Genomic DNA, 57079 nt, shown 5'->3' on the forward strand with positions numbered 1-57079 from the left:
CGAGCCCGACGCGCTCGAGCTGGCGACCGACCACGCGGAGGCAGACCGATCGGTCGTCGAGGGGCTCTTCAACCTCGAGGTCCGGCCGTGGACGGTCATGCTGGAGTCGGAGCGCCTCCGCCGCTGAGCGGGGTGCCAGAGAGTCAGAGCAGCGCGGTGCGCAGCTCGGCTGGCGACTTCGGCGACAGCAGGCCAGGAGCGACGTCGAACGGCGTGACGGCGCCGTACCGCTGCTGCTGGTACAGCCGGTGCGTCGCGCGCGCGTAGGCGACAAGCACGCTGGCGGTGAACTCCGGGTTGCTTGCCAGCTCGAGGCGGTACTCGATCAGTTGCGTGTGGTCCGGCCCGGTGGCGCCGCTGCGCACCACGAAGCCGCCGTGCGGCATGGTGGAGTGGTCGCGTGCCAGCTCCTCCGCGGAGACGAAGTGCACCGTGGTCTCGAACGGCTCGAAGTAGTGCGGCATGCCCGTGATCGCCTCGCGCACGACCGCCGGGTCCGCGCCCTCCGCGAGGACGACGAAACACTCGCGAGTGTGCTTCTCCCGGGTGCTCAGCTCGGGCAGCACACCGCTGCGGACCTGCTCGATCGCCTTCGGCGAGGGGTGCGTGTACTGCACTGCGGCCGCCACGCCGGGGATCCGACGTACGGCGTCGGAGTGGCCCTGGCTGAGCCCGGATCCCCAGAAGGTGTAGGTCTCCCCTCGCGGGAGGATCGCCTCTCCGAAGAGCCGGTTGATCGAGAAGAGGCCGGGATCCCAACCGGTCGAGATCAAGGCAGTCCGGCGACCGGTCCGTGCCGCCTCGTCGACCGCGGCGAAGTAGGCCGGGATCTCGGCGTGCGTGTCGAAGCTGTCAACGGTGTTGAAGTGGCTCGCCAGCTCCGGGCCCTGCTGGGGAAGATCGCTCTTGGACCCCCCGCAGAGGATCGCCACGTCGACGCTGTCGGCGCGGTCGAGGAGGTCCGCGATCGCGAACACCTCGGTCCCGGCGACGGCCGGCTGGACGCTCGCCGGGTCGCGACGCGTGAAGACGCCGACCGTAGTCATGTCGGGGCAGGCCGAGACGGCGAGCTCGACGCCGCGACCGAGGTTGCCGTGGCCGACGATGGCGATCCTGATGGGTGCGGGCGACGTGCTGTCCGTGATTGCTACTGCGCTCCCTCGACGTGCTCGGCTCCTGGGCCCGAGCGTGAAGGCGACACGCTAGTGGGTCCTCCCGACGGCGCGTCGACCAGGGCGCCGAAGCCGCTGGCTACTCCGGCCCCTCGCCAGCGGCGATGTGCTGGGCGAGGTACTGCGACGCGCCGACCCGGCTGATCGCGTCGAGCTGGCTCTCGAACCAGTCCGCGTGCTTCTCCTCGTCGCGGACCATCTCTTCGAAGACGGCCGCTGTGCCGTGGTCGCCGAGGTCGTGACACTCCTGAGCCGCGGCGTTGAACTGGGCGACAGCGGCGCGCTCGCTCGCCAACGCGAGGTCGAGCATCTCCTCAGCGGTCTCGCCGACCTGGATGGCACCGAGCCGCTGCACGTTGGGGTGCCCGTCGAACATCAGGATCCGGTTGATCAGGTCGTCGGCGTCCCGCATCTCGTCGATGGAGAGGTCATAGAAGACCTTGCCGAGCTTCGGCAGACCCCAGTTGTCGAGCATGCGCGCATGCAGGAAGTAGGTGTTGGTGACGGTGAGCTCGAACGTGAGCGCCTCGTTGAGGAGGTCAACGACGCGAGGATCGACTGGCTGCATGGACGCACCTCCGGCGATGGGAAACCCTGTTACCGATGCTGGCACACCACCCCTGTGGTGAGGACAGACTCAGAACCCGATCAATGCGCGAAGCGTCAGCTAGCGGCGCCGTCGGCCTGGAGGTGCAGGCACTCCTGCCGGTGATGCTGTTGCACCAGCGTCTTGACCGAGAAGATGCAGCTCCCGCAGTCCTGGGCGGCTCCGGTCGAGCGACACACCGCTCCCACCGACCGCGCGCCATCTGCCAAGGCAGCATCGACGTCACGGTCGGTGACGACGCGGCACTGGCAGACGATCATGGAGGTAGGTTAGCCGAACCTAAGTGATTCGGGGATGTCGGTCTCATCACGCCGTCGCGACCTGCTGGCTCGCCACCCTTCTTGGCTACGACGATCGCTGGGGTGGCGCCGTGCTTCTGCGGCAGACTGACGGGCGTGAACGACCTGCTCATCCCGCCCGGCCCGGGGGCGCCCCACGGACTGACGGTGCCCGCTGGCGAGTTGGTCGAGCAGTTTTCGCACGCGTCCGGGCCGGGCGGTCAGGGCGTCAACACCACGGACTCCCGCGTGCAGTTGAGCCTCGACGTCGGTACGACGTCAGCCCTGACCGAGGCTCAACGCGCGCTCGCGCTGCAACGACTGGCGACCCGACTGTCTGGAACCGTCCTCAGCGTCGCCGCCGCGGAGCACCGCTCCCAACGTCGGAACCGCGCCGCGGCCAGGGAGCGGCTTGCCGCGCTGCTGCGCGACTCGCTCGCGCCCGTCACCATTCGCCGCCCGACCCGACCCACCCGCGGCTCGCAGCGCCGACGCCTGGCCGCGAAGCGGGAGCGCTCCGAGATCAAGCAGAACCGCAAACCGCCGCCACGCGACTGACCCCCTCGCTCCCCTACCGTGGTGTGGGTACGGCGGAGCACGCGCTGACGACTTCACTGCCGCCCTCGATGAGAATCCACCTGCTCGCGCGGCGTACGACGCCCTCACCGACAGCCGCAAACGCGAGCATGTGCGCGCGATCGAGAGCGCGAAGAAGCCCGAGACCAGGCAGCGTCGCATCGAGAAGGCGATCACCGCGCTCCGGGGCTGAGGGTTGCCCGCTCGATCGGGAACCACAGCTCACAGGTGGCTGTGCTGAAGTCCGGTGCGCGGTCGAGAATCGCCACGATCGACGGCCCGGGGCGCAGCAGCCACGGGTTGGACGGAAACCACTCGGTCGCGGAGGCAGCGAACGCGTCCTGGAGCGCGGCCGGGTGGGGTCCCGACGTACGAAAGACGACCCAGGCGCCGGCCAGTAGGTCGATCACGTCCAGATCGGCGGGCACTTCGGCACTCGCATCGACTGCCACGCCGTGGAGGTAAGCGAGGGCCAGCCTTGCTCACACGTTGAAGCGGAACGATCACGCAGGGTATCGGTGGTCGTTGGCCATCGCTTGTCAATGCCGGAAAACACGGTCTGAACTGCGAAAACGTGTTCTCCGGACCGTTGAACGCCGTCGGCGAGAATCGGTCTCCGCCGGACCTCTTGCGGACTATTGCGGACCGCGAGGCGCATGACCGATACTTTGAGCCGCGCTCAGCACCGGAGCGCCTACTTACACGGCTACTTGCTGCGGCGAGAGAGCCGGTCTGCACGGCGTTCTTCGCCGCTGACGTCGTCCATGTACAGCCGGCCCTCGATCAGGTCGAGGGCCGCCTCGACCCCCTCCTCAGAGACGCAAATGACACCCGCAGAGTCGAGGATCGTGTCGGGATCGCTGAACCGCGCTTCCGCAGCGAGCCGCAACTTCGCGGCGTCGATGGTGACCCCATCAAAGAAGGCCGGGATCTTCGCCAGTCGCCGGGCGACATTGATCTTGCGTCTTGCTACGGCGATGAAGGCTGCGCTGGCGCCCGGGGTGAGACTCGACGAGCCGCCGAGAATGTCCTTCATGGCCGTGAGGTTGTCGGTGATCCCTGCGCTCGCCAGGCCGACGTCGTTGAGCAGAGTGCGAGCACTGTTCTCGTTGAGCATGTAGAGCTTGGAACCGTGGACTACGAGATCGACATCGGTGTCGAGGACGAAGTCGGGCCGGGCGGCGGACTTGAGCGTCTCTTCGTAGCGGAAGAACCGCTGCCCCTTTTCCAGGGTGGCTCGAGCGTTGCGCTTGCGGACGAAACCGATCTGATCGCCGTCGGCGCTTCCCCATACGATCGCGTAGAAGGCGTAATGATGCTCGGCCAGTTCGCTAGCGTTCAACAGTTCTTGCTGGTTGGACTCCTGCACCAGCTGAACCAGGGACGCGGACTCAAGGTCAACCGTCGACGAATCGTCCGAATCGACGCGGAACACCTGGTCCGACTCGAGGGTCGAGAAGGACTGATAGTCGCGGATCTCCGTGTCGTCGGCGTGGATGTGATCGAGGCATGCATCCGCGATTTCTCGCAGAGCCTCATGAGTGTCCTCATGCACATCCAGTCGGCGTCCATCGAGCTTCGATCGAGTGCGCCAGCCGACGAGCAGTCGGGGATCGGTGCCGAGGTCGCCGACGCTGAGCGGGAGTCCGTTTGTCATGGTGACCTTTCCAAGTAGCCGTCAGCGAGCCGCACGACGCTGACAGTATCCCCGACTCTCGGGAGTTGCCTGCAGATCAGGATCGCCGACTGCCGGTCGGTAGTTCCGGTGCCACGCCTCGTGTCGAAGTCGATACGCACGACACGCCTTCTCAGCAGGTACAGGGTGGGATTGACCAGGATCAAGTTTGACCTCATCGTCACGAGGGCGAGCACCAGGAAGTAGACGCAGTAGGCGACCCACACGCGCCACGATGCTTCGCCGAAGACAATGAACGGGAACAGGTAGGTAGCCAAGTAGCCGGCGGCCTGGGCGCCCTCGTCCTGTATCCCGGCGACCCTGAGCTCCACCGGAGAAACTCGACGGCCGCCTCGGAGTAGGCGTATCGCCAGGGCGAGTCCGAGGCCTCCGAGAACGGCGAATCCAACCGGGACGAACCAACTGCGCAGCTGCTCGTCGTTGCCCGGCGGGATCGCGCGGATCGCGAAGATCAGTGCGAGCGGACTGTAGGAGATCAAGAACAGCTGGATGCGCAACGCCGTCCCGGTCATGAGGTCACCTCCCGGCCAGGACGCTACCCGCAGGCTCCGACAGAACTGCGCGCCCGTCCGACGACCTCGACAAGGTCTCCGGTGAAACACGGATCCCGCCGCTCCACCTCCTCTAGCCTGAGGCCATGACGGGACGGAACGAGCGGGACACCTGCCGCGAGTTTGTCGTTCCAAGATTGGTGGAGTCCGGCTGGGAAGACAGCTTCCGGACCGAGTACGTGGTCCGCTCCGATCTAGCCACGAACACAACCCTCGGCGGCGACGGCCGAGTCGACTATCTGCTCGAGATCGTGCCCGGCCTGCCTGTCGGGGTCGTCGAGGCGAAGCGCGAGTACTCGAGCCCGGGACAGGGCCTGCAGCAGGCCATCGAGTATGCCGTCGCCCTCGACCTCCCCACAGCGATCGCCTCGGACGGTCACTCCATCATCGAGCGGGACCTGTCGACGGGGACCGAGCGACACCTGGATGCTTTCCCGACGCCGCCCGAGCTCTGGGATCGCTACGCGCGCCATCACCACCTAGATGAGGAGGCGCGCGCGGCGCTCACCCAGCCTTTGTCGCAAACGCTGACCAACGCCGACGGCTCCGTCCGCCAGTTGCGCTACTACCAGGTGGTCGCCATCAACCGCGTCCTGCGCGCGATCCTCGCCGGTCAGGACCGCGTACTCCTGCTGATGGCCACGGGCTCCGGGAAGACCCTCACGGCACTGCAGCTGTGCTGGAAGCTCCTGTCGTACTGGCAGGTCGTCGATGCCGAGCGACCTCGGCGGATCCTCTACGTCGCGGACCGCGACGCGCTCATCAAGCAACCCCTCGACGGCTACTTCCGACCCGTGTTCGGTGACGGCGCCACGCGCGTCCAAGGGCACGCCGTCATGGGTCGGGAGATCTATTTCGCCACCTACCAGTCCCTGAAGAACAGCAACGACGCTGAGTCGACATTCGAGGGCTATCCGCCGGACTTCTTCGACGTGGTGATCGTCGACGAGTGCCACCGCGGCTCCGTGCCGGGGTCGTCCTGGCGAGCGGTGCTCGACCGGTTCAACTCCGCAGTTCACCTCGGACTGACCGCGACGCCGAAGCGGGAGGAAAACGTCGACACCTACGACTACTTCGGTGAGCCGGTCTTCGAGTACTCCCTGCGCCGGGGCATCGAGGACGGCTACCTTGCCCCGTACACCGTGCGGCGCATCATCCTGACCCCGGACGCCGAGGGATGGCGGCCGGACCCCGGTGAGGTAGACACCTTCGGCCGGGACATCCCCGATGGCCTCTATACGACCCGTGACTTCGAGCGTCTCGTGTCACTCCTGCGCCGAACGGACGCGGCGGCTCGCCACCTCAGTCAGATCTTCCGCGATCGCCCCGGGCGTGCTGTCGTGTTCTGCGTCGACTCCGAACATGCGGAACAGATGCGGCAGGCCATGGTGGCGCACAATCCGTCAGAGGTGGCGGCCGATCCCTTCTGGGTGGTCCGGATCGTCAGCGCCGAAGGCGCGACCGGCCGGCGCCAGCTCGACCGCTTCAGCGACCCGGAGTCGTCGTCACCCGTGGTCGCCACCACATCGCGGATGCTGTCCACCGGCATCGATGTCCAGGACCTGAAGTACGTCGTCCTCTTCCGCCCGATCGGCTCGATGGTCGAGTTCAAGCAGATCGTCGGCCGAGGTTCCCGCCTTTACCCCGAGAACGACAAGTACTCCTTCGAGATCGTGGACTACGTCGGCGCGTCCGTCCTCTTCTCCGATCCAGGCTTCGACGGTGAGCCGGTGCGCCTCCGGACCGAGCGCATCGACGAGTCTGGCGAGATCGTCGAAGGCGAGCTCGGGGACGTTGCCCCCGAGATGCCGTCGCTCGGCGAACCCGAGCCTCGCTTCGACCGAACCCAGGCGGAAGGAGAACTCAACCAGCCTCCGGCGAGGAAGTACTACGTCGATGGCACCGAGGTCACTGTCACTGCAGAGGCCTACTACGTCGCTGACACGAGCACCGGCGCTCTCCGCCTGGTCGAGTACGCGGACTACCTCGCCGGACAGGTGCGCGTCCTGTGTCCGACCATCGATGACCTCCGCGCACGCTGGGCCGATCCCCAGCTACGAGCGGTTCTGGAGGAGGGCCTCGCCTCCCGCGGCGTGTCCATCGAGGAGATGTCCAGGCGCCTCGAGCTCGCGCCCGACACAGACCCCTTCGACGTCCTCGCACATGCCGCCTGGAACGTTCCTCAACGGACCAGGGCGGAACGCGCTCGGCTGGTGCGCGAAGACCACGCGAGCGACCTCGAGGAGCTCGTGCCGACCGCGCGCGAGATCATCTCCGCCCTCCTCGATCGCTACGAGGAGTACGGCGTCGAGGAAATGACCCACGTCTACGCCTTCCAGGTGCCGCCGCTGAGTAACTTCGGCTCACCGGTCGAAGCGGCACGACACTTCGGCGGCGCTGAAGGCTGGCGCCAAGCCATCAGCGAACTCCAGGGGTGGCTGTACTCAGCGTGAGTTTTATTTTCATGACCACCAATCCCATAAAACTAAAGTATAGATTGAGTTCGGATGCGCTATGCTCGAGCCATGGCTGGTACCCGACAGGATCTGCGGCTGGCGCTGCAACGCCTTGCCTTCAGCCAAGCTGGCTACTTCACCGCCGCCCAGGCTCTCGACCTCGGGTACAGCTATCAGGCACAGAAATACCACGCCGATAGTGGCAACTGGCTGCGGGTCGACCGTGGCCTGTTCCGACTCCCCGACTGGCCCTCCGCTCCCGAGGACCAGTGGGTGCGCTGGACTCTGTGGAGCGAGGGCCGTGGAGTTGTGTCGCACGACTCGGCGGCTCTCGTCCTCGACCTCGGCGAGCTCGATCCGCGCCACGTGCACCTGTCCGTGCCATCCGGGTTCCGCGCCGTCGATCCAGCGGTAGTCACGCATGTGTGCAACCTCCCTGACACGGACGTGCTCGACCGAGGCGCCTGGCGGGTGACCACACCGCTGCGGACTGTGCTCGATCTCGCGGCGGGCGACACCACGCAGGAGCAACTCGACGCTGCGGTCGCTGCCGCGCTCAACCAGGGGCTGACGACCGCGCGACGCATCCGCACTCGCTCCGACGAGGCCGGCGACCGGGCTGCCCTCCGTATCGAACGAGCCCTTGGGGCAATGTCATGAGCGTCGACCGAGCCCTTCGCGACAGCATCAACCACCGCCTCGCCAACGTCGCGGCAGAGCGACACGTCGCACCGGACCGCATCCACCGCCACTTCGCGTTCCAGCGGATCCTGGTTCGGCTATCCGCGACCGAGGGCTGGGTGCTCAAGGGCGGCTTCGCCCTCGAAGTCAGGCTCGGTCTCCAGGCACGGGCGACGAAGGACCTGGACCTAGCCGTGCTGGACGATCTCGACGGCGCCGAAGTGCAGGACCGGCTGCTCGATGCCCTCGACGTCGACGCGGACGACGGGCTGACCTTCCAGGTGTCCGCTCCGAAGGCCATCTCCCCCGACGAGGCCGGCAACCCCGGCTGGAAGTTCACCGTCACATCATTCCTCGGCGGCAAGGTCTTCGCGCCCCTGCGACTTGACGTCGTCGCGCGGAGCGCGGAGCTCGCCGGCGCCGTGGGCACGCTCGAGGTGCATCCGCCGATCCTCCCCGAGCGTCTGAGCAGCACCACGATGCCGGCGGTGGACGTCGCCCAGCACGCTGCCGAGAAGTTCCACGCGATGGCCCGCACGTACGCCGGCGATCGACCCAGCAGTCGGGTGAAAGATCTGGTCGACGTGGTGCTGCTGGCGGAGGCGGGACTGGTGCCGAATCCTGACCTGTCTGATCGACTGCGGACGGTCTGGCAGGTGCGCGACGGCGTGCCGCCACCCGAACAGATCCCCAGCTTCCCCGCGTCGTGGGAACACGACTATGCGGCCATGGCCAACGAGCTCGACCTGGGCATCGACTACCCGACTGCCCGCTCCACCGCCGAACGGATCTACGCCGAGGCGCTCGCCACCGAGGAGAATCACCAGTGACCCGTGCCGCCAAGGCCGCCGCCCAGACCCCACAGGCGCGCCTCGCGTCGGTCATCAAGTCCAGCCGGGACATCATGCGCAAGGACGCCGGACTCAACGGCGACCTCGACCGGCTTCCTCAACTCTCGTGGCTCCTCTTCCTCAAGGCCTTCGACGACCTTGAGCAGAACCGGATGATCGTCGACCCCGGCTATCGGCCGGCCCTCCCTGAAGAACTGCGATGGAGCGTATGGGCAGCAGATCCGACGACGCGTAAGCAGGGTGACGCGCTGATCAACTGGGTCAACGGCACCCTGCTACCCGGCCTCGGCAGGCTCAAGGGTTCCGGCCAGGCCGGTGACCCTCGCACCACGCTCGCGTCGGTGTTCAAGGAGACCAACAACCGGATGCTGTCCGGATATCTCCTTGGTGACCTCATCGACCAGATCGACAAGGTGCACTTCACATCCGCCGACGACATCCACACCATGGCGCACTTGTACGAGTCGATGCTGCGCGAGATGCGGGATGCTGCCGGAGACTCGGGTGAGTTCTACACGCCGCGGCCGGTGATCCGGCTGATGGTGGAGCAGGTCGATCCGCGGTTGGGCGAGACAGTGCTCGATCCAGCCGTAGGAACGGGCGGCTTCCTGGTTGAGGCATACGAACATCTGCGTGCGCAAGCTCGCTCTGCAACCGAGATCGCCAAGGCCAAGGACTCGATCATCGGCTTTGAGAAGAAGCCACTTCCCTACCTACTCTGCCAGATGAACCTGCTCCTGCACGAGGTGGAGCAGCCCAACGTCACCCGCACGAATTCTCTGACCTTCCCGCTGGCTGACCAGCGGAAGGCTGGGGTCGACGTGGTTCTGACCAACCCGCCGTTCGGGGGCGAGGAGGAGAGCAGCAGCCTGGAGAACTTCCCTGCCGACTCGAGGACAGCGGAGACCGCCTGGCTGTTCCTGCAGGTGGTGATGGCGCGCCTTGAGAAGAGGAGGGGCCGCTGCGGGATCGTCGTGCCCAACGGAGTCCTCTTCGCCAACGAGGGCGCGCCGGCACGGATCAAGAAGAAGCTCCTCACCGAGTTCAACCTGCACACCGTGGTGCGGCTGCCCAACGGCGTCTTCGCGCCCTACACGCTCATCCCCTCCAACCTGCTCTTCTTCGAGCACGGCGGACCCACGAAGGACATCTGGTTCTACGAGCAGCCCCTGCCGGAAGGGCGGAAGAACTACACCAAGACGAAGCCGCTGCGCTTCGAGGAGCTAGCTGGCCTTCAAGCCTGGTGGGGCGGTCGCGAACGGACCGGACGGGTAGAGAATGAGCACGCCTGGAAGGTCGATCCCGCGACGCTTGCCGCGAGTGGCTACAACCTGGACCTCCGCAACCCGCATCGTGCCGACGACCTGGCGCATCGCCCGCCCGAAGAGCTCGTCAAGGAACTGATCGCGGTCGAAGAGCAGATCCTCGCAGCCCTCCGCGACCTCCAGGTCGACCTGGCGAGCGAGGACTGATGGCGGTCCAACGCGTGCGAGTGGGGGATGTCTTATCGCTGCACCGCAATCCCGTTCCGATTGACGAGACAGAGAGCTACCGGCAAATCGGTCTCTACTCCTGGGGCAAGGGGTTCATCCACCGACCTCCCTGCCTCGGACTCGAACTCAGCAACCTTCGCTACTTTCAGGTCCCGGCTGGCGCACTCGTTCTTAGCAACATCCAGGCATGGGAGGCGGCACTTGCCGTGTCGACCGACGTTGAAACGGAATTCATCGGATCGAATCGCTTCCTGAGCTACGTGCCGCGAACCAGCGACGTTGATGTGCGCTACCTGCTGCATTACTTCCTCTCCGAACCGGGACTCCATCAGATACGTCAGGCTTCGCCAGGGACGCAGGTACGAAACCGCACACTGGGACAACAACTGTTCGAGCGCCTGGAAATCCCCTTGCCCGACGTACGTGAGCAACAACGCATCGCTGCTCGCCTAGACGGCGTGGCCTCTATGACTGCCCGCCTCGACCAGACGCGAGTACCGCTGGCGCGCGTCAAGGCGCGCATCTTGGCCAGGACGGAGATTTCGACTTGCCCTTCCCGACCCCTCAAGGACCTCCTGAAGTCAGCCAGAAGCCCGATCGAAGTCAAGCCCGACGAGTCTTACAGATCGTTGGGGGTGCGATCGTTCGGCAAGGGTCTGATTCGCTATCCGGCGACCAAAGGTGTCGACCTCTCCAAGCTTCGCTACTTTTCTGTTCGGCCAAGCCGTCTTGTGGTCAGCAACATCAAGGCTTGGGAGGGCGCCGTAGCCATGACCGGCGATGGCGACGAAGGACTGGTGGCGTCCAGCCGATTCCTTCAGTGGGAAGCCGCCGACCCAGCGGCCATCGACCTACAATATCTTCGGCTGTTCTTCGCCACGCCCATGGGTCTGTCGCTGCTTGGAAGGGCATCGCCGGGGTCAGCCGACCGGAACCGGACACTGTCCAGCCAGCGGTTCTTGGACATCGCCGTCCCGTTGCCGCCCCTCGATCAACAACGTCGTCTGGTCGACCTAGCCGCACAGATCGAGGCGATCGAGGCGCAGCTAGAACAACGTGACGCAATTTCGAGCGCGGTCCTCCCGGCGGCAAGGAACGAGGCATTCGCCGAACTCATCTGACGCTGCGCCAGGAACGATCCCCAATGACCACGTGATCGAGGAACCGAAGTCCGACCGCATCAGCGGCCCGTTCCACAGCGGCCGTTGCCTCTCGGTCTCGCGCACTCGGTATCGGATCGCCTGAGGGGTGATTGTGCGCCAGGGCGAACGCTCGACCGTCGTACCGCAGCACGGCCTGCAGCACCTCTCGGACAGGCAACGGACTCGAATCCAGGCCGCCGGTCGCAACGGGCACAAGCCGAAGCGCGCGATTGGCGGCGTCGGCCACCAGGACCACGACCTTCTCGCGCCTCTCACGGGCGAGCAACGGGGCGACCAGCTCTGCGATCGCGGCCGCGGAGTCCACGACACGGTTGACCGGCGCCGCAGTTGCCCGGGCAGCCAGCTCGAACGCGGCAACCAGGCGCGCTGCCTCTGGCGGACCAATGCCCGACGATCGCATCAGCTCCTCGGGAAACGTCGTCGCCAGGCCACTCAGTCCGCCGAACTCGACAATCAGTTCGTGACCCACCGCAACGTCGTCGCGTCCCTCAGCTTCGATGCCGGCGACCAGGGCAACCAGCTCGGCGTCGCTGAGCGCGCCAGGTCCCAGACGCAGGAGCCGCTCGCGCGGCTGGTCGCCGGCGAGCGTCCGCGAGCTGATCGACATCCCGCAACGCTAGGTTGCCCAGCGCGCGGCCACTATCGCATCGGAGACGCCTGTGGATAGACAGGCCGTGTCAGCCCTTGAAGATGCAGGTCGGGTCGTCGTCGTACTCGGCCAACAACCGCTCGATCGGCAGATCCGGCTCGAGCAGGTCGTAGAGATGGGCTCGGGAGTTCCGGTCGAACCAGTACAAGGTCCAGCCCTTGGTCTGCTCGTCGTACTTCATCCGAGCCTGCGGAGTGTCGGTCCACTCCAGGCCCAATGCCGGATTCCACGGCGGCCGATGCTCGACGAGGGTAACGGTCCGACCGCGCACGCGGTACTCCACGCGCACCTGGTCCCGCATCTCGGGCGGGACCTGCTCATCGCAGAACCGCCGGATCCGCGCGAGATCGGTCTCTGGGACAGCCATGGACTCAGTATCTGACGAGCACCACCGCCACCGACAACCTGCCCCACCCCTCTCGTTCACCCTTGACTGACAATCATCGACTTTCGTCGGTCCCTAAGATCTCCCCAGCCTCCACCCGCCCTTCGCCCTCAACACCTCCCTTTCCTGCGGCACGCATGCTACGAAGGTTCGTAGATGGGTCGCCCGTGATCGGGCGGCCCACGCGGCTTTTCTAGGGGTCCGTTGGTTGTCGACGGACGTCGCTGGGGCGGTGATCTACGTGCACGGAGGCGTGAAGTTCTACCGAGGCGCTGCTCGTGCCGCGCGCTCCTATGTCGAGCGCGATCGCTCGCGCGCCGATGACTACTACCTCGGTGAGGGCAGCGGCGTCGCGGAGCGGCTGACCGCGACCCCCGCTGGCGTCGCGGGAGGCGGCTCGATGGACGGCGAGACCTATGAGCAGTGGGTCGCTGGGATCGACATCGACACCGGATCCAAGAAGGGTCGGGTCCGGGAGGACTCGAACGCGCTGCGTTTCGTCGAGGTCACAGTCAACGGACCCAAGACATGGTCGCTGGCGGCCGCGCTGCATCCGGAGATCTCGGCCGCGCTGGACACGGCCCAGGACAAGGCCGCCCAGGAGATCGTCGCCTGGGTGGCCGCGCACGCGACCACCCGCGTCGGGCCGCGCGGTCGTCAGGTGCAAGTCCCGGTCGAGAAGATGGAGGCAGCGATCATCCGGCACTACACGTCCCGCGCCGGCGATCCACACCGCCACCTACACCTGCAGATCAACGCCCGCGTGTACGCCGCCGGCGGCCGGCGCGCCCTCCACTCGGTCGGCTTCCGCGACTCGATCGAGGCCATCAACGGCATCGGCCACGCGGCTGTGACCACCGATCCGGAGTTTCGGTCCGTGCTCGCAGCCCACGGATTCACGATTGACCCCGACACGAGCGAGATCCGCGAGCTCATGCCGTACGCGGGAGCGTTCAGCGCCAGGGCCTCGCAGATCCGCCGCAACGTCGACCGCTACGAGGCCGTATGGCGGAGCGAGCATCCCGGCGAGGAGCCCGGCCCACGGCGCCGCGCAATCTGGGACCGGCGCGCATGGGCCGAGGCTCGACCCGACAAGATCGTGCCCAGCGACGGGCGGGAGCGCGTCGCCCAGTGGAACCATGAGCTCCGCGACCTCGGCTACAGGGGCCCGGCAGGGTCCGTCACCCTTCAAGGCACCCAGGCGGGATGGATCGACCGGGATGCCGCCGCGGACCTGGTCGTCTCCATTCTCGGCTCGAGGGCTTCGACGTGGAACGAGGCCGACATCCGCGGAAAGACGGAGGTCCTGCTCGCTCAGACCTGCCTCCTCGCGGGCCGGGCGCTGCGGGTCGAGCTGGCCGGGGACATCACGGGGCGGGCCGTCGGGCGGTGTAGCCGCCTGCTGAAGGGCGAGGACGTTCCGGCGCACGTCAGGTCGTTCACCTCGCCGCGCGTGCTGGACGTCGAGGCCGATCTCATCGCCCGCTTGTCACGCCGAGGGACGCGACCAGCCGGCCGGGCCCGTGTCGGCGCCCGCGGGCTCGACCGGGTCGCCCCGACGCAAGCCGCTGTCGTCGGCGCGCTCGCTGGCGGCGGCGAGCTCGTCGTGATCGAGGGCGCGGCGGGCGCCGGCAAGACGACGGCTCTGCGCTCGGCCCAGTCGATGCTCGCCCGCCAGGGGCACCGGCTCGTGGTCGTCACCCCGACACTCAAGGCGGCTGAGGTCGCCGCTGCCGAGACCGGTGCCGACGGCCACTCCGCAGCCTGGCTCATCCACCAGCACGGCTGGCGCTGGGACGCCGACGGCCACTGGACCCGCGAACCCGGCCCAGTGCCCGACGAGACGGCGCGACTACTCGTCGGCGATCTCCTGCTCGTCGACGAGGCCGGGACGCTCGACCAGGACACCGCCCGCGCGCTTCTCACGATCGCCGACGAAGCCGACGCGCGGATCGCCTTCGTCGGCGACCGGCACCAGCTACCCGCCGTCGGCCGCGGCGACGTACTCGACCACGCCATCACCTGGGCACACCCGACCGCCGTCGTCTCGCTCGACAAGGTGCATCGCTTCGAGGATCCCGAGTACGCCGCGCTCAGCCTCCGCATGCGCAACGGCGACGGACCGGGACGCGTGTTCGACGAGCTCCAGCGACGCCGTCAAATCGTCGTCCATGCCTCCGAGGTCGAGCGGACCGCGGCACTCGCCGACGTCGGGGGCGCTGGCGACCTCGTCATCGCAGACCGGCGGGAGCAGGTGGCCGACCTCAACGCTGCCATCCGCGAACGACGAGGCGACTACGAGCCCAATCGCCGCGAGGTCATCACCGCGGCCGGCGAACGGATCGCCGTAGGCGACCGAGTCGCTACCCGGCGCAACGATCCCGACCTCCAGGCCGCCAACCGGCAGACCTGGACGGGCGCCGGCATCGGCGAAGACGGCAGCATCACGCTCCGCGGCAGGGGGCGTGAGCGTCAGATCCCATCCGAGTACGCCGCGCGGTTCGTCGAGCTCGCCTACGCCACCACAGTCCACGGGGCCCAGGGCGACACCGTTGACCGAGCCCACTTCGCCCTGAGCGCGACCAACGGTGCCGCTTCGGCATACGTCGCAATGACCAGAGACCATCAGACAAACGTCGCGCACCTCGTCGCCGAGACCGTCGAGGAAGCCCGGAAGCAGTGGATCGACACCTTCGCACGCAACCGCGCGGACCTCGGGCCCGCGCACGCACGCAGCCAGGCGATCGACGCGATCGAGCGCTACGGGGCGCAGCCCCGCAGGCGGCCAGCGCAGCCACCGCCGCCCTTGCCGACGCACCCGGCGAGTCGAGGGCCGAGCCTCGGGCTGTGAGCATCAGGCGGGATTGCGCTTTCGTTCCCTTCTCTGCGGCCACGCTAGGCCAATCTCGCCAGCGATGCGCGCACTGATGCCGCCGGGATCGCGCGGCGGTCGGTCCTGCGAGGCGGTGGCGGCGTCGATCAGCGGTTGCCACGCCTCACGGACCGCCTGGGGCAGGTCCAGCTTGCGCACTCGAAGCCGACGACGACGTTGAACACATACGCCCACCTGTGGCCAACCGCAGAGGACCGCACCCCGCAAGGCCGCTGAGTCGATCATGTCCGCGTCGCTCGGCAAGCCGTCCGCGACTCTGGCCAGGTTTGGGGCGAGCCCGGCTGAATGAGTCCAGGGCATGCGCCAGCGGGACGTGCCAGCGACCAATTTGACGGGGCGAGGTGCGGCGAGACCGAATAGGCCGCTGGCTAATAGTTCTATTAGTATAGAGAGATGGCGACTCCAATCGGGCCTCGAAGGCTGACCACGGTCAGACAGGTCTCGATACCGGCCCGGCTGCTGCGAGAGCTCAACCTGGAGCCGGGCGACGAGGTCTACTTCTCGCTGTCCGAGAGCTCGCCCAAGCGAATCCTGATCATCCCGAGTGCCGAGGTCGACGACGGGCAAGAGAAGGTAGGTGGATGACCGTGCTTAGCGACCTCGCCTCGGGCGCCCCGTGCGAGCGCACTGCTCAGCAGCGATGGCGGAAGTTGGTCGGTGATGCGACGAGCGTCGAGTGGGCGCAGGCCGCAGTCGCGGCTGCTGCTGCCGCAACAATGGTCGACGCGTCACTGCTAGGGCCGGCAACACTCGCCGACACCACCGTGGTGACGGCAGTCGACTTCGATGACGCCGTCATCGACGCTCGGCTCCACATCGGCCTTCCGCCTGCACTCGACCGGGCCACGTTGCGAGAGCGTCTCGACGGTGGCGGCACCGCCGCCGCGGCACCGGTGCGCGATGCAATGTTCTTCGGCATCTGGGGCAGGACCAGCCTGACTTCGATGTCTCGCCTCGGCGGCTACGGCATGCCGGTCCTGCTGTCCCCCGCACATGCCGACATGGACCCGCTAGCTCTCGCGGAATGCGACTGGCGCGGCATCGGCGTCGCCACAACGGACGGAACCGGCGCGCTTCAGTGGAAGCTGCCGCCTGTGCCGGCTCGTCGGCGAGGTGTGACGAACATGCGGTTCGAGCAGTTGCTCGACCTTGCCCTTACTCACTGATTCCTGAGCAGAGACGCCCGCTCGTCGTAGATCTCGGTCGCGGAGGCGACGGTCAGACGGTTGTGCCCTGAATAACCTGTGCGACCCAGGCGCCGAGGAACTTCGGAGCGTCGCCCCAGGCGCCGCCGGTCTCGCTGTCGAGCTCGAGTGCCCGGAACTGAGCGGTCTGGCACATGCCGCGCCACAGCTCCCGCCGCCGGCTGGAGGTGAGGTTGTCGTCGAGCACCTCGCCCACCAGGACAGAGACGATCGCGAGGCTGTGCTGGAAGGCCTGATCCTCGGTCGCCATCCAGTCCAGGGAACGGCCGTAACAGGTCGTACACGGGCAGGACCACATTGGGTCGGGCAGCCGATGGATGGCGTCGTCGATCTTGTCCAGGCGAGTCAGGCTGAGGGTGTCCTTGACGATCGCGGAGATCGACGGGATGTGGCCCCCGCCGCCGCCCTTGCCGATGGGGTAGATGTGACGCAGCGATGTCGAGGTGCCGAAGGCGCCGCTGCGGGCACCCCAGGCAAGCGCGCCGACGATCGAGAGGTCGCAGCGCAGAAGCAGGACCGGGACCTCGGCTCGCTCAAGGAGCTCGATGAGGCCACTGACGTTCTTCCGCGCCCCGAACGGGTCATCCCTGTGCTCGACCATGAGGCCGATGGCGACTCCGGCAGCATTGACCTCGTCGATAAGGTCGCCGAGGTCGCGGGTCAGGAACTCGTTGGCGACCGGGAGTGCGGCGACGACGTGGCGTCCCATCTTCTCCGTGGCGCGGAGAACCGCGCGCAGGGCCTTGATGTCCCCTGCAGGGATGTAGCCAGAGTTGGTCAAAGGGTGGGCGATACCGAGGTTGGTCTGCATCCGCACCCAGGTGCTGCTCATCTCGGTCGCGCCATATGCACGCTTCTTGCCCCGGTAGCGGTCGGCGTCCAGCATCAGCGCGCTCGGGGCGGCGCCGCTGGCGACGTAGCGCTTGGCGATGTCGGTCAGGACGTGGTTGGCCGAGCCGAGGCTGACGCACACGACGGCACCGAGGTTCTCGCTGGCACACACCGGAGCGACCAGGTCGAGGCGGTCGGCGCGAGTGTGGACCAGCAAGTGAGGGAAGTCGTCGTCGAAGATCGCGTTGACGTCGGTCGCCGACGTAGCGGCTGGGCGGAGGCCGGTGCTCGGGTTCATCTCAGTTCCCTCCACTACTGCGGTTATCGCCGTCCGTGGACGACAGGTCGGTGCCCGCGGTGGCCGCGAGCCTCTCGGGGGTTCGGCGGCTCGAAGGGCTCGCAGGGGTTGTGGTGCTGGTGGCGTTCAGGTTGAGAACGCGGCGAGGAGCGAGCTGCTCCTGCGGAGCCGGCAGGAAGTGCCGCTCGAAGCTCGCTGGGGTCATGTACGCCATCGCAGCAAGGTCCTTCATGGTGAGACCGAGCTGGCTCTGCCCGATGGCAAATGCCTTGGCCAGCAGGGTGGGGGTCTCGACGGAGACATTGCCTGGCTCGTTGATGTCCCACCCCAGTTTGGCGAGCCGAACCCGGAACTCGCGGAACTGGCGGTCGGAGATGTGGTTCGTGTCGCGGGCGCGCTGGATGAGCATGCCGATGGAGACACCCCACTCCTCCTTTAGCCGGAGCAGGCGCACGAGGTCACCGGTATTGAGGCCGTCGAGCTGCCCCGCGATCTCGGACGCGGGGACGAGGAACTCGCCGGCGAAGCGGTTGGCCTCGCGTTCGGCGTCGTCGCTGGGGATGCGGTGCAGCAGCAGGTGGGCGAGCTCATGGGCGAGGGTGAACCGGACTCGGTCCGCGGGCAGGTCGGCGTTGATGACGATGATCGGCGGCTGCGTGAGGTCGGCTGGCCAGCTGCTGACGCCGTCCTGAGCCCGGCTGCCAAGGTTGCGGTAGACGACGAGGATGCCGTGGGCCTCGAGAAGTCCGATGAGGTTCTGGACCGGCCCGGACAGCTGCCAGCGCTGGCGAAGGTACCGGGCGGCGGCGTCGGCGCGAACGGGGTCGAATGTGGCGCCCTCTTCCGCCTCCCGCTCTGAGTGCCCTGCATCCAGTCCTGCCCCGGTCGATCCGTTGCGGGCCGCGTTCACGGCGGCGGCGTTGGCGTGGGCGATGACATCGACAGGGTCGATGTCGGTGGCGAGCTGGGCGTGGACGCCGTCGAAGATTCCCTCAACGGTGACGCGGGTCAGGTGGGCGATCCCGTCGATCCGCTTGGTGGCGGCCGCGCTGAGCTTCGACTGGCGACGGCGGTGGTGCAGGCACGTGTTGGCGGTGTCGACGCGGGCGATCGGACGGCAGAGCAGGGCCGGCGGGCAGTCGAGTACTTCTGCGATATGCGTCAGGCGGTCGCCGGCGACGTCAGTCGCGCCGGACTCGATTTTGGAGATCACAGCCTGCGATATACCGGTCTTAGCGGCCAGGTCCCGCTGGGTCCAGCCCTTAGCCTCGCGCGTCAGCACGAGCATCTGGGGGGTCAGCACGAGGTCCACGCGGCCTACGTTATCAAACAGAAGTCAGTTGTCGCGTCCTTTGCGAATCAGAAACGTCAATATTGCCGGGACGTTCAGGTCGCGTTCCCCAAGAGGCACCGAGGCCCTCGTCAGCATGAGGCGGAAGAACCGCAACACGACAAATTCACGGGATGGTCGCGCCGACGTCTGCTCATCCGCGCTGGCCGGGGGGCTCACTCGCAGCACCGGGCCGGAGATCGGCCCTCCGAAAAAGGCCACATCGATCCCAGCACGCCAAGATCCTTGCGGACTCTGTGCGGACTGGGAGCCCCTAGCCCCCCTCCGACCTGCGCAAACGCGCCGATTCACACGTTGAAGCGGAACTCCACCACGTCGCCGTCGGCCATGACGTAGTCCTTGCCCTCCATGCGCACCTTGCCAGCCTCCTTGGCCTTGGCCATGGAGCCGGCGGCGACGAGGTCGTCGAAGGAGACGACCTCGGCCTTGATGAACCCCTTCTGGAAGTCGGTGTGGATCACGCCGGCGGCCTCGGGAGCGGTGTCGCCCTTGCGGATCGTCCAGGCACGGCTCTCCTTGGGACCCGCCGTCAGGTAGGTCTGCAGGCCGAGGGTGTCGAAGCCAACCCGGGCGAGGACCTCGAGACCGGGCTCGGTCACGCCGGCCTCGGCCAGGAACTCGGCCGCCTCCTCGTCGTCCAGCTCGATCAGCTCCGACTCGAACTTGGCGTCCAGGAAGATCGCCTCGGCCGGCGCGACGATCTCACGCATCTTCGCCTTGAGCTCCTCATCGTTCAGCTCGTCGGCGTCGCAGTTGAAGACGTAGATGAACGGCTTGGCCGTGAGCAACGACAGCTCCCGCAGCAGCGCACGGTCGATCGAGGTCGCGCTGATCGGCGTACCGGCCTCCAGCGCCTCCTTCGCCTCGCGGGCCGCATCGAGGTTCGCCACCAGGTCCTTGACCTTGCGCGACTCCTTCTCCAGACGAGTGATCGCGCGCTCGACCGTCTCCAGGTCGGCCAGGATCAGTTCCGTCTGGATGGTGGAGATGTCGTTGGCCGGGTTGACCTCGCCGTCGACGTGCGTGACGTCCTCGTCACGGAAGACGCGGGTGACCTGACAGATCGCGGCCGACTCCCGGATGTGCGAGAGGAACTTGTTGCCCAGGCCCTCACCCTGCGAGGCGCCGCGCACGATGCCGGCGATGTCGACGAACTCCACGGTCGCCGGCAGCTGCCGCTCCGAGCCGAAGATCTCGGCGAGCTTGCCCAGCCGCTCGTCCGGCACGCCGACCACGCCCACGTTGGGCTCGATCGTCGCGAACGGGTAGTTCGCCGCGAGCACGTTGTTCTTGGTCAGTGCGTTGAAGAGCGTCGACTTGCCTGCATTGGGGAGTCCGACGATGCCGATGGTGAGAGCCACGGGCGGGAAGTCTACGTCCCGCCCCGACCCACGGCCGAACCGTCAGGTGAGAGCGGGAAGAACGCGTTCGCCGTACGCCTGCAGGAACGCCGCCTGGTTGCGACCGACGTTGTGCACGAAGACCCGGTCGTAACCCAGCTCCAGGTAGCGGCGCAGCTCCTCGGCATGCACCTGCGGGTCGGCGCTGATCGGGAGCCGCCCCACCAGATCCTCCGGGCGCACCAGCCGCGCGATCTGCTCGATCAGCTGCGGACTGCGCAGATCGCCGCGGGCGAACCTCATCGCCCCGATCGGGTAGTACGCCGCCGCTTGGGCGAGCGCCTCCTCGTCCGTCGGCGCCCACGAGACGTTGAGGTGCAGCCAGGTCGGCATCGCGTCGGGGTCCTTGCCACCCTCACGCGCTCCGGTGCGGAAGCGCTCCAGCACCAGCGCCGCCTGGTGGTAGGAGACCCCGACCGCCAGCAGCCCGTCCGCGGACCGGCCGGCGCGCCGCGCGGTGACCGGGCCACCCGTGGCCACCAGCACGTCCGGAGCGCACTCCGGCATCGTCCACAGGCGCGTGGTCTCCAACTGGAAGTGGTCGCCGGAGTACCGGACGTCGCGGCCGGCCGACGAGGCGACGAAGAGTCGCTTGATCAGGTCGATCGCCTCGAAGAGCCGATTGATCCGCTCCGGGGCCTCGGGCCAGTAGCCGCCGGTGACGTGCTCGCTGAGCGCCTCGCCCGCGCTGACGGTGAGGAAATGGCGGCCGGGGTGCAGGGCGGCGAGGGTGGCACTCGCCTGGGCGATGCTTGCCGGGTGCGCCCGGTAGCCGGGCACCGCCATGCCGGCGCCGAAGTCGGTGGTGGTGCGCTCGGCCAGAGCACCCAGCAGGGACCAGACATGAGGGGCCTCGCCGAGCGTCGGCAACCAGGGCTGGAAGAGATCCGTGGCCAGGGTGCCGTCGAACCCGGCCGCCTCCGCCAGCCCGGCAAGATCGACGGCCTCGCGTGGCCGCACCCGGTCGGAAGCGACGACGTACCCGATCCGACCCATGGGCGTGCTCCTCGCTGGCGACTGCGGTCGCGATCCTATCCGCCGCCTGGGGCTGTCCCGCTGCCGGTTCACGGGACCGGGTGGGCGGGCACGAGCGGGGAGGTCTATCGTGAGCCGTGATCCACCGGATGGGACTTCGTCCGGTGACACCCTCCCCGGACCTGGGGTGCGTTGATCCCGCGCGGTTGCGACCTCGGCAACCGCACTTCGATCCTGCCCGCACACCCGAGAAGTCCGGAGCCCATGGCTGACATCACCCCCCTGTCCCTCTCCACCCCCGGCCGTACGCCGGAGCACCCGCGACGCCGCCTGCTTGCGGCCACCCTGGTCGCGGCGCTGACCCTTCCGTTGGCCGCCTGCGGCTCCTCCGACGAGAAGGCGGAGGCGGACGACGCGCCGGCCGCCGGCTACCCCGTGACCGTCGACAACTGCGGCACCGAGGTCACCTTCACCACCCCGCCCGAGCGCGTCGTCACCATCAAGTCGACCTCGACCGAGCTGATGCTGGCGCTCGGCCTGGGCGACCGGATCGTGGGCACCGCCTTCGCCGACGGCCCAGTGCCGGAGCAGTGGGCCGCAGACGCCACCGGTCTCACGAGTCTCTCCGACCAGGCGCCGAGCAACGAGGTCGTCCTCGAGCAGGAGCCGGACCTGGTCTTCGCCGGCTGGGAGTCCAACCTCGCCGCCGACACCGCCGGCGAGCGCGACACCCTCGCCAAGCTCGGCGTCAACAGCTACGTCTCCCCCGCTGCCTGCCAGGAGCCGGAGTACCAGCCGGAGAAGATGACCTTCCCGCTGCTCTTCGACCAGTTCCGCGAGGCCGGCAAGATCTTCGGTGCGACCGAGGCGGCCGATCGCCTCATCGCCGACCAAGAGGCGGCCCTGGCGAAGGTCGGCAAGGCCGCCCCCGGCACCACCGCGCTCTGGTGGTCGTCAGGGGAGGACACCCCCTTCGTGGGCGGCACCATCGGGGCGCCGGCGATGGTGCTCGACGCCGTCGGCCTGACCAACGTCGTCACGGAGAAGGCCACCTGGACCTCCCTGGGCTGGGAGGCGATCGTCGACGCCGACCCCGACGTCCTCGTGCTGGTGGACGCCGCCTGGAACACCGCGGCGGACAAGATCAAGTCCCTCGAGTCGAACGCCGCCACCCGCGAGCTCTCGGCGGTGAAGGCCAAGCGCTACCTCGTCATCCCGTTCCCGGCCGCCGAGGCCGGGGTGCGCTCGGTCTCTGCTGCCGCCGACCTGGCCGACCAGCTCGACGAGTTCGGACTGCTGCAGAGCGAATGACCGCGCCCACCCTCGCCCCTGCCGGGACGCGTCCGGTCACCCGTCGCGTTCGTACGGCGACGCTCGCCCTGACCGCGCCGCTGCTGCTTGCAGCACTCGCCGTCTCGGTCGTCGTAGCCGTCACGATCGGTCCCGCCGACCTGAGCACGGGCGAGGTGTGGCGTTCCATCGGAAGTCACCTGGGGCTGGCCACCAGCGACCTCACCCTGCTGCGCGACGGCATCGTCTGGGAGCTCCGGTTGCCCCGGGTGCTCACCGCGGCCGCGGTCGGGGCCGGACTCGCGGTCAGCGGCGCGGTCATGCAGGCGCTGACCCGCAACCCGCTGGCCGATCCCTACCTGCTGGGGCTGTCGTCGGGGGCGAGCCTCGGAGCCGTCCTGGTGCTGCTCACCGGGCTCTCGGTCTCCCTCACCGGTGCCGCCTTCACCGGTGCGATGCTCGCGCTGGTCGGCACCCTGCTGCTGGCCCGTTCACTGGGCGTGATCACCCCGAGCCGGACCGTGCTGTCCGGGCTGGCCGTCTCCTCCTTCTTCGGCGCCATCACGTCGCTGGTGATCTTCTGGAACACCCAGGGCGACTCCTACCGCCAGATCCTCAACTGGCTGCTCGGTTCCCTGGCCGGCGCCGACTGGGACACCGTGCGGGTCTCCTGGATCACGCTGCTGCTCATCGGCCTGCCGGTCGTCTTCTTCGGCCGCGTCCTCGACGCCTTCGCCTTCGGCGACACGGCGGCCGCCGCGCTGGGGGTGAACGTCTCGCGCACCCGGTGGCTGCTACTCGGCGGCACCGCACTGCTCACCGGGGCGATGGTCGCGGTGAGCGGATCGATCGGCTTCATCGGCCTGGTGCTGCCCAACGCCGTACGGCTCGTCGTCGGCTCCCGGCACCGGCTGCTGCTGCCCTACTCCGCGCTGGTCGGCGCGATCTTCATGATCTGGGTCGACACCGGCGCCCGGACACTCTTCGAACCCCGCGAGCTGCCGGTCGGCATCATCACCGTCCTGGTCGGCGCCCCGGTCTTCGTGATGGTGCTGCTGCGCAACCGGGAGCGGGCATGAGGGTCGTCGAGTTCGCGCACATGGCAAGTCGAGTTCGCGCAAACGGCGGGTTCACTTCGCGCGCATGGTGCGTTGACTTCGCGCAACTGGTCAGGGAGAACCCATGACCCTGCAGGCTCACGCGATCTCCGTCGAGCTGGGCGGGCGACTGATCCTCGACGAGGTCACCTTCGCGGCGCCGGCCGGTCGGGTGACCGCGCTCGTCGGCCCCAACGGCGCCGGCAAGTCCACCCTGCTGCGGGCGTTGGCAGGCACCCAGCGCGCCCGCGGTGCGGTGCGCTTCGGCGAGGTCGACCTGCTGGCGTTGCCCCGCAAGGAGCGAGCCCGCACCCTGGCACTGGTCGAGCAGGACGTGCACAGCGAGTTCTCCCTCACCGTGCGCCAGGCCGTCGAGCTGGGCCGCACGCCGCACCAGTCCAGCTGGTCGTGGGGGTCGGCCGACGACGAGGCTGTCGTCGCCTCCGCACTGCAGCGTGCCCAAGCAGCCGAGTTCGCCGGACGGCAGCTCGGCACCCTCTCCGGCGGCGAGCGCCAACGTGTCCAGCTCGCCCGAGCGCTGGCCCAGGAGCCGCGCCTGCTCCTGCTCGACGAGCCCACCAACCACCTCGACGTCCGCGCCCAGCTGCACACCCTGGCACTCCTGCAGGACCTGGCCGCCGACGGCATCACCGTGATCGCCGCGCTGCACGATCTCAGCCTCGCTGCCGAGTTCTGCGATCACCTCGTCGTGCTGGCGGCGGGCCGCATCGCCGCGGCCGGCGAGACCACGACGACGTTGACGGCCGACCTGATCGAGGCGACGTACGGCGTCACCGCCGACGTGCTCGTCCACCCCCGCTCCGGGCGTCCGCTGATCGCTTTCTCCAGGTAGCCGCCTGCGCCCAGGAGCCTGCGAGGATGGGGCGGTGAGCACGCCCACCGATCTGCCCGTCCCCCTGCGCGACCCGGCCCACCAGGTCTCGCCCCGTGCCGTCGCCATGTGGCGGACCACCGAGCTCGCCACGCTGGTCGTCGAGACGGCGGTGATCGTCGTGCTCTACTTCGTGCTGCCGTCATGGCCGTGGTGGGCAAGCCTCATCGCCGGTCTGTCGGTGGTCGGCTCGGTGATCAGCCTGGCGGTGAGCCCGGGGCTGCGCTACCGCATCCATCGCTGGGAGGTCACCGACGAGGCGATCTGCACCCGCACCGGCTGGTTCACCACCGAGCTGCGGATCGCGCCCCTCAACCGGGTCCAGACGGTCGACTCCCACCAGGGGCCGGTGATGCGGCTCTTCGGGCTGGCCGAGGTCACCGTGACCACGGCGTCGGCCGCCGGGCCGGTCAGCATTCCCGGTCTCGACCTCGACGTGGCCCACGAGGTCGTCGCACGGCTGACCGCGATCACTGCCGCGTCGGAGAGCGACGCGACATGACACCGGAACCCTCCTGGGAGCGCCTCGACGCCCGGATGCTCCTGCTCGGACCGGTTCGCGCCATCGGCGGGTTCCTCGTACCCGCAGCCATCGCGACCGTCGGCATCGGCAGCACCGACGGCATGCGTGGCCTCATCATCGCGGCGATCACCCTGGTCATCTCGATCGTCGTCGGCGTGCTGCCCTGGCTCACCACGACCTATCGGATCACCAGCACCGCACTGGTGGTGCGCACCGGGGTGCTCAAGCGCCAGACCCTGACCGCCCCACTCGAGCGGATCCGCTCCGTCGACCTCGAGGCGACGCTGCTGCACCGGCTGCTGGCCCTGCGCAAGGTCCAGATCGGCACCGGCGTCGACGACGGCTCGATCACGCTGGACTCGCTCGGCGCTGAACCGGCCGAGGCGCTGCACCACCGGCTGCTGGCGATGCGGGCCGCTACGGGGCCGACGCGGCCTCCGCACGGTGCGCCGGGCGGGAACGACGAGTCCGGTGAACCCCGACCGAGCGGGGGCGGCGGGACCCGGCCGGACGGGACTCAGCCAGGCGAGAGCGCACCGGTCGACACTGTGCCCGAGGCGCAACCACCGGCTCCGGCACACGTGCTGGCCACCTTCGACCCGGGCTGGGCACGGTTCGCGCCGTTCAGCCTGCTGCCGCTCGCCCTGGCCGCCGCGGCCATCGGCGCGGTCAGCCAGCTCGACCTGCCGTTCGGCTCGACCGGCGAGGCGATCTGGGACTGGCTGATCGCGCTCTCCCTCGGCGCCTTGCTGCTGGTGGTGATCCTGGGAGGTCTGCTGGCGTGGTGCGCGACGACGATGGTCGGCTACCTCGTGCAGTGGTGGAACCTCCGGCTGGTCCGGCAGGGCGGCAACCTGCGGCTGACCCGCGGGCTCTTCACCACCACCTCCACCACCGTGGAGGAGGCACGGGTCCGAGGCGTCGAGATGACCGAGCCGGTACTTCTCCGCGCAGTGGGCGGAGCCCGCCTCAGCGCGTTGGTCACCGGCCTCGAAGACGGCACCTACGCGGTGCTTCCCCAGGTGCCGCGCGAGGTAGCGGTCGGCGTCGCTCAGGAGATCCTCGCCGGCGACCATCCGCCGGAGCGGGGCGCCACCGCGGCCCTGGACCTCGACCTGCACCCCCACGGCTCCTCGGCCCGCCGTCGGGCGCTGATCCGCGGCGTACGGGCGTGGGGCGGGCTGGCCACCGTCGCAGTGGTCGGGCTCTGGATCGCCGATTGGCTCTCGCCGCTGTGGGGCGGCGTCGCGCTCGTCGCAGCGGTCGCCTGGGGTCTCTTCGTCGGCGACCAGTCCTACCGGCACCTCGGCCATCGCCTGACGGAGCGGCACCTCGTGGTGGGCGCCGCCTCGCTGACCCGCGCGCGATCGGTCCTGGAGCGCGACGGGATCATCGGCTGGGTCATCGCCGCGAACTGGTTCCAGCGGAGGCTGGGGCTGACCACCCTCACCGCGACGACCGCCGCAGGCTCGGAGTCCGTCGTGCTCGTCGACCTACCCCGGGCCGAGGCAGAAGCCCTGGTCCGCGAGACGACGCCGGTCTGGGTCTGAGGGGCGCACGTGCGCCCCTCAAGACACCACACCGTGCGTCAGCGGTCGACGGTGAGGTTCAGTGTGCTCCCCGGCTGCACCCGGTAGAGGCCGCCCAGCAGCTCCAGCAGCTTCATCGGCGGCGGCAGCAGGTGCGGGGTGTCACCGGTCTTCACCTTCAAGCGGAGCCGGTGACCGGCCGGGATGGTGACGAACGACGGCCGGATCTCGATGTCGTAGCGGGTGCTCTGCCCGACCGGCACCTTCTGCGCCGAGGCCTTGGTGAGCGGGTGGTACGGCATGATCCAGTCGTTGCCCGCGGCCCAGCTACGCACCGGGTCGACCGCCCGTAGCGAGCCGAGCTGCGCGCCGCCGGTGAGCAACCGCTGCGTGCCATCGGGAGCGACGTCGTACACCTCGGTGACGAACATCGTCTCCGGCCTGTTGGAAGTCGCGTTCAGGGTCAGCGAGAGCGGCCCGGAGAGCCGCATCGGCTGGGCGAGTGGGGCAGTGTCCCAGGTCGCATCGCCCGGCTGGAGCGCATCCAGCAGGCCCTGCAGCGCCGGCTGCCCGTGACAGAACTCCACGAACGCCCGCAATGCACCCGCCGCCCACTGGTTGACTGCCTGCGAGCAGGCCAAGGAGAGACCCTTGAACCAGATGCTCTGGTTGGCGCCGGCTACGGCCGCCGGAGTCAGCTTCTTGCCCGGGGCGAGATGCAGACGCTCGACCTGCGCCTCCTCCGACGGGTACGACGCCACGCGGTAGCTGCTGTCGCCCTCCAGCACCTCGAACGGCTTGTCGGTGTCGGTGATGCCGGTGTCGACGCCCTTCAGGTAGTGGTCGAACCAGGCGAGCTTGATCCGGTCGAGGTCGATGCCCTCTCCCTGGTTGCCGTGGTCCCAGGGCCCCCACAGCAGCTGGTAGTCGCTGGTCACCTGCTGGTCGGGCAGCATCGGGGCGGTGACGGAGCGGCCCGCCCAAGCGTTCTGCAGACCGCTGTAGAGCAGCGGCTCCCCGCGCTGGAAGACGTCGTACTGGCCACCGACGATGTAGGCGGCAACGCCGTTGTCGACGACCTTCTGCAGCACCCGCTGCGGGGCCCGCTCCTGCCAGTACTCCGAGTCATAGACGCGGCCCTGCTGCAGCAGCACGTTGAGGCCGGTGGTGAGCTCGAACGGGATGCCGGCCAGCCCGTGCTGGAACGCCAGCCGCAGCGCGTCGAAGGGGTTGCTCATCCGCTCCCCCAGCGGGGTGAGGGTGCGCAGCCCGAAGTAGCCGGCGATCAGCCCGAGGGACGACTCCATGTTGACCACGCCGCCGCTGACGAACAGGTCGCGGTAGGGGTCGGCCGCGGTGAAGACCGGGAAGATCGCCTTGAGCGGCGAGTTCGGTCCCACCTCGGAGGCTGTGAAGACCTGGTCGATGCCCAGGTAGGAGAAGCCGGTCGCACCCACCTTGCCGGTGCTGTGCGGCAGCTGTGCGGCGAAGTCGACCAGCTCGGCACCGTCCTCGGCCTCGACCTGCCCGAAGAGCTGCGACTGCCCCTCGGACCCGCCGGTGCCGGCCACGTCGACGGTGAGGAAGATGTAGCCGCGCCTGACCATGTAGTCGTTGACCTGGCCGTCGAACGACTTCCCGTACGGCGTCTGCACCAGGATCACCGGGAACGGTCCCGGCGCCGCCTTCCCGGTCGCCGGGTCGGCGGGCGCATGGATCGCTGCGCGCAGTACCCGGCCGTCACGCATCGTGATCGGCACGTCCTTGGTGACCACGATCCCGTACGTCGCGGGGCCCGGCTCCCACCCAGGCGCCAGGGCCGGCACCGCAGCCACCCGGCGTACGCCCGGGGCCGCGGAAGCGGCGGAGAGCCCCGGCAGCAGCACCGCCAGGAGCGCGAACAGTGCCGTCAGCGCGACGACTCGGAGAGTGGGACGCGTGTTCAACATAGTGTTGCAACGAACCGGTGTGACGGGGGTTACTCCTCGGTCACACGTAGGGTGTCGGCCGTGCGTATCGCGACGTGGAACGTCAACTCCCTGCGGAGCCGGATCGACCGTGTCGAGGCGTTGCTGCAGCGGCATGAGATCGACGTGCTGGCCCTGCAGGAGACCAAGGCACGGGAGGAGCAGCTGCCGCTGATGGGGCTGCAATCGCTCGGCTACGAGACAGTCGCGGCCGGCTACAACCAGTGGAACGGCGTCGCGTTGATCAGCAGGGTCGGCATCGACGACGTGCAGGTCGGGTTCCCCGAGATGCCCGGCTTCGGCGAGCCGCTGGCCGCGGAGGCCCGCGCGCTGGGCGCCGTCTGCGGGGGCGTCCGGATCTGGTCGCTGTATGTGCCCAACGGGCGCAAGATCGGCGACCCGCACTATCTCTACAAGCTGGACTGGCTGGCCCGGCTCCGGGCCGCCGCCGGCCAGTGGGTGGGCGAGGACGCCGCGCTGGTCGGCGACTGGAACATCGCCCCCACCGACGAGGACGTCTTCGACATCGCCCAGTTCGCCACCTCGACCCACGTCACCGAGCCGGAACGCGCCGCCTTCCGCGCCTTCCTCGACGAGGGCTACGTCGACGTCGCCCGTCCGCACACCCCGCACCCCGACGGGTTCACCTACTTCGACTACTACCGCCAGCGCTTCGAGCGCAACCGCGGCATGCGCATCGACTTCGTGCTCGGCTCGCCCTCGCTGGCCAAGCGCGTCACCGGGGCCTTCATCGACCGCGAAGAGCGCGATCCCGCCCGCTTCGAGGGCAAGCCCAGCGACCACGCCCCGCTGATCGTCGACCTCGCTGACTAGGCCCCCGCTCGCTGTCATGCGCCGGATTTGTGGTCGCTCCGCCAGGCGCTGTGTCGGGGGGTTGCGTCATGGTGGCCCCATGGAGATCGCACTGTTGCTGCTCGGGCTGGCGCTCGGCATCGGCGTTGGTACGGCGTTGGGCTGGCTGGCCGCGTCGCTGCGGGCGGGGCGGGCGCCGAGTGGCGACGTCGCGGCCGTGACGGAGGCGCTGGCCGACAAGGTAGGCCGGGACGCCGACGTCCACGCCGGCCTGCGCCAACTTCAGGAGCAGCTCACGTCGCTGGAGCGCGAACGTGCCCACTGGCAGGGGCAGATCCGCCAGCAGGTCGAGGAGGTTCGGCTGAGCGCCACCGACCTGCGCCGCGAGACCACCGCGCTGGGCACCGCCCTACGCCGTCCACAGGTCAGGGGCCGGTGGGGCGAGCTCCAGCTGCGCCGGGCGGTCGAGCTCGCCGGGATGCTGGAGCACTGCGACTTCACCGAGCAGCAGAGCCTCACCACCGCTGACGGCATCGTGCGGCCCGACCTCGTGGTGCACCTGGCCGGCGGCCGCCACGTGGTGGTCGACAGCAAGGTGCCGCTCGACGCCTTCCTCGACGTCACCGAGGCTGGGGAGCCGGAGGAGTCTCGCCACCACCTGGGCAGGCATGCGGCACAGGTGCGGCAGCACGTGGACGCCCTCTCCGCCAAGAGGTACTGGCGTGCGGTCGACCTCTCCCCCGATTTCGTCGTGCTCTACCTCCCTGGCGAGGGCCTGCTCTCCGCCGCCTTGGAGGCAGATCGGTCGCTGCTGGAGCATGCGGCGGGCCGCAACGTCGTGCTGGCCACGCCGACCACGTTGATCGCGCTGCTCAAGACGGTCGCGCTGGGTTGGTCGCAGGCGCAGGTCGCCGAGCGCGCCCGCGAGATCCACGAGCTCGGCCGCGACCTGCATGCCCGACTCGGCGTGATGGGTGGGCATCTCGACAAGCTCGGTCGCAGTCTGCGCGGCTCCGTCGAGGCGTTCAACGCCACCGTCGGCTCGCTCGAGGGCCGTGTGCTGGTCACCGCTCGCAACCTGGAGGAGCTCGGCGCCGGAGAGAGCGCCCTGGAGGCGCCGGCGCGGGTGATCGTCGAGCCACGATCGCTGACCGCACGCGAACTCCGCGAGACCGGCTGACCAGCGGTCCGCCGCGCCGTAGATTGACCCCGTGGCCCGTGCACGCACGCTCTGGGAGGAAGGCGACGAACCCGCTCGGTCCGTCGCCCTGCTCGGCGTCGCCGTCACCGTCACGCTGCTGCTCCTCGACCTGCTGGTGACGCGAGGGGTCGGTCTCCTCTTCGACTGCGGTTTCGTGCTGCTGTGCGTCGGCTTGGCGCTGCGCGTCCGCCCGCCGGATTTCCTCACGATCGCGGGGCTGCCGCCGACCCTGATGGTGGGTACCTTCTGGGCCCATGCCGTCATCGGCCCCGAGGAGAGCACGATCCAAGCCCTGGTCCGCACCCTGAGCGAGCACGTCGGTGCCCTGGTGATCGGCTACACCCTCTTCCTCAGTTGCCTGTTGCTCCGGCACGAGTTCGTTCGGCGGCGGCGCGGCCCCCACCACCCGGCGGCCCGATGATGGGCCGGCTCGGCTCGCGCCGTCGCACGGCACCCCCCCGGCTGGCACCGATCGCCCCGGTGCCGACGCTGCCGGAGCGACGCCGCTGGGTGCTCGCGTACGACGGGGTGCTCTTCGTCATCGCGCTCGTCATCGTGGCTCTCGAGGCACTGGAATGGCGCGACAACCTTCCCGACTTCCGGCCGGTCTCCATCGTGGCGCTGGCGGCACTGCCGCTGCTGATCCGCAACTCCATCCCGGTCTCCACCGGCACCTACTCCGCCACGGTCGCCCTCGCTCCGGCCGTGCTCTACTCCGCCGCCTTCGACGGAGGCAGCCACATCTTCCCGCTCTGGGCGCTGATCGTCTTCTGCTCCTACAGCTTGCTGCGCGGCCGGCCGTCGGTTCGCAATCCGCGCGTGGCGATCCAGATCCTGGCCGGTGCCGCGCTGATGGAGGTCGCCACCGCCACGCGCCTCGGCTTCCACCCCTATGACCGCGTCCTGACCGGGATCGCGGCGTACCTCGCCGTCCTCGCGGCTCTGGAGTTCCCGCGCCACTGGATCCGCACGAACCAGTCCCGACTCCGGGTGCTGGAGCCCCTCAACCTGGCGGCCGCGGTGATCGCGCTCCTGCTCTCCTCCACCAGCGTGGCCGTGCTGCGACGCATGCAGGCAGAGGGACAGGGCTTCGGGGTCCTCAACACCCCGGAGGGACAGGCCCCGGGCACCGTTCCGGTGCTGGGCATCACCCTGATCGCCGCCTGCGTGCTCCTGGCCAAGGTCGAACGGCAACTGCTGATCACCGCCACCCTCTCCGATGCCGCGGTCGCGATGCCGTGGCCGGGCGACCAGATCGACGAGCTCCTGAAGGAGACGAGCCGCCGCGGCCTCCGGGCGCGCACGGCCGAGATCCGCGCCGAGCCCGACGGCAGGCAGAGCCTCAGCCTGGAACTCCGCGACGGCCGTTTCCTGGTGCTCACCCGCGGCCGGGGCGACCTCGGTTTCCAACGCTCCGAGGAGAAGTTGGCGCGTGCCCTGGTCGCCATGGCCGAGGGGTCTCGGGCTCAGGCCACCCACGAGCAGGTGCTGATCCAGGCAGCCAACACCGACGCGCTCAGCGGCCTGTGGACCCACCCGTTCTTCAACACCTGCCTGTCGACCGCACTGGCCGAGCGCGCGCCGACCGAGAACATCGCTGTGCTCTTCATCGACCTCGACGACTTCAAGTTCGTCAACGAGAGCCTGGGCCACCTGGTCGCCGACGACGTGATCCGCACCCTGGGCGAACGCCTGCTCTCCGGGCTGCCGGTCGACTCCTTCCCGAGCCGCTTCGGCGGCGACGAGTTCGTCCTGCTCTTCCGACATGTCCACGGCGCCAGCCACCTCGAGTCCTTGAAGCACCAGGTCACCGCCCTGGTCGGCGAGCACATCACTGTCGAGGGCGAGGTGCTCCAGATGAGCTGCACCATCGGAGCGGCGCTCTCCTCTCCCAGTCGCAACAGCGCCTCGGGTCTGCTCCAAGACGCCGAACTCGAGATGCGCAGTCTCAAGGCGGCTCGACGCGCTATTCCCCGTCCCCGCTGGGCTCCGGAGGTAGCGCTGCTGCGCGACCTCGTCGACGAGGGCGACATCGGAGTGGCCTACCAGCCGCTGATCGATCTGCGCACCAACAGCCTCTACGGCTACGAGGCGCTGGTGCGCGCCCACCACCCCGCCTTCGGGCCGCTCTCTCCCCTCCAGACGATCGGTTCCGCGATCCGCCTGGGCATCCTCGACGAGGTCACCGAGATCATCGCGGAGCAGGCATTCGTCGCCGTCGACCGCGTCGCTCAGCGGATCGGCCGGGAGCTCACCCTCTCGATCAACATCGAGTACCAGCAGCTGCGCGACGGCAATCCCCTGCTGGACTGGGTCTGCGAACGCAAGGAGAGCCACGGCTTCCCCGTCGTCCTGGAGCTCTCCGAACGCAAGATCGGTGCCTGGCACTCGGTCCACGAGCACGTGGCTCGGAACCTCCGCGACTGCGGCGTCGAGCTCGCCCTGGACGACTTCGGGGCCGGCAACGCGACGTTCAACGTCGTCTCCGAGTGGGACTGGGGCTGGGTCAAGATCGACCGAGCGTTCCTCAGCAGCATGGGCGAGCGTGGGCTCACCATGCTTCCGCACGTGGTGCGGATGCTCCACGAGCTCGGCACCACCGCCGTGCTGGAGGGGATCGAGACCCGCGAGCAGCTCGGCTTCGCGCGGGAGCTGAGCATCCCCTTGGCGCAGGGGCATCGCCTGGGAACGCCGCAGTCGGCAGAGGAGATCCTGACCGACCAGACCGTGCACGGCCTCGACGTGACCGACCTGCTCTCCGACTGACGGACGCCGTCCCGGACGCCCCGGGCGACGGCGTACGGCGTCACTCCAGGAAGCGCTCCGGGTCGCCTGCGCCGAGACGCAGGACCTCGGGCACCTTCTCCGACAGGTCGACGACCGTCGTCGGGGTGGCCGGGCACTCGCCGGCCTCCACCACGATGTCGACCTGGTGGTCGAGCTCCTCCTTGATCTCCCAGCCGAGGGTGCGCGGCTCCTGCTCGCCGGGAAGGATCAGGGTGCTGGTCAGCATCGGCTCGCCCAGCTCGGCCAGGATCGCCTGGACGAGCGGACGCTCGGGGATGCGCACGCCGACGGTCTTCTTCTTGGCGTGCATCAACCGGCGGGGCACCTCGCGCGTGGCCGGAAGGATGAAGGTGTAGGGCCCCGGCGTGCACGCCTTGATCGCCCGGAACGAGGAGTTGTCGACGTGCACGAACTGGCCGAGCTGGCCGAAGTCCCGGCACATCAGGGTGAAGTGGTGCTTCTCGTCCAGGTCCCGGATCCGCAGGATCCTGTCGCGCCCATCGCGGTTGCCGAGCTGCGCGCCCAGCGCATAGCCCGAGTCGGTCGGATAGGCGATGAGCTGATCGTCGCGCAGCGCCTCCACCAGTTGAGCGACCAACCGGGGCTGCGGGTTGTCGGGGTGGATGTCGAGGAAGCGCGCCATGGTGCCCAAGGGTAGTCGCGACCTACCTCTAGGGTGAGAGCGTCCTGACGGCGGCGATGTCCTGGGGAGTGACAGTGGCCCATCAACCGAACCCTCACCGCAGCGGTGTGCGCCGCCGCAGCGCCATGCTCCTTGCGGGCCTGCTCCTGCTCGCCACCGCGGGCGCCGCGACCGGCCATGCCGCTCCCGGTGACGCACCGGACGGATCACGGCCGACGAGCACGGTGCCCGTCACCGGCACGCTCAGCTCGTACGCCGACAGCACAGGCACCCTGCTCGTCCCGGTGCCCGAAGGGCTCACCCCTCGGCGGCTCCGGGGCCAGCTGACGGTCAGCGGCCCGCAGAGCGGCGACGTGACCATCTCGGTCGGCGGACGCACCCTTCTCCGAGGCCCGGTGGGCGACACCCGGCCGGTGGCGCTGCGCGTCGGCCCCCGAGACGTCGACGGCGACGGCAACCTCCCCGTCACGCTGACGCACCACACCGAGAACCCAGGACGCACGGCCTGCATCACGGTGGAGCCGACCCGCGTCACCCTGGACGAGCTGACCCTCGTCGCCTCGGGCCAGGAGACCACCCCGCGCACGGTAGGCGAGTTCCTCCCCGCGGCCAGCGCCGGAGTCGACGTCGTGGTGGCTGCGGACGCGTCCGACGACCTCCTGCAGGCGGCCCTCAACGCGGTGGCGGCCGTCGCCTCGCGCTACGGCACCGAGACCCCCGTCGAGCTGGTGACCACCCCCCAGGCGGAGGGCCCAGGGGCACGGGCGATCGAGTTCCGCGCCGGCGACTCCCCGGTCACCACCACGATCGACAGCGGCTCCGGCGTCCCCACCCTCGTGATCACCGGCTCCGGTGACGACCTGACCGGGGCCGCACGGGCGCTCGCCTCTCCCGCGCTCCCCCTCGCCGACGACGCCACGACCGAAGGTCTGTCGGTCACCACAGCTGAGGAGAGCGACCGCGGCCTGCGCCAGCAGCTGAGCACGGTCGCCCGCCAGGAGACGATCGTGCTCAGCGGCTACGGCACCTCGACCGCCTACGTCGGGGTGCGCCAAGACATGTTCGGCGGACCGATCGACAAGCTCGACCTGCACCTGACCGGCACCCACACCGCGGTGCCCGACGGCGCGCGGGTCCAGCTGGATCTGCTCTTCAACGGTCGCCTGGTCGCCTCGACCCGGCTCGGCGACGACAGTGACTTCACCCTCGACGCGACGGTCGAGAGCGATCACCTCCGCGCCGAGAACGGCTTGGAGCTGCGGTTCAGTGGGAGCCCGGCCGGAGGCGAGTGCGTCACCTTCGGTCAGCACCTCCCGCTCGAGGTGCATGTCGACACCAGCGCCTCCACCCTCATCGGCCACCGCGGCAACGGCTCGGTCACCGGCTTCGCCCGCTTCCCGCAGGTTCTCGGCGGCGATCTCCCGGTCGCCCTGCGCGGCACAGACGGCGCCCGCACCGGCCTCGCTGCCGACGCGGCACGGATCGTCTCCGCACTGCAGCGGGCCGCTGACCGCCCGCTCGAGCTCGAGCTGGTCGATGCCGACGCCTTCCTGAGCAGCGACCGCTCCGGGTTGCTGGTGGGCGCGACCCATGAGGACTCGACCGCCCTCAAAGCACCGCTCCGGCTCAGCGGCATGCGCCTGATGGACTACGTCGACGCAGCCTTCGAGGTCGGCACGGACCGGCCGTTCGCCGCTCTCGAGGCGTTCGGCAACGACGGGCGCGACGTACTGATGCTGGGCGCCTGGCAGCCCGACGGCACCGACGCGAGCCCTCTGCTCCGCCGAGCCACCGCAGCCCTCGTCTCCGCATCGTGGGGGACGCTCAGCGACGACGTCCTCGTCGCGACCGAGACCAGCGACCCCTTCACGCTCAGCAGCAATGCCGTGGTGCCGCAGCAGGAACGCGTCGACGAGCGACGCAGTCAGGCCTGGTGGTTCCTCGGGGGTCTCGGCGTGCTGCTGCTCCTGGTCGGGGTGAACGTCGTGATCGGCCGCCGGCGCAAGGAGCAGGTGCGGCGCCTGGTCGATGCACAGGAACGTGTCGACGCGCAGGAGCGCACCGGCACCACCGACGAGTGACGGAGCCATCGTGAGCCTCTGGCGGCGGGCATGGCAGGGCTTCGGCGCCCCGCCGCGCGGCCGTCGTGTCGCCGGGACCGTCTGGGTCTTCGGCCTCGGGGCGGCGGCTGGCGCCGCCGCCTCGGTCTGGACCGTGCACACCGGCTCCAACTTGGACTACGGCGACGCGATGGCGCACCTGACCATCTCGCGACGCATCCTCGACAGCATGAACCCGGGCCTGCAGCAGCTCGGCACGGTATGGCTGCCCCTGCCCCATCTGCTGTTGCTGCCGTTCGTGATGAACCTGTGGCTCTTCAAGACCGGGGTCGCCGCCTGCATCGTCGGCTCGCTCTGCCTCGGCACGGCGGCCGCCAGCCTGCACCGCATCATGGCGCGCATCGGCATCGACGGGCTCGGCCGCCTGGTCGGACTGGCGATCCTGCTCACCAACCTGAGCCTGCTCTACGCCTGCACCACGGCACTCACCGAGCCGGTGCTGATCGCCACGCTCACCACCTGCGTCGCGGGGCTGGCCGGTTGGGCCACGAGTGAGCGACGACTCAGCGGCGGCGAGCTCGCGGTCTTCGCCGGCATCCCGGCGGGGATGGGCGTGCTGACCCGTTACGAGGCGTGGGCGCTCGTGGTGAGCGGCACCATATTCGTCGCCTTCGTGTGCGTACGCCGCGGCGAGACGCTCCGGCGTACGGCGGCCTACTGCGCGAGCTTCCTGGCGGTGCCGGCCACCGCGATCGGCTGGTGGCTCGCCTACAACACCGCCTGGTACGGCAACCCGGTCGAGTTCCTGACCGGCGACTACTCGGCGGCGGCGTTCACCGAGGTCTTCATCGAGCAGGGCCAGCTGACCACCAAGGGCAACCTCGGCCTCTCGTTCCAGGTGCTCTCCTGGGCGATCCTCGAGACCTCCGGCGTGGTGCCGTTGCTGCTGGCCGGCGCCGGCCTGGTGGTGCTGACGATCCAACGCGGGATCGACGACCGGGCGCTGGTGGTCTGGCTGCTCGGCACCTCGACCGCCTTCCTGCTCTTCAGCCTGACCACCGGTCAGCACATCATGGTCAACGATCGGTCGCTGCCGACCGGTGCCTACAACAATCGCTACGTGCTCTCCGCAGTGCCTTGGGTCGCGGTGCTGGCCGCCTACCTGGTCGGTCAGTGGCGGGCGGCGGCCGCAGCGCGGACGGTCGCCACCGTGCTCATCGGTGCCGGGCTGGCGTGGCAGGTGGTCTGGTGGGGCGATGCTCCGGAAGAGCGGATGACGGTGATCCAGGAAGGGCGGGAGGTGGCCCGCGCCGCCGCCGAGACCCGCGATCTGGCGCGCTGGCTCGGCGAGCACTACGACGGAGGGCGGATCCTGCTCGACGAGAGCGCAGGCAACGAGTTCGCCTTCCAGCCCCTGGTCGGCGTGCCGCTCTCGGACTACTACAACCGCTCCAGCGGCGACCACTTCGACGAAGCCCTGGCCGATCCGTTCGGCCATGTGCGCTGGGTGGTCATGCACCGCGCCCAGCTGGTCTCCTCGAGCACGAAGTCGTCGGTCGACCTGGTGACCGAGGCTCTCTCCGACGATCCACAGTTCCACGCCCGCTACGAGCTCGTGCACACCGCCGGTAACGTCGGGATCTACCGGCGGATCGGAGGTGACACGTGACCGCGACCTCGTCCCCCCTGCCGATCGGCCAGGCGCTGCTTCGCGCTGGCCTGATCGACGAGGCACAGCTCGACGCGGCCCTGACCCGGCAGCGCACCGAAGGCGGTCCGCTCGGTCATCAGCTGCTGCTGGCCGGCGCCCTGACCCGCTTGCAGCTCTACGACGCGCTGGCCACGGCCTGGGAGGCGCCACGGATCGACCTGATCGCCGAGCCGCCCGACGGCCTCCTGCTCCGCACGGTGCCCTATCACGTCTCGCTGCGCGACGGCTGGGTCGCACACCACCGGGGCAGCGACGGGCTGGTGGTGGCCACGGCCACTCCCCCGGGCGAGGCGCTGTCTGCCGCGGTCGAGGAGTATTTCCCCGGCGAGTCCCCGCGCTATCGCACCACCACCGACTGGGACATCTGGCAGGCCGTCGAGAAGGCCCATCGCGACGACCTGCTCTTCGAGTCGCAGGACCGGCTCGCCGAGGACTCCCCCCTGCACTCGGCGAAGTCGGGTCTGACGAGCTGGCAGCTCCGGATCCCGCTGCTGATCGGCGCTGTGGTCCTGGTGGGCCTGCTGCTCTCGACCATCCTGTCGTTCGCGATCGTGATCACCGTCGCCAACATCGTCTTCCTGACCAGCATCCTCTTCAAGACGGTCGCCGCCTGTCGCGCACCGCTGCGGCGACGCCGGATCCTGCGTCAGACCCTGGCCGAGATGCAGGAGCGTGTACGGCGCGGCCTGCCGCCGGTCCGCGACTCCGGTCGTCCGGAGTCCGACCTGCCGATCTACACGATCCTGATGCCGGTCTACCGGGAGGCCAACATCGTCGAGAAGCTGATCACCAACATCGGCTCCCTCGACTACCCGAAGAGCAAGCTCGACGTGCTGCTGCTGATGGAGGCCGACGACCACGAGACCATCGAGGTGGCCAAGTCGATGCGCCCGCCGGAATACATCCGTCTGGTCGTCGTACCACCGGGTCACCCGCAGACGAAGCCGCGGGCCTGCAACTACGGCCTCGCCTTCGCACGCGGCGAGTACGTCGTCATCTACGACGCCGAGGACCGGCCGGAGAGTCTGCAACTGCGCAAGTCGGTGGAGGCGTTCGAGCGCGACGAGTTCGAACGCACCCAACTGGGCGCCACCCAGCATCCACTGGCCTGCGTGCAGGCGTCGCTGCACTACTTCAACGCCGACTACAACGTCCTGACCCGGATGTTCGCGGTCGAGTATGCGCACTGGTTCGAGGCGATGCTGCCGGGAATGGACGACTCCGGCATCCCCCTGCCGCTGGGCGGCACCTCCAACCACTTCCACACCGACCGGCTGCGGGAGCTCGGCGCCTGGGACCCGTTCAACGTGACCGAGGACGCCGATCTGGGCCTGCGCGCCTCCGTGCTCGGCTACCGGGTCACGGTGATCGACTCCACCACCGGGGAGGAGGCCTGCTCGCAGACCGCGGCCTGGATCCGCCAGCGCACCCGCTGGATCAAGGGCTACATGGTGACGGCGGCGGTCAACACCCGGCACCCGCTGCAGTTCGCCCGCGACGTGCGGCTGCCCGGCGTCATCGGCATGCTCGGGCTGATCATGGCCACGCCGCTGGCGTTCCTCGTCTACCCGATCTGCCTCGGCTTCACCGCGCTCACCTATGTCGGCGTGCGGTTCATCGGCCTCGAGCTGCCCGGCTGGGTGGTCGCGACCAGCGTGGTCACCATGGTCTTCGGCAACCTGCTCATGATCCTCTCCGCGATGGTCGCCACCACCTGGCGCTACAACTGGCGGATCGGGATCTTCGCGGTCTTCTCACCCATCTACTGGGTGCTGCACAGCATCGCTGCCTGGCGGGCGCTCTTCCAGGTGATCCGCGACCCGCACCGGTGGGAGAAGACGCCCCATGGGCTCACTGAGGACTACGAGTCCGAGGCGCACCTCTGATCAGGAGCCTGCAGCAGCCTTCTCTGCTGCCCGGATGTCGCGCCGGAGCTCCGGCGGCAGTGCGAAGATCAGCGACTCCTCGGCCGAGTGCACCGCTCGCGCGTCGGGATACCCGCGCTCGGCGAGGAAGCCCAGCACGCCCTGCACCAGGTCCTCGGGCACCGATGCTCCCGAGGTGACGCTGACCGTCTGCACTCCGTCGAGCCAGGCCTCCTCGATCTCCCCGGCGTCGTCGACCCGGTAGGCCGCCTTGGCGCCGGCCTCGAGCGCGACCTCCGCCAACCGCACGGAGTTGGAGGAGTTGGCCGAGCCGACGACGATGACGAGGTCGGCCTCGGGGCTGATCTCCTTGATCGCCATCTGCCGGTTCTGGGTGGCGTAGCAGATGTCGTCGCTCGGCGGATCGAGCAGCGCCGGGAAGCGCTCGCGGATCGCGGCGACGGTCGCCATCGTTTCGTCGACCGACAGCGTGGTCTGGGAGAGCCAGGCGACGCGGTTGGGGTCGCGTACGACGATGCCGGCGACGTCCTCGGGCCCCTGCACCAGCTGGATGTGCTCCGGCGCCTCGCCGGCGGTGCCCTCGACCTCCTCGTGGCCCTCGTGGCCGATCAGCAGGATGTCGTAGTCCTCGGCGGCGAACCGCTTCGCCTCGTGGTGCACCTTGGTCACCAGCGGGCAGGTGGCGTCGATCGTCTTCAGGTCCCGCTCCGCCGCCTCCGCATGCACCGCCGGCGAGACACCGTGGGCGGAGAAGACGACCGTCTGCCCGGTCGGCACCTCGTCGAGCTCCTCCACGAAGATCGCACCGCGCGACTCCAGATTGGCGACGACGTGCTTGTTGTGCACGATCTGCTTGCGCACGTAGACCGGGGCGCCGTAGAGGTCCAGTGCCTTCTCGACGGTGATCACCGCTCGGTCCACTCCGGCACAGTAGCCACGGGGCGCGGCAAGCAACACCGCCTGCTCGGCCTCCTCCGGACTCAGCACGGCCGGCATCGCGAGATCAACCTGGTCGCCACTCATGCCCCGGAGTCTATCGGCGCCCCGGGTGCCGACCCAGTCGAGTCGTCAGCGCTCGTGGAGCGACGCCGTACGACCGGCTGCGTGGACGGCTGCCCGGGTCCGTTCCAGCGCCTTCTGCAACCGGTAGCGGTCCCCCCGTCCGGCGGCGAGGGCCGGCACCACGCGCTGCACCCGCAACGGCGCTGCCGGCCAGCTCCCCCACACCAGCGGGTGGTAGCTCGCGTCGCTGACGGCGAACCGGCCGGGCGACTTCTCGGTGAAGGTGAAGTCAGCGAGGATCCCCTCGTAGGTGCGCGGCATCGACGGGTCCTGCTGAGCGATCATGTTGCCCATCCCGTAGACGACCCAGACACCGTTGACCCTGGTGATCGGCTGCACCACGTGGGCGTGCGAGCCGAGCACCAGGTCGACCTCGCCGCTGGCGGTGAGCTCCTCCACGATCCGTATCTGGTCGGCGTTGGGGCTGGGGTCGTACTCGTTGCCTCCGTGCAGATGCACGACCACCAGCTCGGCGCCCGCGGACCGCGCGGCCCGCACCTGGGCAAGCAGGTTGGCCGGGTCCCATGAGTTCACCGACCACTCGCGGCCCTGCGGCAGGGGAATCCCGTTGGTGGAGTAGGTGCCCGCGACCAGGCCGATCCGTACGCCGTCCGCCGTGGTGAGCAGCACCGGTCGATCACGCTCGGCACGGGTACGGAAGGTGCCGACGTGCGCGACACCGGCGCGCTCCAGCAGGTCGGCGGTCTCGACCAGGCCGGCGTACCCCTGGTCGATGCTGTGGTTCGACGCCGTGACACAGGCGTCGAAGCCGACCTGGGCGATCCACCGCGCGATCTGCGGCGGCGCCGCGAACAGCGGGAAGTTCTGCCACGGCTCTCCCGGCCCGGCGAACGGCACCTCCTCCTGACAGATGGCCAGGTCGGCACCGGCGATGGTCTCCGCGACGTCAGCGAAGACCGGGGCGAGGTCGATCCCGCCGATGCCCTTGCCCGTACGCCGATGCTCGGCCTGGCCCGCCTGCCAGACGGTGTTGTGCCACAGCAGGTCGCCGCCCATCACCACTCTGGCCGAGCGCGGCGTCCAGGTCTCCCCTCGTGGACCTGGCGCCCGCCCGGCGCCGTTGGTCGGCGTGAGTGCGCCGTCCGTGACCGTCGTGTCGTCCTCCGCCGGCCACGTGTCGTCGGGAGCGCGGTCGACCAGCCACCAGGCCAGGGGAACGACCAACGCGATCAACCCGGCAACGACGAGCCGGCGGAGGGGCGCACTTCGGATCACATAGACATGGACGCCCGAGGCCGGGTTTCGGTTGCGTCTCGCCGACAATCTCTGCGTCGGGGGCCGGCAGTAGGGTCTGCGGCATGTCTTCTCTGCGCGACGCCACCGCCGAGGCACCTGCCCCGGTGCGCGCTGTCGCGCAGGCGCTGTCGGGCTACATCGACCGGCTTGGCACCGTCTGGGTCGAGGGCCAGGTCGCCCAGGTGAGCCGCAGGCCGGGCCTCCAGACGGTCTTCATGACGCTGCGCGACACGATCGCCGACCTCTCACTCTCGGTCACCTGTCCCCGGCACGTCTTCGACAGCCTCAACCCGCCGTTGGTCGAAGGCGCCAGCGTGGTGGTGCATGCCAAGCCGAGCTTCTACGCGGTGCGCGGCACGCTGTCGCTGCAGGCACGCGAGATCCGGATGGTCGGCCTGGGCGAGCTGCTGGCTCGGCTCGAACGACGTCGGCAGCTGCTAGCCGCCGAGGGGCTCTTCGCCGCCGAGCTGAAGCGACCGTTGCCGTTCCTGCCCCAGACCATCGGCCTGGTCACCGCCCCCGGCTCGGATGCCGAGCGCGATGTACTCGAGAACGCCCGGCGCCGCTGGCCGGCCGTGCGGTTCCGGATCGCCGCGGCACGGATGCAGGGCACCCAGAGCGCACGGGAGGTGATCGAGGCGCTGGCCGTCCTCGAGCGCGATCCGGAGGTCGACGTGGTGGTGGTCGCCCGCGGCGGCGGCTCGGTCGAGGATCTGCTCCCCTTCTCCGACGAGGCGGTGATCCGCGCCGTCCACGGCATGCGCACCCCGGTCGTCTCGGCGATCGGCCATGAGGCCGACCAGCCGCTGCTCGACCTGGTGGCCGACCTGCGGGCGTCGACGCCGACCGACGCTGCGCGCCGGGTTGTGCCCGATCTTGCCGAGGAGTCCCACCGCCTGGAGGTGGCCCGCACCCGGCTGCGTCAGGCGATGCGTAGCTGGCTGGCGCGGGAACAGGAGACGCTGGCGATGCTGCGATCGCGCCCTGCGATGGCAGACCCTCGCTACCTGCTCGACGCCCGCTCCGAGGAGGTCGCCCAGCTCCGCGAGCGGGCACGGCGTAGCCTGCGCCACCGTCTCGACCGAGCCGGCGACGACGTCCATCACGCCGCAGCGCGCGTCTCCGCCCTCTCCCCGCTGGCCACCTTGCGGCGCGGCTACTCGGTCCTGCAGGACGACGCCGGCCACGTCGTGACCTCCGTGGCGGCCGTTCCGGCGGGGGCGACCGTGTCGGTCCGCGTAGCCGACGGCCGCGTCGCTGCCACCGTCGACGACGTCACCGCCCTGACCCCGCTCGTCCCCGACTCCGAGGTGAACGATGACTGATCAGATCCCCAGCTACGAAGAGGCCCGTGAGGAGCTGGTTGCCGTGGTCTCCCGCCTCGAAGCCGGCGGCACCACCCTGGAGGAGTCACTGGCCCTCTGGGAGAGGGGTGAGCTGCTCGCGCGCACCTGCCAGACCTGGCTGGACGGCGCCCGGGAGCGGCTCGATGCCGCCGTCGCCGACTCCGAAGACGACTGACGCTCCCGCGACAACGCGTGGGATCAGTCGGCTCCGGCAAGCAGCTTGGTCGTCAGACTCTGGGCATAGGCCCGCACCTGCTCCTCCGGCGCCCGGCTGAAGACCATGAGGTTCTCTTCGCCCAGCTTGGTGACCAGCACGTAGTCGCCGTCGGAAGCGTCCCGATAGACCTCCCACTCGGGCCCGAGGTCCCCCTCGAGCGAGACGGTGCCGTCCTTCTCTGCCTGCCGGTCGTCGTTGACGTAGACCCGGAGCATCTCGGCCACCGAGCGCGGCTCCTGGCGCAGGCCGACGGCGTACTCGTCGTCGGAGGTGAGCAGGTCGAGCGACCAGCCGTTGGAGCTGCGTCCCACGCCGACCGAACGCCACCCCTCGGGGATCGTCGGCGGATAGGCGATGGCGATGTCACCGCCGTCCTGGAGAGCTTGGACGACCGGCAGGTACTCGACCGTCTCGCGCTTCACGTCGAGGTCGTCGCGGACCAGCGCACGGAAGAGCACGAACGCCACGATCACCCCGATCGTGACGATCATGGCACCGATCATGCCGCTGAAGCTGCGCTCGTATCTGCCGCCGCGTTCCTGACTCACCTGCCCGATTCTCCCCGATCACCCCCGAAGGCGGGACGGCCGGGTCGATCGCATGCCGATAGGATTCGTCGCATGCCACAGAGCCGCCGCCCAGCCGAGTTCCGCGTCGACCCCGAGTCCCCGGACCGCAACCTCGCCCTCGAGCTGGTGCGCGTCACCGAGGCGGCCGCCATGGCCGCCGGCCGCTGGGTGGGTCGCGGAGAGAAGAACGAGGCCGACGGCGTCGCGGTGAACGCGATGCGCGTGATGATCTCCAGCATCGGCATGAACGGCACCGTCGTGATCGGCGAGGGTGAGAAGGACCACGCCCCGATGCTCTACAACGGCGAGCGGGTCGGCGACGGCTCCGGCCCCGAGTGCGATGTCGCGGTGGACCCGATCGACGGCACCACGCTCACCGCCAAGGGCATGGCCAACGCCATCTCGGTGCTGGCGGTGGCGCCCCGCGGCACCATGTATGACCCCTCCGCGGTCTTCTACATGGAGAAGCTGGTGACCGGCCCCGAGGCGGCCGACGTGGTCGACATCCGGCTGCCCGTCAGCGAGAACATCCGCAAGGTGGCCAAGGCCAAGGGTTCCGGCCCGGAGGACGTCACCGTCGTGCTCCTCGACCGCCCGCGGCACCAGCAACTCGTGCAGGAGATCCGCGAGACCGGGGCTCGGATCAAGTTCATCACCGACGGTGACGTCGCCGGCGCCATCATGGCGGCCCGCCCTGACACCGGCGTCGACCTGCTGCTGGGCGTCGGTGGCACCCCCGAGGGCATCATCGCGGCCTGTGCGATGAAGTGCATCGGCGGCAAGATCCAGGGGCGGCTGTGGCCCACCGACGACGATGAGCGCCAGAAGGCCATCGACGCCGGGCACGACCTGGAGAAGGTGCTGCAGACCGACGACCTGGTCACCGGCGACGACTGCTTCTTCGTGGCGACCGGCATCACCGACGGTGAGCTCATGAAGGGCGTGCGCTACCGGTCCGGGGGCGCGAGCACCCACTCCCTGGTCATGCGCTCGCGCAGCGGCACGATCCGCAACATCATCAGCGAGCACAAGATCGCCAAGCTGCGCGCCTACTCGGCGATCGACTTCAGCGGCTGAGCGGGTGGGCCCCGCGCCGTTGTGACGCGGGGTTGCGGTCGCTCCCCACGTGCGGTGACGCGACAGTCCGACCGCAGCACCGCACAGGACAAGGGCGATGAATCAGCAGAAGTGAGCCTTTCGCCCCACTGGCGGAACCTCCTACTGTGTGTCCATGGCCACACACGACCGGTCCGCACTCGCCGACTTCCTCTCGCCCGCGGGCTACGTACAGCCGCGGATGTGGGATCTCACCAAGGAGTGGACGCTGATCCCCGAGGCAGGGCGGGCGGTCGCACGGGCCGTGACCGGCGGACCGGGCCGCGCGGAGGGAGCGGACCAGCCGGTCCTGCTGGTGCCTGGCTTCCTTGCCGGCGACTACAGTCTGCGGCTGCTGTCGGCCACTCTGCGTCGGCATGGCTACCGGACCTACTCGGCTCGCGTGACCAGTAACGCCGGCTGCCTGCTGACCACCGCGGCGATGCTGGAGCAACGGCTCGAGCAGATCGCCGAGAGCCGCGACAGCAGGGTGCGCATCGTGGGCCACAGCCTCGGTGGGATGCTGGCGCGAGGCCTCGCCGTACGCCGCCCCGACCTGGTCTCCGGGATCGTCACCATGGGCAGCCCGATGATGGCCCCGGGCCGATCGCACCCACTGCTCCTGGGCGCCGCGGAACTGCTGATGCAGCTCAGCCGGTTGGGGATCCCCGGCCTGATGTCGGAGTCGTGCCTCTCCGGTGACTGCGCGGTGCAGGCGTGGGAGGAGTCTCGCTCACCGGTGCCGATGGGCGTCGACTTCGCCTGTCTCTACTCGTACGGCGACGGGCTGGTGCATGCCCGGACCTGCATCGATCCCACCGCACTTCCGGTCGAGGTGACAGCCAGCCACATCGGTATGGCGATCGACCCGCGAGTGGCTGACACCGTGCTCTCCGTGCTCCGCCACCAGGCGGCACCGGTGGCGCGGTCGGCATAGGCACCCGGGCGAGAACTCGCTCACGTGGGCCCCGCAACGTGGCGCACGTGCACAGGGTCGAGGTTTGATGGGGGCATGACGATCACCTCCGACGAACTGCGGGCGCCTGTCGCCGACGGGATCGAGCTCGCCTACCAGACCTTCGGCGACCCGAGTGCTGAGCCGCTCCTGCTGGTGATGGGTCTGGGCGGACCGATGAACTGGTGGGACTCGGGCTTCTGCGAGCAGCTGGTCGAGCGTGGGTTCTATGTCATCCGCTACGACAACCGCGACACCGGCCGTTCCGCGCACGGCGCCGGCCGGATCGGTCGCGCCGACCTGATCCGGGCGTTCCTCGGGCGACCTGCGGAAGCGCCGTACGGCCTGGGCGAGCTCGCCGCCGACGGGTTCGCCCTGCTCGATCACCTCGGCATCGACTCCGCGCACCTGGCGGGGATCTCGATGGGCGGCATGATCGTGCAGACGATGACACTCGCGCGCCCGGAACGGGTGCGCTCGCTCACCTCGATCATGTCGACCACCGGACGGCGTCGGGTCGGCTACCAGCACCCGACGCTGCTGCCGAAGCTCATCGGCAAGCGCGCCAGCGATCTGGACGGCTACGTCGAGAGCTCCGTGATGTGGGGTGGCGTGATCGGCTCCCCGGCCTACCCGGAGGCCGAGGAGAAGGCACGGGCACGCGCCGTCGAGACGTGGCAGCGCGGCCTCAACCCGGCGGGCGTCCTGCGGCACATGATGGCGGTGCTCACCCAGCCCGACCGGACCCCGGCGTTGAGCGCCGTCGACGTGCCGACCCTCGTCATCCACGGCACTGCCGACAAGATGGTGCACGTCTCCGGCGGACGCGCCACCGCGGCTGCCGTGCCCGAGGCCGACCTGCTGCTCGTCGAGGGCATGGGCCACGACCTGCCGGTCGAGCTCTGGCCCATGATCACCCGCGCCATCCGGCGCAACGCCGACCGCTGACGTCGAGCGTGCTGGACGCCGACGACCCGCAGCCCTACCGGGCCCGGCGGATCCTCGTCGCCGGAGTCAGCGGCGCCGGCAAGACCACGTTGGCCCGGCGGATCGCGACACGTCTCGAGCTCCCGCACACGGAGATCGATGCGCTCTACCACGGCCCAGGATGGACGCCGCGCCCGACGTTCCTCGACGACGTGCTGGCGCTCGTCGCCGCGCCGGCGTGGGTCACCGAGTGGCAATATGCCAGCGCCCGCCCGCTCCTCGCCGAGGCCGCCGACCTGATGGTCTGGCTCGACCCGCCCTTCCGCCAGACCATGGCGCGGATCACCCGGCGTACGCTGCGCCGCCGCCTGCGCCGCGAGGAGCTGTGGAACGGCAACGTCGAGCCACCCTTGTGGACCGTCTTCACCGATCGCGACCACGTATGGCGCTGGTCGATCCGGACTCGCCGCGAGTACGACGAGCTGGTGCCCGCCGCAGCCGCCGCGAACCCCGCACTGGTCGTCGTCCGGCTGCGGAGCCAGGCGGAGGTCGAGCGCTGGCTGGCAAGACTCACGTAGCACTCAACGTGACCCACCCTGCCCTTGTTGCAAATACTTTGCAACAAGGGCAGGGTGGGTCGCATGGCTGACTACGCGCTCCCCGATCTCCCCTACGACTACGCGGCACTGGAGCCCTACATCTCCGGCGCGATCATGGAACTGCACCACGACAAGCACCACGCGACGTACGTCAAGGGCATCAACACGACCGTCGAGCAGCTCGCCGAAGCCCGCGAGGCCAACTCGTTCGCCGGACTGTCGACGTTGGAGAAGAACCTCGCGTTCCACCTGGGCGGCCATGTCAACCACTCGGTGTTCTGGCCCAACATGAGCCCGGACGGTGGCGACAAGCCGACCGGCGAGCTCGCGCAGGTGATCGAGGAGTTCTTCGGTGGCTTCGACAGCTTCCGTGCCCACTTCGAAGCCACCGCGCTCGGCGTGCAGGGCTCGGGATGGTCGGTGTTGACCTGGGACATGGTTGCCCAGCGGCCCTACATCATCCAGCACTTCGACCACCAGGGAAACGTGCCGATCTGCATGGTGCCGCTGCTGATGCTGGACATGTGGGAGCACGCCTACTACCTGCAGTACAAGAACGACAAGGCCACCTTCGTCAAGCAGTGGTGGAACGTGGTGAACTGGGCCGACGTACAGACACGGTTCGAGAGGGCACGCACCCAGACCCCAGGCCTGATCCTGTGACCAGCGATCAGCGGTCGGCCCAGCTGCGCCCCGTCGTGCTGGCGGCCCAGCGGGTCGCAGGGCTGGTGGCCGCCCGTGCACGAGCCGACGCGGAGGGGACCCGGACGCTCATGCTCTCCTTCGACGATGCCCAGGAGCTCGCCGGTGGCGCGCTCCTGGTCGCCGAACTGTCGATGGGCCTGCTGTCGCGCGCGACGGGTGAGTCGCTTGACGAGTGCGTTGCGTCGCTCTGCCTCGAGCTGGAGCAGGCGCTCGGTGTGCCGTGACGACCGGTCGACCGTCGCGCCAGCGAGGACCGCTCAGGCAAGGCGGAGCAGCGCCAGGCTGAGAGTCATCGTGCCGGCACCGGCCAGGAAGGACACCAGCGCCGCCCCTGCGGTCGCCAGCCGATAGGCGGTGGGCAACAGCTCGGTGACGGCGAGGTGCAGCATGACGCCCGCGATCAGACCGAAGACGACGGCGTACGCCGATGGAGGGAGCAGCGCGATCAGGAGCAGGTAGCCGAGCAGCGCACCTACCGGCTCGGCCAGCCCGGAGAGCGCCGCCGCGGCAAGGGCCCGGCTCCGCCCCACTCCCGCGCCGTAGAACGGGGCGGCGACCGCGACCCCCTCCGGCACATTGTGGAGGGCGATGGCGATCGCCACCGCCGCTCCGGAACCCGGATCCTCCACCGTGGCGACGAAGGTGGCCAGGCCCTCGGGAAGGTTGTGCGCGCTGACCGCGATCGCCACCACGATGCCGCTGCGCAGCAGGCTGCTGCGGTCCGGCTCGGCATCCGCGGAGTGGGGTTCGTGCCGGCGATGCCTGCGCTGAAGCACCGCTGTGAGCACGGATCCGAGGACCACCAGTCCCAGCGTCACCCCCCAGGCCGCCCGGCCTCCCCAGGCGGCAGTCAGGCCCTGGGCGCCTTTGGGAACGATCTCGACCAACGACACCAGCAACATCGCTCCGGCCGCGAACCCGAGCGCGGCCGCCAGCCCGGCATCACTGCGCACGCGACGGTGCACAGCGGCCAGCCCTCCCAGCGCCGTGGCGGCTCCGGCCAGCGCCGTGAAGGCGAACGCCGTGATCATCGCCAACCCCGCGCCCAGGCGACCACAGCACGCACCAACGGATCGGCGTCATCGCCCAGCGCATCCAGCAGCTCGCCGGGGACGGAGGGGTTGGCCGCCACCCAGCCCCGCACCAGGGGATCTGCATCGCCCGCGAGCATCCGCAAGACTCCCGCAGGCGTGCTGCCGTTGCGCGCCACGCACCGTCGTACCCCTGCCTCCGGGTCGACCGCGAGCGCGACCAGCACCTCTTCCGGCGCGTGGTAGGAAAGCGCGGCACTCTCTCTGATCACCGGTGCGGGCGATGCGGCCAGGGCACGCACGCGGCGTACCTTCCCCTCGCTCGCCGGGGGCGAGACGAACGCCGACAACGGAGGTCCGTCCGGCGTGGAGGCGGCCAGGGAAGCACGTTGCTGCGGCGTGAGGAAGCCCATGCACGACATGGGGCTACGCCTGCTTCGCGTTGACCTCGTAGGAGGTGTTGATCGACTCGAAGAAGTTCACCAGCTGCAAGGTGTCGTTCGCCGTGGCCATCCACTTCGCCGGATTGGCGACGTTGTAGTGCGCCTCGAAGCCAAGCTCCTCCAAGCGCCGGTCGGCGAGGTAGCGGACGTACTGGTTGATGTAGTCCGCGTTGAGGCCGAGGATCCCGCTCGGCAAGAGGTCACGGTTGTAGGCCTCCTCCATCTCGACGGCGTCGAGCACCATCTGCCGGATCTCCTCGGCGAACTCCGGCGTGGCGATGTCGGGGTTCTCCTCCAGCACCGTGAGCACCAGGTTGATGCCGAACTTCAGGTGCAGCGACTCGTCGCGCACGATCCACTCGATGAGGGAGCCGAAGTTGCGCAGCAGGTTCCGCTGGCGGAAGCTCAACGCGACCATGAAGCCGGAGTAGAACCAGATGCCTTCGAGGATCACGTTGTAGGCGATCAGGTTGCGCACGAAGTCCTGCTTGCCCTCGGTGGTGGTGATGTCGAGAGTCTGCTCGGTCATCCGCTTGATGAAGCGGACCTGGAACTCCTCCTTCGCCACCATCGAGGGCACCGTCACGTGGGAGGCGTACGCCGCCTCCCGATCGATGGGGAACGTCTCCAGGACGTACTCGAAGCTCATGCAGTGGTTGGCCTCCTCCCACATCTGCTTGGCCAGGTAGAGATGGCACTCGGCCGCGTTGACGTAGGGGTAGACGCCGAACGCCAGCGCCTTGTTGACGAGCAGCTCGTTGGGGTTGAAGTAGCTCATCAGGAAAGTGAGGGCGCTGCGCTCCTCCTCGCTCATCCGCTCGAAGTCGCCCAGGTCCTCCCCCAACTGGATCTCGTTGGGGAACCACGTGTTGGCGACCGCCTGGTCGTAGAGCTCCATCGCCCACGGATAGGTGACAGGCTTGAGGAGCAGCCCCTCCTCGATCCCGGTGCCGAGGATGCCGGTGCGGATCTGCGTTTCAGTCATCGTTGTGCCTTTCGAAGAGTCGGAGTCCCGCAGGTCGAGCCTGTCGAGACCGGTTGCGGACGTGGTCTCGCCAAGCTCGACCAGCGAATCGGCTCGTTTACTGGCAGGACTCGCACTGGAGCCGCTCCATCGGGTCGATCGGGCACTGCACGTCCTCGACCACCTCCAGCTCCTGCACGTTCTCGGGGACGACGGGGGTCTCGACAGGCTCGACCACCGGAGCCGTCTCCACCCCCGAGGCCGTCTCCACCACCGAGGCCGTCGCGGCGAAGCCACGCTTGGCTGGAGCGGCGGCGCCGAAGCCGCGGCGCAGGCCGCCGGAGGTCGAGCCTGCCGAGACCTGCTCCGCCTTGTTGACCTTCACCGTGGACTGCTCGGCGGTGTGCCGGGGCATCATGTGCAGGTAGTAGGTGGTCTTCACACCCAGCCGCCAGGCCTCGGAGTAGAGGTCGACCATGTTGTTGACCGAGCGGTCGGCCAGATAGATGTTGCGGCTGATCGCCTGGTCGATCCACTTCTGCGCCCGCGCAGCGACTTCGAGGTAGGCGACGCCGGGAAGCTGGAACGAGGTCTGGTAGATCTCCACCAGCTCGGCGGGGATGTCGTCCCGCTGGGCGGCCACTTTCGACAGGTCTCCCTGGTGACGGAGCAGGTCTTCGCGCACGTCCTCCCAGATGCCGGCGAGCCGCAGGTCCTCGACGAGGTTGCGGTTCACCTCGAGGAACTTGCCGGAGCTGGTGGAACGGCTGAAGATCTGGCTGAACTGCGGATCGAGGCCGGGTGTCGTACCGGCGACGAGGCCGATGGAGGCAGTGGGCGCGATGGCGAGCAGGGTGGAGTTCCGGATACCGCCCTTGACCTTGGCGCGTAGTGCGTCCCAGTCGAGGCGGGTACGGCGGTCCACGGTCACCTTCTCGCCGCGGTCCTGCTCGAGTCGGTCGAGGGTGTCGACCGGCACGAGTCCACGACTCCACCCGGAGCCTTCGAAGTTCGGGTAGGCGCCGCGTTCGCGGGCGAGGTCGGCGGAGGCGTCGATGGCGTGCCACGACACGAACTCCACCAGCTGGTCGATGAGGTCGTAGGACTCCGGCGAGGCATAGGAGTAGCCGAACCGCTCGACGATGTCGGTGAAGCCCATGACCCCCAGCCCCAGCGCCCGGTTCTGCTCGTTGGAGTGCTCCGACTCCGGCACCGAGCTGATGGTGATGTCGATGAGGTTGTCGAGCTGGCGCACCGCGGAGCGGGTCGAGGCGGCAAGACGGTCCCAGTCGACACGCGCGTGCTGCCGGCGGCCGGTCACGTGACGCGACAGGTTGATCGATGCCAGGTTGCAGACGGCGACGTTGTCTCGGTCCTGCGGCAGCGTGATCTCGGTGCACAGGTTGGAGAGGTGGATGGTGCCCGTGTTGTCGTTGAGCGCCCGGGTGTTGATGGTGTCCTTCCACGTCAGCCATGGGTGCGAGGTGGACTGCAGGCTGGTGAGGATGGCCTTGAACTGCTCGCGGGCGCCGATCTTCTTGTGCCGCAGCATCCCGGCCTCAGCAGCCTCGACGTACTCTGCGTAGCGCTTCGAGAAGGCACTGCCGGTGAGCTCGACGAGGTCAGGCACATCGGCCGGGTCGAAGAGGTACCAGGCGTCGTCGCGGTCGACGCGCACCATGAACTCGTCGCTGATCCACACGGCGGTGTTCGCGGTACGGGTACGGCGGTAGGGGTCGCCGGAGTTCTGGCGCAGGTCGAGGAAGGCCGGGAAGTCGAGGTGCCAGTTCTCCATGTAGAAGCAGAGCGCGCCGAACTTCTTGCCGCCGCGGCTCACCGCGCGCAGCGTGGAGTCGATCGTGTGCATGAACGGGATCGGGCCCGTGGAGGTGGTGTTGTTGGACTTGATCGGGGAGCCCTCGGAGCGGAGCTTGGTGACCGAGAGACCGATCCCGCCGGTGCCCTTGGTGAGCCACATGACGTCGCGCACCGACTTGGCGATGTGCTCGATCTCGTCCTCCATCTGCATGACGAAGCAGTTGGAGAGCTGGGCGTAGGAGGTGCCGGCGTTCACCAAGGTGGAGCCCGCGGCGAGGTACTCCAACCGTGACATCCGGTCGTAGAAGCCGAGAGCGGCGCTGGTCGGTTCCTCCTCGTTGAGGGAGAGGCCCATGGCCACGCGCATCCAGAAGAACTGCGGCATCTCCATCGGGCGGCCGTCGGGAGCCGACAGCATGTAGCGCACCCGCATCGTCTGCACACCGATGTAGCGCAGCAGGTCGTCGCGATCGGGGTCGAGCGCGGCACCGAGACGCTGCAGGTCGAACAGCTCGGTGAGCCGGGAGTCGAGCAGGCCGAGCTCGACTCCACGGACGACGTACGCGACGAACGCCTCAGCGTGGAAGGCGTAGACCTCGTCACGGGTGACACCCTCACCGAAGATCGCCTTGTAGAAGCTCTTCACCAGCAACCGGGAGGCGATGGTGTCGTACGCCGGGTCGTCCTTGACGTTCTGCAACGCCACCTGCACGACAGCCTCGTCGAGCTGCTCGCTGGTGATCCCGTCGAAGAGCGTGATCTCCAACTCCGAGCGGAGCTGGGTCGCGCGGGCGACCTCGTGGTCGAGACCGGCTGCGGCCTCCTCGATGGACCGGGCGATCTCGTAGCCGTCGTACGGCGCCCTGGTCCCATCGCGCTTGACGACGGTGATGCTGGCTTCGGTGCTCATTGGTCCACCCCTCGTGAATCCGCTGCGTTCGCTGTCCGCGGGACGCGAGGGGACGCACGAACCAGGCAGAGGCCACCGTGCGTTTCGATCCCCTGACCTTCCCTCGAGGTCGCGGACCTCCACCGATAGGCGGTGGAGCACTGGCAGGTCTTCGGACTCGTGGGCTCATCTCGCGATACCTACTGTCCGTCGCTTCCCAGGGCCGTGATCGGTGGTCCCAGTGCATGTGACGGAGGTCGTTCCCACTTACCGCTGCGGGGCAGTCCCGGATTCTCACCGGGTTCCCTCTTACGACGACCCGTCTGGATGACGGACCGAACCAGCTGCGCGACCACTATATACAGGGAATGACAACGATGTAACCCCCCACATCTAGTGAGACGGGCTACGCCTCGGCGTCTTCGAGGCAGCGCAGCAGATAGGTCTCCATCACCCAGCCCGAGGCGTTCCGGGCGCGCTCACGGGCACGATCGATCTGCGCGAGTACGCCGCCCAGCGGGCCGCTGACCAGCTCCTCGGCAGGGGTGCCGAGGTTCGCAGACCACCAGATCCGCCACCGGTCGGGCGCGGGGAGGTCACGGGCGGCGAGCGACCCGTCGAGCATCACGACGATGTTGGGATGCCCCTCGGCAACCGCCTCCGCCAGCCGCCGGCCGGTGGTGATGAGGACCGGCTGCCCGACCTCGTGCAACACGATCCGGTGCCGGGCGGCCAGCAGCTGGGGTGCTGCCAGCCCAGGGAGCACGTCGTAGTCGAAGTCGAGGCGGCCGCGTTCGAGGACCTGCTCGACGACGCGGATCGTGGAGTCGTAGAGCGACGGATCGCCCCAGACCAGGAAGCCGACGTCGCCGGGGCGCTCCAGCAGCACCCGTTCGTAGGCCGCTGCTCGGGCCTCGTGCCAGTCACGCACCGCGGCGCCGTAGTCCCGCGGGTCGCGATCGCGCGGTGGATCCGGCACCTCGACGAGGGCGACACCGGCCGCGTCGCACAGCGCCTGCCGTACGGCCAGCAACGGGTCCTTGTGGGGTGGATCGCTGTCGCCAGGTGGCAGCGATCCACCCGGATGTCGGTGCTTGGCCGCCGCGACCACGTAGTCGACCGACGCCAGCGCCGCTCTCGCCTCGCCCGTGAGCTGGTCGAGCGAGCCGGAGCCGATCCCGATCAGCCGCACCCGTCGGGTCACTCGCGGTCCTCCAGGTCGCCCTCGATCTCCAGGTGCACGGCCTGCATGGCAGCGAGCACCTCGGGGTCCGGTTCCTCCCAGAGGCCACGATCAGCGGCCTCGTGCAGCCGCTCGACGATCCCTCGCAGCGCCCAGGGGTTCGCCTCGCGCATGAACTCCTGGTTGGCCTCGTCGAGCACGTACTCACGGGCCAGCTTGTCGTACATCCAGTCGTGCACGACCCCGGCGGTGGCATCGAAGCCGTAGAGGTAGTCGACCGTGGCGGCCAGCTCGAAGGCGCCCTTGTAGCCGTGCCGTTGCATCGCGTTGATCCAGCGCGGGTTGACCACCCGGGAGCGGAAGACCCGGGCGGTCTCCTCGGCGAGCGTCCGGGTGCGCACGTCCTCAGGCGTGGTCGAGTCGCCGACGTACGCCCGCGGGGCCTTGCCGGTCAGCGCGCGCACGGTGGCGATCATCCCGCCGTGGTACTGGAAGTAGTCGTCGGAGTCGGCGATGTCGTGCTCGCGGGTGTCGATGTTCTTGGCGGCAACGGCGATCCGCTTGTAGTTGGCGTTCATGTCGTCGGTCGCGGCGACCCCGTCGAGGTCCCGACCGTAGGCATAGCCGCCCCACTGCGTGTAGACCTCCGCCAGGTCCTTGTCGTCGCGCCAGTTGCCGGCCTCGATGACCTGGAGGATGCCCGCGCCGTAGGAGCCGGGCCGGGAGCCGAAGATCCGCATCGTCGCGCGCCGCTGGTCACCGTGCTCGGCAAGGTCTGCTCGGGCGTGCGCGCGCACGAAGTTGGCCTCGTCCGGCTCGTCGAGCTCCGCGACCATCCGCACGGCGTCGTCGAGCATCGCCACCACGTGCGGGAAGGCGTCGCGGAAGAAGCCGGAGATGCGCACGGTGACATCGATCCGTGGCCGGCCCAGCTCCTCGAGGTCGATCACGGTCAGGCCGTTGACCCGGCGCGACGCCTCGTCCCACTCGGGACGCACCCCGATCAGGGCGAGCACCTCGGCGATGTCGTCGCCGGAGGTCCGCATCGCCGAGGTGCCCCACACCGACAGGCCGACCGATCGAGGCGGCTCTCCGGTCTCCGCGACGTGCCGGGCGACCAGGGACTCGGCCATTGCGGAGCCGGTCTCCCAGGCAAGCCGCGACGGCACGGCGCGCGGGTCGACGGTGTAGAAGTTGCGGCCGGTCGGCAGCACGTTGACCAGACCGCGCAACGGCGAGCCGCTCGGCCCGGCAGCGATGAAGCCGCCTTCGAGCGCATGCAGGACCGCGTCCATCTCGTCGGTGGTGCGGTCCAGCCGGGGCACCACCTCCGTCGCGGCGAAGGTGAGTACGTCGACCAGGTGCGAACCGGTCTCCGGCTCCAGCTTCGCTATCACCTCGGTGATCGCCGTCGGCTCCCAGGCGCGCTCCTCCAGCGCCTCGACCAGAGCGCGCGCTCGCGCCTCCAGTGCGTCGGCCGCGGCAGTCGTCCTGGTCTCGACAGGCTCGGTCTCGACAAGCTCGACCACCGAGGTCTCGACAGGCTCGACCGCCGAGGCCAGTGCCTGACGCAAGCCCGGCACCGCCGCCTGCTGGCCGCCCCAGATCTGGCTGGCACGCAGGATCGCCAGCACCAGGTTGACCCGTGCCTCCCCCGCAGGCGCCTGGCCCAGCACGTGCAGCCCGTCGCGGATCTGGGCGTCCTTGACCTCGCACAGCCAGCCGTCGACGTGCAGCAGGAAGTCGTCGAACTGCTCGTCTTCGGGACGGTCCTCGAGCCCAAGGTCGCGGTGCATCTCGGCAGCCTTCATCAGGGTCCAGATCTGACCCCGGATCGCCGGCAGCTTGGCCGGGTCCATCGCCGCGATGTTGGCATACTCGTCGAGCAACTGCTCCAACTTGGCGATGTCACCGTAGGACTCCGCCCGGGCCATCGGCGGCACCAGGTGGTCGACGATGACCGCGTGCGCCCGCCGTTTGGCCTGGGCTCCTTCGCCGGGGTCGTTGACGAGGAACGGGTAGATCAGCGGCAGATCGCCGATCGCCGCATCCGTGGCGCAGTCCGCCGAGAGGGCCGCGTTCTTGCCGGGCAGCCACTCCATCGACCCG

At 69.0% G+C, this 57079-nt stretch carries 52 protein-coding genes, 2 pseudogenes and 1 riboswitch (2 of these 55 cut by a window edge); of the genes and pseudogenes, 31 read left to right on the top strand and 23 right to left on the bottom strand.

Annotated features, from left to right (window positions below; all coding sequences use genetic code 11):
* Window positions 1–127: the end of a YciI family protein gene (locus DNK54_RS15990; RefSeq protein ID WP_110208005.1), read on the top strand. 194 nt of this gene lie to the left of the window's left edge; the window shows 127 of its 321 coding nt (coding positions 195–321); its start codon lies beyond the left edge, outside the window; it ends in the stop codon at window positions 125–127.
* 16 nt (window positions 128–143) lie between these two features.
* On the opposite strand, the gene DNK54_RS15995 is transcribed toward DNK54_RS15990, so the two are convergent.
* From DNK54_RS15995 to DNK54_RS16005, 3 genes are all read right to left on the bottom strand, one after another.
* Window positions 144–1145: a diaminopimelate dehydrogenase gene (locus DNK54_RS15995; RefSeq protein WP_110208006.1), complete on the bottom strand. Its 1002-nt coding sequence runs from the start codon at window positions 1143–1145 to the stop codon at window positions 144–146.
* A gap of 106 nt (window positions 1146–1251) precedes the next feature.
* Entirely contained in the window at window positions 1252–1740 is a 489-nt protein-coding gene (bfr, locus tag DNK54_RS16000) for a bacterioferritin (RefSeq protein ID WP_110208007.1), read from the bottom strand.
* A gap of 95 nt (window positions 1741–1835) precedes the next feature.
* A complete protein-coding gene (locus DNK54_RS16005) occupies window positions 1836–2039 on the bottom strand; it encodes a (2Fe-2S)-binding protein (protein ID WP_110208008.1) in 204 nt (67 codons plus the stop codon).
* 135 nt (window positions 2040–2174) lie between these two features.
* Here DNK54_RS16005 and arfB point away from each other — a divergent pair, with 135 nt between their 5' ends.
* Window positions 2175–2615 (top strand): alternative ribosome rescue aminoacyl-tRNA hydrolase ArfB, encoded by a 441-nt coding sequence (gene arfB, locus DNK54_RS16010; protein WP_110208175.1) that lies wholly within the window; start codon window positions 2175–2177, stop codon window positions 2613–2615.
* A 106-nt stretch (window positions 2616–2721) separates the two neighbouring features.
* Window positions 2722–2826 (top strand): annotated as a pseudogene (locus tag DNK54_RS21560) (YdeI/OmpD-associated family protein); the annotation flags it as partial.
* Here DNK54_RS21560 and DNK54_RS16020 read toward each other — a convergent pair.
* From DNK54_RS16020 to DNK54_RS16030, 3 genes are all read right to left on the bottom strand, one after another.
* Entirely contained in the window at window positions 2807–3109 is a 303-nt protein-coding gene (locus DNK54_RS16020) for a GyrI-like domain-containing protein (protein WP_275426275.1), read from the bottom strand. The pseudogene DNK54_RS21560 and the gene DNK54_RS16020 sit on opposite strands and share 20 nt — an antisense overlap.
* A gap of 230 nt (window positions 3110–3339) precedes the next feature.
* The gene (locus DNK54_RS16025) at window positions 3340–4290 is read right to left on the bottom strand and encodes a hypothetical protein (protein ID WP_110208009.1); all 951 of its coding nucleotides are present in this window, start codon (window positions 4288–4290) and stop codon (window positions 3340–3342) included.
* Window positions 4287–4841, bottom strand: coding sequence for a hypothetical protein (locus DNK54_RS16030; RefSeq protein WP_110208010.1), 555 nt, complete (start codon window positions 4839–4841; stop codon window positions 4287–4289). The genes DNK54_RS16025 and DNK54_RS16030 overlap by 4 nt, the downstream gene beginning before the upstream one ends.
* Before the next feature lie 125 nt (window positions 4842–4966).
* Between DNK54_RS16030 and hsdR the strand changes: the two genes are divergently transcribed.
* From hsdR to DNK54_RS16055, 5 genes are all read left to right on the top strand, one after another.
* Window positions 4967–7333, top strand: a complete 2367-nt coding sequence (gene hsdR, locus DNK54_RS16035) for an EcoAI/FtnUII family type I restriction enzme subunit R (protein WP_204164641.1) — start codon at window positions 4967–4969, stop codon at window positions 7331–7333.
* Between the two features lie 72 nt (window positions 7334–7405).
* Window positions 7406–7996: a type IV toxin-antitoxin system AbiEi family antitoxin domain-containing protein gene (locus DNK54_RS16040; RefSeq protein WP_110208177.1), complete on the top strand. Its 591-nt coding sequence runs from the start codon at window positions 7406–7408 to the stop codon at window positions 7994–7996.
* Window positions 7993–8847 (top strand): nucleotidyl transferase AbiEii/AbiGii toxin family protein, encoded by an 855-nt coding sequence (locus DNK54_RS16045; protein ID WP_110208011.1) that lies wholly within the window; start codon window positions 7993–7995, stop codon window positions 8845–8847. The genes DNK54_RS16040 and DNK54_RS16045 overlap by 4 nt, the downstream gene beginning before the upstream one ends.
* Window positions 8844–10340 (top strand): class I SAM-dependent DNA methyltransferase, encoded by a 1497-nt coding sequence (locus tag DNK54_RS16050; protein WP_204164642.1) that lies wholly within the window; start codon window positions 8844–8846, stop codon window positions 10338–10340. The genes DNK54_RS16045 and DNK54_RS16050 overlap by 4 nt, the downstream gene beginning before the upstream one ends.
* Complete coding sequence (locus tag DNK54_RS16055) at window positions 10340–11482, top strand: restriction endonuclease subunit S (RefSeq protein ID WP_110208012.1); 1143 nt, start codon at window positions 10340–10342, stop codon at window positions 11480–11482. The genes DNK54_RS16050 and DNK54_RS16055 overlap by 1 nt, the downstream gene beginning before the upstream one ends.
* On the opposite strand, the gene DNK54_RS16060 is transcribed toward DNK54_RS16055, so the two are convergent.
* Both DNK54_RS16060 and DNK54_RS16065 read right to left on the bottom strand, forming a co-directional pair.
* The gene (locus DNK54_RS16060; protein WP_110208013.1) at window positions 11475–12131 is read right to left on the bottom strand and encodes a JAB domain-containing protein; all 657 of its coding nucleotides are present in this window, start codon (window positions 12129–12131) and stop codon (window positions 11475–11477) included. The two genes, DNK54_RS16055 and DNK54_RS16060, sit on opposite strands and share 8 nt — an antisense overlap.
* A 70-nt stretch (window positions 12132–12201) precedes the next feature.
* Window positions 12202–12540, bottom strand: a complete 339-nt coding sequence (locus DNK54_RS16065; protein WP_110208014.1) for a DUF3024 domain-containing protein — start codon at window positions 12538–12540, stop codon at window positions 12202–12204.
* A 226-nt stretch (window positions 12541–12766) separates the two neighbouring features.
* Between DNK54_RS16065 and mobF the strand changes: the two genes are divergently transcribed.
* From mobF to DNK54_RS16085, 3 genes are all read left to right on the top strand, one after another.
* On the top strand, window positions 12767–15409 hold the full coding sequence (gene mobF, locus DNK54_RS16070) for a MobF family relaxase (protein ID WP_239460143.1): 2643 nt from the start codon (window positions 12767–12769) through the stop codon (window positions 15407–15409).
* A 435-nt stretch (window positions 15410–15844) separates the two neighbouring features.
* The gene (locus tag DNK54_RS16080; RefSeq protein ID WP_110208015.1) at window positions 15845–16036 is read left to right on the top strand and encodes an AbrB/MazE/SpoVT family DNA-binding domain-containing protein; all 192 of its coding nucleotides are present in this window, start codon (window positions 15845–15847) and stop codon (window positions 16034–16036) included.
* Window positions 16033–16617: a hypothetical protein gene (locus DNK54_RS16085; RefSeq protein WP_110208016.1), complete on the top strand. Its 585-nt coding sequence runs from the start codon at window positions 16033–16035 to the stop codon at window positions 16615–16617. Before DNK54_RS16080 ends, DNK54_RS16085 begins: the two co-directional genes overlap by 4 nt.
* A 52-nt stretch (window positions 16618–16669) precedes the next feature.
* On the opposite strand, the gene DNK54_RS16090 is transcribed toward DNK54_RS16085, so the two are convergent.
* The 4 genes from DNK54_RS16090 to DNK54_RS16105 all read right to left on the bottom strand — a co-directional run bounded on the left by DNK54_RS16090 (window position 16670) and on the right by DNK54_RS16105 (window position 21532).
* Window positions 16670–17785 carry a hypothetical protein gene (locus DNK54_RS16090; RefSeq protein WP_110208017.1) on the bottom strand — a complete coding sequence of 372 codons (1116 nt, stop codon included), beginning with the start codon at window positions 17783–17785 and terminating at the stop codon, window positions 16670–16672.
* A 1-nt stretch (window position 17786) separates the two neighbouring features.
* On the bottom strand, window positions 17787–19097 hold the full coding sequence (locus DNK54_RS16095; protein WP_110208018.1) for a helix-turn-helix domain-containing protein: 1311 nt from the start codon (window positions 19095–19097) through the stop codon (window positions 17787–17789).
* 326 nt (window positions 19098–19423) lie between these two features.
* The gene (gene ychF, locus DNK54_RS16100; protein WP_110208019.1) at window positions 19424–20497 is read right to left on the bottom strand and encodes a redox-regulated ATPase YchF; all 1074 of its coding nucleotides are present in this window, start codon (window positions 20495–20497) and stop codon (window positions 19424–19426) included.
* Window positions 20498–20539: 42 nt separating this feature from the next.
* Window positions 20540–21532, bottom strand: coding sequence for a TIGR03557 family F420-dependent LLM class oxidoreductase (locus DNK54_RS16105; protein WP_110208020.1), 993 nt, complete (start codon window positions 21530–21532; stop codon window positions 20540–20542).
* 243 nt (window positions 21533–21775) lie between these two features.
* Here DNK54_RS16105 and DNK54_RS16110 point away from each other — a divergent pair, with 243 nt between their 5' ends.
* From DNK54_RS16110 to DNK54_RS16130, 5 genes and pseudogenes are all read left to right on the top strand, one after another.
* On the top strand, window positions 21776–22822 hold the full coding sequence (locus DNK54_RS16110; RefSeq protein WP_110208021.1) for a putative F420-0 ABC transporter substrate-binding protein: 1047 nt from the start codon (window positions 21776–21778) through the stop codon (window positions 22820–22822).
* Complete coding sequence (locus tag DNK54_RS16115) at window positions 22819–23880, top strand: putative F420-0 ABC transporter permease subunit (RefSeq protein WP_110208022.1); 1062 nt, start codon at window positions 22819–22821, stop codon at window positions 23878–23880. Before DNK54_RS16110 ends, DNK54_RS16115 begins: the two co-directional genes overlap by 4 nt.
* Before the next feature lie 103 nt (window positions 23881–23983).
* Window positions 23984–24571: pseudogene (locus tag DNK54_RS16120) on the top strand (ABC transporter ATP-binding protein); the annotation flags it as partial.
* Between the two features lie 214 nt (window positions 24572–24785).
* The gene (locus tag DNK54_RS16125; protein WP_239460144.1) at window positions 24786–25292 is read left to right on the top strand and encodes a PH domain-containing protein; all 507 of its coding nucleotides are present in this window, start codon (window positions 24786–24788) and stop codon (window positions 25290–25292) included.
* Window positions 25289–26863, top strand: a complete 1575-nt coding sequence (locus DNK54_RS16130; protein ID WP_110208024.1) for a PH domain-containing protein — start codon at window positions 25289–25291, stop codon at window positions 26861–26863. The genes DNK54_RS16125 and DNK54_RS16130 overlap by 4 nt, the downstream gene beginning before the upstream one ends.
* Before the next feature lie 38 nt (window positions 26864–26901).
* Here the strand turns inward: DNK54_RS16130 and DNK54_RS16135 are convergent, their stop codons facing one another.
* Window positions 26902–28791: a CocE/NonD family hydrolase gene (locus tag DNK54_RS16135; protein WP_110208025.1), complete on the bottom strand. Its 1890-nt coding sequence runs from the start codon at window positions 28789–28791 to the stop codon at window positions 26902–26904.
* Window positions 28792–28851: 60 nt separating this feature from the next.
* On the opposite strand from DNK54_RS16135, the gene DNK54_RS16140 reads away from it, so the two are divergent.
* The 4 genes from DNK54_RS16140 to DNK54_RS16155 all read left to right on the top strand — a co-directional run bounded on the left by DNK54_RS16140 (window position 28852) and on the right by DNK54_RS16155 (window position 33589).
* On the top strand, window positions 28852–29643 hold the full coding sequence (locus DNK54_RS16140; protein WP_110208026.1) for an exodeoxyribonuclease III: 792 nt from the start codon (window positions 28852–28854) through the stop codon (window positions 29641–29643).
* A gap of 79 nt (window positions 29644–29722) precedes the next feature.
* Window positions 29723–30802, top strand: coding sequence for a DNA recombination protein RmuC (locus DNK54_RS16145; protein ID WP_110208027.1), 1080 nt, complete (start codon window positions 29723–29725; stop codon window positions 30800–30802).
* 31 nt (window positions 30803–30833) lie between these two features.
* Window positions 30834–31244, top strand: a complete 411-nt coding sequence (locus tag DNK54_RS16150; RefSeq protein WP_110208028.1) for a DUF6542 domain-containing protein — start codon at window positions 30834–30836, stop codon at window positions 31242–31244.
* Window positions 31245–31303: 59 nt separating this feature from the next.
* A complete protein-coding gene (locus DNK54_RS16155) occupies window positions 31304–33589 on the top strand; it encodes a bifunctional diguanylate cyclase/phosphodiesterase (protein ID WP_162602502.1) in 2286 nt (761 codons plus the stop codon).
* A gap of 40 nt (window positions 33590–33629) precedes the next feature.
* On the opposite strand, the gene DNK54_RS16160 is transcribed toward DNK54_RS16155, so the two are convergent.
* Window positions 33630–34253, bottom strand: coding sequence for an L-threonylcarbamoyladenylate synthase (locus tag DNK54_RS16160; RefSeq protein ID WP_110208030.1), 624 nt, complete (start codon window positions 34251–34253; stop codon window positions 33630–33632).
* 107 nt (window positions 34254–34360) lie between these two features.
* Between DNK54_RS16160 and DNK54_RS16165 the strand changes: the two genes are divergently transcribed.
* From DNK54_RS16165 to DNK54_RS16175, 3 genes are read left to right on the top strand one after another with little or no spacing between them, the layout of a single operon-like run.
* On the top strand, window positions 34361–36334 hold the full coding sequence (locus tag DNK54_RS16165) for a cellulose biosynthesis cyclic di-GMP-binding regulatory protein BcsB (protein WP_162602503.1): 1974 nt from the start codon (window positions 34361–34363) through the stop codon (window positions 36332–36334).
* A gap of 10 nt (window positions 36335–36344) precedes the next feature.
* Window positions 36345–37982 (top strand): hypothetical protein, encoded by a 1638-nt coding sequence (locus DNK54_RS16170; protein WP_162602504.1) that lies wholly within the window; start codon window positions 36345–36347, stop codon window positions 37980–37982.
* Window positions 37979–39910 (top strand): glycosyltransferase, encoded by a 1932-nt coding sequence (locus DNK54_RS16175; RefSeq protein WP_110208033.1) that lies wholly within the window; start codon window positions 37979–37981, stop codon window positions 39908–39910. The genes DNK54_RS16170 and DNK54_RS16175 overlap by 4 nt, the downstream gene beginning before the upstream one ends.
* Here DNK54_RS16175 and DNK54_RS16180 read toward each other — a convergent pair whose 3' ends face one another.
* On the bottom strand, window positions 39911–40906 hold the full coding sequence (locus DNK54_RS16180; RefSeq protein ID WP_110208034.1) for a 4-hydroxy-3-methylbut-2-enyl diphosphate reductase: 996 nt from the start codon (window positions 40904–40906) through the stop codon (window positions 39911–39913). It abuts the gene before it with no gap.
* Window positions 40907–40978: 72 nt separating this feature from the next.
* On the bottom strand, window positions 40979–42208 hold the full coding sequence (locus DNK54_RS16185; protein WP_110208035.1) for a CapA family protein: 1230 nt from the start codon (window positions 42206–42208) through the stop codon (window positions 40979–40981).
* 83 nt (window positions 42209–42291) lie between these two features.
* Here DNK54_RS16185 and xseA point away from each other — a divergent pair, with 83 nt between their 5' ends.
* Both xseA and DNK54_RS16195 read left to right on the top strand, forming a co-directional pair.
* A complete protein-coding gene (gene xseA / locus DNK54_RS16190) occupies window positions 42292–43554 on the top strand; it encodes an exodeoxyribonuclease VII large subunit (RefSeq protein WP_110208036.1) in 1263 nt (420 codons plus the stop codon).
* A complete protein-coding gene (locus tag DNK54_RS16195) occupies window positions 43547–43750 on the top strand; it encodes an exodeoxyribonuclease VII small subunit (RefSeq protein WP_110208037.1) in 204 nt (67 codons plus the stop codon). Before xseA ends, DNK54_RS16195 begins: the two co-directional genes overlap by 8 nt.
* Before the next feature lie 23 nt (window positions 43751–43773).
* On the opposite strand, the gene DNK54_RS16200 is transcribed toward DNK54_RS16195, so the two are convergent.
* The gene (locus tag DNK54_RS16200) at window positions 43774–44340 is read right to left on the bottom strand and encodes a DUF4245 family protein (protein WP_162602505.1); all 567 of its coding nucleotides are present in this window, start codon (window positions 44338–44340) and stop codon (window positions 43774–43776) included.
* Between the two features lie 72 nt (window positions 44341–44412).
* Here DNK54_RS16200 and glpX point away from each other — a divergent pair, with 72 nt between their 5' ends.
* From glpX to DNK54_RS16230, 6 genes are all read left to right on the top strand, one after another.
* On the top strand, window positions 44413–45438 hold the full coding sequence (gene glpX / locus DNK54_RS16205) for a class II fructose-bisphosphatase (protein ID WP_110208039.1): 1026 nt from the start codon (window positions 44413–44415) through the stop codon (window positions 45436–45438).
* A gap of 154 nt (window positions 45439–45592) precedes the next feature.
* Window positions 45593–46393, top strand: coding sequence for an esterase/lipase family protein (locus DNK54_RS16210; protein ID WP_110208040.1), 801 nt, complete (start codon window positions 45593–45595; stop codon window positions 46391–46393).
* A 75-nt stretch (window positions 46394–46468) separates the two neighbouring features.
* A complete protein-coding gene (locus DNK54_RS16215; RefSeq protein WP_110208041.1) occupies window positions 46469–47359 on the top strand; it encodes an alpha/beta fold hydrolase in 891 nt (296 codons plus the stop codon).
* 8 nt (window positions 47360–47367) lie between these two features.
* Window positions 47368–47916: a P-loop NTPase family protein gene (locus DNK54_RS16220; protein ID WP_110208042.1), complete on the top strand. Its 549-nt coding sequence runs from the start codon at window positions 47368–47370 to the stop codon at window positions 47914–47916.
* A 63-nt stretch (window positions 47917–47979) separates the two neighbouring features.
* A complete protein-coding gene (locus DNK54_RS16225) occupies window positions 47980–48600 on the top strand; it encodes a superoxide dismutase (RefSeq protein ID WP_110208043.1) in 621 nt (206 codons plus the stop codon).
* On the top strand, window positions 48597–48866 hold the full coding sequence (locus DNK54_RS16230) for a hypothetical protein (RefSeq protein WP_110208044.1): 270 nt from the start codon (window positions 48597–48599) through the stop codon (window positions 48864–48866). Before DNK54_RS16225 ends, DNK54_RS16230 begins: the two co-directional genes overlap by 4 nt.
* A gap of 33 nt (window positions 48867–48899) precedes the next feature.
* Here the strand turns inward: DNK54_RS16230 and DNK54_RS16235 are convergent, their stop codons facing one another.
* The 6 genes from DNK54_RS16235 to cobN all read right to left on the bottom strand — a co-directional run.
* Window positions 48900–49673: a ZIP family metal transporter gene (locus DNK54_RS16235; RefSeq protein WP_110208045.1), complete on the bottom strand. Its 774-nt coding sequence runs from the start codon at window positions 49671–49673 to the stop codon at window positions 48900–48902.
* Window positions 49670–50095: a variant leucine-rich repeat-containing protein gene (locus DNK54_RS16240; protein WP_110208046.1), complete on the bottom strand. Its 426-nt coding sequence runs from the start codon at window positions 50093–50095 to the stop codon at window positions 49670–49672. The genes DNK54_RS16235 and DNK54_RS16240 overlap by 4 nt, the downstream gene beginning before the upstream one ends.
* A gap of 4 nt (window positions 50096–50099) precedes the next feature.
* Window positions 50100–51101: a ribonucleotide-diphosphate reductase subunit beta gene (locus tag DNK54_RS16245; RefSeq protein ID WP_110208047.1), complete on the bottom strand. Its 1002-nt coding sequence runs from the start codon at window positions 51099–51101 to the stop codon at window positions 50100–50102.
* Window positions 51102–51198: 97 nt separating this feature from the next.
* Window positions 51199–53808 carry a ribonucleoside-diphosphate reductase subunit alpha gene (locus DNK54_RS16250; protein ID WP_110208048.1) on the bottom strand — a complete coding sequence of 870 codons (2610 nt, stop codon included), beginning with the start codon at window positions 53806–53808 and terminating at the stop codon, window positions 51199–51201.
* 125 nt (window positions 53809–53933) lie between these two features.
* Window positions 53934–54148: riboswitch (cobalamin riboswitch) on the bottom strand.
* Window positions 54149–54193: 45 nt separating this feature from the next.
* Window positions 54194–54991: a precorrin-6A synthase (deacetylating) gene (gene cobF / locus DNK54_RS16255; RefSeq protein WP_110208049.1), complete on the bottom strand. Its 798-nt coding sequence runs from the start codon at window positions 54989–54991 to the stop codon at window positions 54194–54196.
* A protein-coding gene (gene cobN / locus DNK54_RS16260; protein ID WP_110208050.1) for a cobaltochelatase subunit CobN crosses the window boundary here: on the bottom strand, window positions 54988–57079 show its 3' portion. The gene runs 1694 nt beyond the window's last position; 2092 of the gene's 3786 nt are visible here — the last part of the coding sequence; its start codon lies off the right edge, out of view; its stop codon occupies window positions 54988–54990. Before cobN ends, cobF begins: the two co-directional genes overlap by 4 nt.

The sequence above is a fragment of the Nocardioides daejeonensis genome (assembly GCF_003194585.1).
Classification (GTDB): Bacteria; Actinomycetota; Actinomycetes; order Propionibacteriales; family Nocardioidaceae; genus Nocardioides; species Nocardioides daejeonensis.

What these genes read in the sequence shown, in the direction of transcription:
- bfr (WP_110208007.1), bottom strand. Translation starts at nt 1,740, where the DNA reads ATGCAGCCAGTCGATCCTCGCGTCGTTGACCTCCTCAACGAGGCGCTC.
- DNK54_RS16005 (WP_110208008.1), bottom strand. Translation starts at nt 2,039, where the DNA reads ATGATCGTCTGCCAGTGCCGCGTCGTCACCGACCGTGACGTCGATGCT.
- DNK54_RS16025 (WP_110208009.1), bottom strand. Translation starts at nt 4,290, where the DNA reads ATGACAAACGGACTCCCGCTCAGCGTCGGCGACCTCGGCACCGATCCC.
- DNK54_RS16030 (WP_110208010.1), bottom strand. Translation starts at nt 4,841, where the DNA reads ATGACCGGGACGGCGTTGCGCATCCAGCTGTTCTTGATCTCCTACAGT.
- hsdR (WP_204164641.1), top strand. Translation starts at nt 4,967, where the DNA reads ATGACGGGACGGAACGAGCGGGACACCTGCCGCGAGTTTGTCGTTCCA.
- DNK54_RS16040 (WP_110208177.1), top strand. Translation starts at nt 7,406, where the DNA reads ATGGCTGGTACCCGACAGGATCTGCGGCTGGCGCTGCAACGCCTTGCC.
- DNK54_RS16045 (WP_110208011.1), top strand. Translation starts at nt 7,993, where the DNA reads ATGAGCGTCGACCGAGCCCTTCGCGACAGCATCAACCACCGCCTCGCC.
- DNK54_RS16055 (WP_110208012.1), top strand. Translation starts at nt 10,340, where the DNA reads ATGGCGGTCCAACGCGTGCGAGTGGGGGATGTCTTATCGCTGCACCGC.
- DNK54_RS16060 (WP_110208013.1), bottom strand. Translation starts at nt 12,131, where the DNA reads ATGTCGATCAGCTCGCGGACGCTCGCCGGCGACCAGCCGCGCGAGCGG.
- DNK54_RS16065 (WP_110208014.1), bottom strand. Translation starts at nt 12,540, where the DNA reads ATGGCTGTCCCAGAGACCGATCTCGCGCGGATCCGGCGGTTCTGCGAT.
- DNK54_RS16080 (WP_110208015.1), top strand. Translation starts at nt 15,845, where the DNA reads ATGGCGACTCCAATCGGGCCTCGAAGGCTGACCACGGTCAGACAGGTC.
- DNK54_RS16085 (WP_110208016.1), top strand. Translation starts at nt 16,033, where the DNA reads ATGACCGTGCTTAGCGACCTCGCCTCGGGCGCCCCGTGCGAGCGCACT.
- DNK54_RS16090 (WP_110208017.1), bottom strand. Translation starts at nt 17,785, where the DNA reads ATGAACCCGAGCACCGGCCTCCGCCCAGCCGCTACGTCGGCGACCGAC.
- DNK54_RS16105 (WP_110208020.1), bottom strand. Translation starts at nt 21,532, where the DNA reads ATGGGTCGGATCGGGTACGTCGTCGCTTCCGACCGGGTGCGGCCACGC.
- DNK54_RS16110 (WP_110208021.1), top strand. Translation starts at nt 21,776, where the DNA reads ATGGCTGACATCACCCCCCTGTCCCTCTCCACCCCCGGCCGTACGCCG.
- DNK54_RS16115 (WP_110208022.1), top strand. Translation starts at nt 22,819, where the DNA reads ATGACCGCGCCCACCCTCGCCCCTGCCGGGACGCGTCCGGTCACCCGT.
- DNK54_RS16130 (WP_110208024.1), top strand. Translation starts at nt 25,289, where the DNA reads ATGACACCGGAACCCTCCTGGGAGCGCCTCGACGCCCGGATGCTCCTG.
- DNK54_RS16135 (WP_110208025.1), bottom strand. Translation starts at nt 28,791, where the DNA reads ATGTTGAACACGCGTCCCACTCTCCGAGTCGTCGCGCTGACGGCACTG.
- DNK54_RS16145 (WP_110208027.1), top strand. Translation starts at nt 29,723, where the DNA reads ATGGAGATCGCACTGTTGCTGCTCGGGCTGGCGCTCGGCATCGGCGTT.
- DNK54_RS16160 (WP_110208030.1), bottom strand. Translation starts at nt 34,253, where the DNA reads ATGGCGCGCTTCCTCGACATCCACCCCGACAACCCGCAGCCCCGGTTG.
- DNK54_RS16180 (WP_110208034.1), bottom strand. Translation starts at nt 40,906, where the DNA reads ATGCCGGCCGTGCTGAGTCCGGAGGAGGCCGAGCAGGCGGTGTTGCTT.
- xseA (WP_110208036.1), top strand. Translation starts at nt 42,292, where the DNA reads ATGTCTTCTCTGCGCGACGCCACCGCCGAGGCACCTGCCCCGGTGCGC.
- DNK54_RS16195 (WP_110208037.1), top strand. Translation starts at nt 43,547, where the DNA reads ATGACTGATCAGATCCCCAGCTACGAAGAGGCCCGTGAGGAGCTGGTT.
- glpX (WP_110208039.1), top strand. Translation starts at nt 44,413, where the DNA reads ATGCCACAGAGCCGCCGCCCAGCCGAGTTCCGCGTCGACCCCGAGTCC.
- DNK54_RS16210 (WP_110208040.1), top strand. Translation starts at nt 45,593, where the DNA reads ATGGCCACACACGACCGGTCCGCACTCGCCGACTTCCTCTCGCCCGCG.
- DNK54_RS16215 (WP_110208041.1), top strand. Translation starts at nt 46,469, where the DNA reads ATGACGATCACCTCCGACGAACTGCGGGCGCCTGTCGCCGACGGGATC.
- DNK54_RS16225 (WP_110208043.1), top strand. Translation starts at nt 47,980, where the DNA reads ATGGCTGACTACGCGCTCCCCGATCTCCCCTACGACTACGCGGCACTG.
- DNK54_RS16235 (WP_110208045.1), bottom strand. Translation starts at nt 49,673, where the DNA reads ATGATCACGGCGTTCGCCTTCACGGCGCTGGCCGGAGCCGCCACGGCG.
- DNK54_RS16240 (WP_110208046.1), bottom strand. Translation starts at nt 50,095, where the DNA reads ATGTCGTGCATGGGCTTCCTCACGCCGCAGCAACGTGCTTCCCTGGCC.
- DNK54_RS16245 (WP_110208047.1), bottom strand. Translation starts at nt 51,101, where the DNA reads ATGACTGAAACGCAGATCCGCACCGGCATCCTCGGCACCGGGATCGAG.
- DNK54_RS16250 (WP_110208048.1), bottom strand. Translation starts at nt 53,808, where the DNA reads ATGAGCACCGAAGCCAGCATCACCGTCGTCAAGCGCGATGGGACCAGG.